This is a genomic window from Oerskovia sp. NPDC057915 (genome assembly GCF_042887685.1).
In the GTDB taxonomy this organism is placed as follows: Bacteria; Actinomycetota; Actinomycetes; order Actinomycetales; family Cellulomonadaceae; genus Oerskovia.
The window spans coordinates 1-56,293 of sequence record NZ_JBHVOS010000024.1; the positions used below are offsets into that span (position 1 = coordinate 1).

Consider the following 56,293-nt stretch of genomic DNA (forward strand, 5'->3'; position numbering starts at 1 on the left):
CGCCCCCCACCCCCACCACCCGTTCTCACAACTTGCCCCCCACACGCTCTCGACCTCGCGACCCGCGCCCCCCCCCCCCCCCCGGGCCCCCCCCCCCCCCCCCCCCACGGCCGCGGGTCGTCGGTGCAGCCCGCACGAGCGGCGCTGCGCCAGCCCCATGACGCGGGCCGGTACCCGTGTCGCACGACTACGGAGGCTCGATGTCCGCCCCACAGATCACGCCCACCGACACCGCCGTCGGCGCTCCGGAGGACTCCGGGCCGCCCGAGGGGCCGCGCAGGGTCCGCCCGCGCCGGGACCGCGACGGGTCGCACGCCCGGAACTACAGCCCCGGGTTCTTCGCCAAGCTCGCCCTCATGGCCGTCATCGACGCGCTGGGCGTGTACGTGGTCTGGTCCGCGTGGACGGCTGAGTCGTACGGCATCCTCGCCGCGTCTGCGGCCATGCTGGTCGCCGCCAACTGGGTCTACTTCTCCAAGCGCGCGCTGCCGCTCAAGTACATCCTGCCGGGCCTGATCTTCCTGCTTGCGTACCAGATCTTCGTGGTGGCCTACACGGGCTACATCGCCTTCACCAACTACGGCACGGGGCACAACTCGACCAAGGAGCAGGCGATCGAGGCCCTGCTCGTGCAGAACGAGCGCCGCGTCGAGGGGTCCGAGTCGGCTCCGCTCACGGTCGTCGAGGACGGCGGCACGCTCGCCTTCGCGATCGTCACGCCCGACGGCGACGTCGAGGTCGGGTCGGCCGAGCAGCCCCTGACCGTGGTCGACGACGCGACGGTCGAGGCCGGCCGCGCGACCGCTGTCCCCGGGTACACGGTCCTCGAGCGAGGCCAGGTGCTCCAGCGCCAGGAGGAGGTCACGAACCTCCGCGTGCCCGTGTCCGACGACCCCGAGGACGGGTCGATCCGTACGCCTGACGCGATGACGGGCTTCGTCTACACCTCGACGCTCGAGTACGACGACGCGGCCGACACCATGACGGACACGACGACCGGGACCGTCTACAGCCCCAACGACGACGGCCAGTTCGAGGCTGCGGACGGCACGACGCTCGCCGTCGGCTGGCGCGTGGCGGTCGGCTTCGACAACTTCGTCACGGCCTTCTCCGACGGGCGCTACGCGCAGCCCTTCGTCAAGATCCTCGCGTGGACGTTCGTGTTCGCGATCGGTTCCGTGGCGACCACGTTCCTGCTGGGCCTGTTCCTCGCGATCACGTTCAACGACGTGCGCATGCGCGGCCGCAAGATCTACCGCGTGCTCATGATCCTGCCGTACGCGATCCCGGGCTTCCTCGCGGCGCTGCTGTGGTCGGGCCTGCTCAACACGAGGTTCGGGTTCATCAACGAGGTCCTGCTGGGGGGAGCGGAGATCCCGTGGCTCACCGACCCGGTGCTCGCGAAGCTCTCGGTGCTCTTCGTGAACCTGTGGCTCGGCTTCCCCTACATGTTCCTGATCTGCACGGGCGCCCTGCAGTCGCTGCCGTCGGACGTCATGGAGGCCGCGAAGATCGACGGCGCCGGCCGCTGGCGCACGTGGCGCTCGGTCACGCTGCCGCTGCTGCTCATCTCGACGGCACCGCTGCTCATCTCGTCGTTCGCGTTCAACTTCAACAACTTCACGCTCATCTACATGCTCACCGGGGGTGGTCCACGGTTCGGGGACGCCTCGGTCCCGCTGGGGCACACCGACATCCTGATCTCGATGGTCTACCAGATCTCCGGGGTCGACGGGTCGGCTCCGAAGAACTTCGGGCTCGCGAGCGCGCTGTCGATCGTCATCTTCGTGATCGTCGGCACCATCTCTGCCCTGGCCTTCCGGAGCACCCGCAAGTTCGAGGAGATCAACTGACATGGCGACCACCTCCGTCTCCGCTCCCGTCGGCTCGGCGGGCTCGTCCTCCGGCGGCGCGTCCGGTCCCGAGGGCCGCACGCGCATGAAGCCCGGCCGCTGGTTCAGCGAGCTCGGCTGGCGTCACCTCGTGGGCGTCGTCGCGGTCGTGTTCTCGGCGTTCCCGCTGGTCTACGTGCTGTCGGCGTCGCTGTCCGAGAACGGGACCCTCACGGGCTCCAACACGCTCTTCGCCGACGTGAGCTCGGTCAACTACGCGGAGCTCGGCGACTCGCTGTTCTGGACGTGGATGCTCAACACGCTCGTGATCGCGGTCGCGACGTCGGTCGGCACCGTGCTCATGGGCGCCGCCGCGGCGTACGCCTTCTCCAGGTTCCGCTTCACGGGTCGCCGCACGGGCCTGACGTCGCTGCTGATCATCCAGATGTTCCCGCAGATGCTCGCGTTCATCGCGATCTTCCTGCTGCTCCTGAGCCTCGGCGACGTGGTCCCGGCCCTCGGCCTGGACAGCAAGCTGGCGTTGATCTGCGTGTACCTGGGTGGCGCGCTGGGCGTGAACACGTTCCTCATGTACGGCTTCTTCAACACGGTCCCGCGCGAGCTCGACGAGGCCGCGAAGCTCGACGGCGCGACGCACGCGCAGATCTACTGGACGATCATCCTGCGCCTCGTGGCGCCGATCCTGGCCGTCGTGGCGCTGCTGTCGTTCATCAGCACGTACGGCGAGTTCATGATCGCCCGCATCGTCCTGACCTCGGAGGCCAACTGGACGCTCGCGGTCGGCCTGTACGGGTGGGTCTCGTCGCTGCGCGAGGCGAACTGGGGCCTGTTCACCGCGGGCGCCGTCATCTCGACGCTCCCGGTGCTGGCGCTGTTCCTCTACCTGCAGAAGTACATCGTGGGCGGTCTGACGGCCGGCTCGGTCAAGGGCTGACCCGTGAGCACCACCGCGCCCGACGACGCCACGTCCGCCGGGAGGACCACCTCGCCTCGCGAGGTGGTCGCCCTGGCCGCGCACCACGACGGCTCCGAGGTCCACGTCCCCGGCGGCACCCCCGCCCTGGGGGACGTGGTCCCGGTCCGGGTGCGCGTGCCACGTGTGCCCGGCGGGCCGGACGCGCAGGTCCGGGCCGTGTGGCTGCGGACCGTGCGCGACGGCGAGCCGCGCCTCTCGCAGGCCCGGCTCGAGAGCGAGGACGAGCACGAGTCCTGGTACGTGGCCGACGTCCTGGTCCACAACCCGGTCACGGGCTACCGGTTCTTCCTGGACGTCCCGGGCGGGTACCGGTGGCTCAACGGGCGCGGGGTCTTCGACCGTGACGTGCCCGACGCCGCGGACTTCCGCCTGACCGTGCACCCGTCCGCCCCGGCCTGGATGGGCGACGGCGTGGTCTACCAGGTCTTCCCGGACCGGTTCGCGCGCTCGGCCGAGGCGGACGACCGACCTGTCCCGGACTGGGCGCAGCCCGCCGACTGGGACGACGAGCCGCTCGCGGCCGGGCCCGGTGTCGGGACGCAGTACTACGGCGGCGACCTGCGGGGGATCGAGGAGCACCTGGACCACCTCCAGGCGCTGGGCGTCGGGACGGTCTACCTGACCCCTGTCTTCCCGGGGCGCTCGAACCACCGCTACGACGCGAGCACGTTCGACCACGTCGACCCGCTGCTGGGCGGCGACGAGGCGTACGCGTCGCTCTCGCGGGCGGTGCACGAGCGCGGCATGCGCCTGCTCGGCGACCTGACGACGAACCACACGGGTGCGGGCCACGAGTGGTTCGAGCGTGCGCACGCGGACGAGTCGAGCACCGAGCGCGACTGGTTCTACTGGACGCCGGGCGAGCCCGGGTACGTGGGCTGGCTCGAGCACGCGTCGCTGCCCAAGCTCAACTACGGCTCGCCCACGCTCGGGGCGAGGATGATCGACGGGCCGGGCTCCGTCGTCGGGCGCTACCTGGGGGAGCCGTTCGCGCTCGACGGGTGGCGCATCGACGTCGCGAACATGACGGGCCGCTACGCCGACGAGGACCGCACGCTCGAGATCGCGCGCCGCATCCGTGCGACCATGCGTGACATCAACCCCGACGCGGTCCTGGTGAGCGAGCACTTCCACGACGCCTCGGGCGACCTTGCGGGCGACGGCTGGCACGCCAACATGAACTACTCGGCGTTCACGCGACCGATCTGGACGTGGCTCGCGCCGCACGACTCGACCGTCCCGTTCCTGGGGCTCCCCGTCACGACGCCCCGCCGTGGCGGTCGCAGCATGGTCGAGACCATGCGCGACTTCGACGCCGTCCTGCCGTGGGCCGTGACGTCGCGCCAGTGGAACATGCTCGGGTCGCACGACACCCCGCGCCTGCGCTCGATCGTGGGCTCGGCCGAGATGGTCGAGGTCGCCGCGACGCTCCTGCTGACCTACCCCGGCACGCCCGTGATGTTCGCGGGCGACGAGGTCGGGCTCACGGGCACCAACGGCGAGCACGCACGCGTGCCCATGCCGTGGGACCGCCCCGACCGCTGGGACGGCGGGACGTTCGAGGTCTACCGGCGGCTCGTCGCGCTGCGCCGGGGGAGCCGGGCGCTGCGCGAGGGCGGGCTGCGCTGGCTCGTGGTCGACGACGACGCCGTGGCGTACCTGCGCGAGACGCTCGACGAGCGCGTGCTCGTCGTCGTCGCACGCGACGCGTGGGCCGGGGCCCGCCTGCCGCGGCACCTGCTCGACGGGGCCGACGCCGAACGGCTGTACGGGGGCTTGTCCCTCGACGTGACGCCGGACGGCCTCGACGTGACGGCCGCTGGCCCGGCCGTCGGCGTCTGGCGGCTGGCCTGAGCCGTCCCCCTGGCCCGAGCTGCGCACGGGCGTCCACCGGGGCTGCAGGCGCGGGTCGAGGGGGCCTGAGGCGCACCCGTCCGCGGCGGAGCCCTGGGAACGAGCACCACGGCTCCGCGCGGCGTCGATAGGGTGGGACCCGTGCCCCACACGATGCCAGGAAGCGCCCTCGGATACTCGGTCGACGACGTCGAGCGCTGGGTCCCCGAGCCGCCCAAGAGCAAGGCCCGCACGCCCTTCGAACGGGACCGCGCGCGCGTGGTCCACTCCTCGGCGCTGCGTCGGCTCGGTGCCAAGACCCAGGTGCTGGGGCCGGGCTCCGACGACTTCGTGCGCACGCGCCTGACGCACAGCCTCGAGGTCGCGCAGGTGGGTCGGGAGATGGGGCGCGCGCTCGGGTGCGACCCGGACGTCGTCGACACCGCGTGCCTGGCCCACGACCTGGGGCACCCACCGTTCGGGCACAACGGTGAGCGTGCCCTCGCGGAGATCATGGCGGACCACGGCGGCTTCGAGGGGAACGCCCAGACGTTGCGGCTCCTGACACGCCTCGAGCCCAAGGTCTTCGCCGCGGACGGCACGCCCGTGGGCCTCAACCTGACCCGTGCGAGCCTCGACGCGAGCGTCAAGTATCCGTGGCGCCGGGGCGAGGGGCCCGTGCGCGCGGACGGATCCACGACGCACAAGTTCGGCGTCTACCCCGACGACGTGCCCGTCTACGCGTGGCTGCGCGAGGGCGCCCCCGAGCACGTCAAGTGCATGGAGGCCCAGGTCATGGACCTGGCCGACGACATCTCCTACTCGGTGCACGACGTCGAGGACGCGATCGTGGGCGGCAAGCTCGACCTCGCGGTCCTCGCGGACCCCGACGAGCGCGCGCGCGTCGTGGCCGCGGTCCGCGCCTGGTACGGCGACGCGTACACCGCGGACGAGCTCGACGCCGCGATCTCCCGGCTCGAGGCGACCGGCCACCTGATGCAGGGGTTCGACGGGTCGCGCCGGGCGCTCGCGGCGCTCAAGGACTCGACGAGCCAGCTCATCGGGCGGTTCAGCGGGTCGGCGCAGGCCGCTACGCGTGAGGAGTACGGCGACGGTCCGCTCACGCGCTACTCGGCCCGCCTGGTGGTCCCGGAGACGACGTCCGCGGAGATCCTCGCGCTCAAGGGCATGGCGGTCGCGTACGTCATGGCCCCGCGCGAGCAGGAGCCGCTGCACCACCAGCAGCGGCAGGTCCTGGCGGACCTCGTCGGGGTCTTCATCGACAAGGCCCCCGGTGCGCTCGAGGCGCCCTTCGCGGCGGACTGGGTCGAGGCGCCCGACGACGCCGCTCGCCTCCGCGTCGTCGTCGACCAGGTCGCGTCGCTCACCGACGTGAGCGCCTACCAGCTCCACGAGCGGTGGGTCTCCGGGCCGCGCTGACCCGTTGGACGCGGCGACGGCCCGGCCCCCGGTGGGGGTCGGGCCGTCGCTGTGCTCGATGTGTTCGCTGTGTTCGCTGTGCTCGATGACCTCGGGGCCTCGCGGGCGGGTGCCCGTGCCTGTCGCGGGGCTTGCTCAGCCGAGGGTGGTCGTGAGCTGGGCGACGAACTCGTCGAGCGCGTAGGGGATGCTCAGGACGGTCGGTGCGGAGGTCGCCATGGCGTAGTCCATGCCGACGACGCGGATCACGCGGTCGTCGACGACCGAGGGCAGCGCCGCGAACAGCGGGTTGCCCACGAGGGTGTCGTAGACGGTCTCGTCGACGTCGATGAGGATGAACGCGTCGGCGTCGAGCGTCGGGACGAGCTCGGAGCTGACCGAGACCGACGACGCGTCCTCGGCGCCGCAGACCGTGAGGGTGCCCGGGGACGGGACGAGCCCGATCTGGGTCAGCAGCTCGATGCGCGGGTCGGAGGGGCAGAAGACGATGAGGCCGCCCTCGCCGTTCATCGCGTACGTGATTGTCTTGCCCTGGAGCTGCGGGTTGGCCGCGGCGGTCTCGGCGACCTTCGTCGCGACGCCCTCGACGAGCTCGTCGGCCTTGGCGGGCTGCCCCAGGGCCGCGCCGATCATCGTGGTCTGGTCCTGCCACGACGTCTCCCACGCGGAGCCCGGGAACGCGAGCGTCGGGGCGATCTCGGAGAGGCGTTCGTAGGCCGTGTCGGTGATGCCCGAGTAGACGGCGACGATCACGTCGGGACGCAGGGCCGCGATCTGCTCGAACGGGACGTCGGGGTTGCTCGTGAGCAGCTCGGGCGTGGCGCCCTCGAAGGTCTCGGTCAGCCAGGGAAGGATGTCGTCCTCGATACCGGGGCCCGTGAACCGCTCGATGCCCACGGGGACCTTGCCGAACGCGACGACCGCGTCCTGGCTGCTCCAGCCGATGGTCACGACCCGCCGAGGCTCGGCCTCGATGGTCGTCGAGCCGTACGTGTGCTCGATCTCGACCGGGAACGCGTCGGCCTCGGCGAGGCTCGTCGCGGCGACGTCAGCGCCGCCCGCGGGGGCCGGCGTCGAGGCGTCGGTCCCTCCCGTCGAGCAGGCCGCGAGGGCGGACACGGTCGTGAGCATGGCGACGGCGCCCAGGAGGCGGCGTCGGGGAGCGGTGCGACGGCGGGTGGTGGTCGGGGTCATGAAGGGTCCTCCGTCGGGCGTATCGCTGTGCGACTCGACGCCCGCTAGTTAGATGAGCCTAGCCTTAGTTGGCGCGACGAAGGCGAGGCTAACCCGGGCGGGATCGAGAAATCCTGCCAGCGATGACCGATTTCCCGCCAGGCTCAGCGGCCGGGCGCTCCGAGCAGGCGCGCGTACGCAGCAGGCGACATGCCCGTGGTGCGGCGGAAGACCGTGACGAACGTGCTCGGGCTCGAGTACCCGACCTCGCGCGCGACCTCGCGGACCGGGCGACCCTCGGCGAGCAGGACGAGGGCCGCACCCGTGCGCGCGAGGATGCGCCACTGCGCGAACGAGAGCCCCGTCTCCTCGACGAACCGGCGCATGAACGTGCGCGGGCTCGTGCCGATCTCCGACGCCCAGGCGTCGAGCGATCGACCGTCCCCCGGGTGCGCGAGCAGACTCTCGGCGACGAGCAGCAGGTCGACCTCGCGCGGCATGCGCAGCTCGATGCTCGCGACCGGCAGCGGCACCATCTGCTCGACCGCGAGCGCCTGGAGGCTGTGCCGGCTGGGGTCCGGCATCACGGCCGACACGTCGTGCAGGAGCAGCTCGCGCAGCAGCGCGCTGACCGGAACTCCGACCACGCTCTCCCACCGCGGCGCGACCTGGTCGGGATTCAGGTAGGTCGCGTAGACGGTCACGTCCGGATCGGCCCGGACCCTGTGCCGCGTCCGTGCGGGAAGCCAGATCCCCAGCGTGGGCGGGACCAGCCACCGTCGACCCAGGGCCTCGACGTCGAGCGGTCCACCCTCACCCCAGACGAGCTCGTGCTCGTAGTGGACCTCGTCGGGCCACTCGCGCGCGTGGCCCGGCTCGAACACGTTGGTCGCGAGGCTCCACGGGTCGGCGACCATCCGCCCCTCCGGAGCCAGGTAGGGCACCGCGGGCTCCTCGGTGAACGACGGAGCACCCCAGAGGCGGATGCTCCCGGGGTGCTCGTCGATCGTCATGGGCAGGACGTTACCGCCCCTGCCCGCCCGGCCGGTCGGTGGACCGGCCCGTCCTGGCGCGCGGGCGGCCGGCCGCTCAGCCCGCCGGCTGCTCGCTCATCCAGGCGTCGCTCGCGCGCTGCACGTCGTCGGGAGTGACGGAGTCCGCGACCGTCGTGAAGTACCAGCGGTGCCCGAACGGGCAGCGCACCGAGGCCTGGCGGAAGCCCTCGAACCAGTCCGCGGGCTCGGACGTGCTCGTCGCGCCCGCGGCGATGGCGCGGGCGTACGCGGCGTCGGTGTCGGGGACGGGCACGGTGAACGACACGGGCGTCGGGCCCGTCGGGTCGGGGGCCACGGAGCCCGCGCCGGGGAACTCCTGGGCGACCGTGAACGTCGAGAACCCGGATGCCGTGGGCAGGCGCAGGTCGGAGTGGATGATCGCGTCGCCGGCCGTGATGACGTCGTCGACCTCGGCGCCGAACGCCGCGGTGTAGAAGTCGATGGCCGCGCGCGCGTCGGAGACGGCGAGGTTCGGGTGCAGGGCTGACATGTCCATGGTTCCTCCAGTGGTCGGTGCTGCCGGTTCATCCATCGTCGTGTCGGTGCGCGGTGGCAGTCTTGGAGGAATGCGACACGTACCTGCGGGCGCCGGCAGCGCCCCGAGCGGCCTCGACGCCCCGAGCGGCGGAGTACCGTCCACCACGTACGGCGTGGTGGACCCCGCCGCCGCGCGCCGGGCGTTCGCGCTCGAGCGCCTGCCCGCCCCGGCCGACCTCGCGGACCGCGTCGACTGGTTCTGGCTCGTGCGCTGGGACCTGCCCGCCGGGGAGTCGTTCACCCAGACCGTGATCCCGCACCCGTGCGTCAACCTCGTCGCCGAACCGAGCGGGTTCGCGGCCCACGGCATCCCCGACGGTCTCTTCGACCGGACGCTGCTCGGGGCCGGCGTCGTCGTCGCCGCGAAGCTGCGGCCGGGCGCGCTGGCCGTGCCGCGCGGGACGTCCGTGCCGGCGTCGGGCGTCCTGGGGCCGGGGGCCGACGAGGTGGGGGAGCGCGCCCTCGCGCTCGCCCGGCGCGGCCAGGACGAGGCCGCGGTCGGCCTCCTCGTGGACCTCCTGCGCGACCGGCTGGCACCGGACCCCGCGCTGCCGACGGTCTCCCGCGTGCTGGACGCCGCGACGTCGGGCGAGCTCGGCCCGCACGCCCGCGTCGCCGACCTCGCGCGCATCGCCGGGACCAGCACGCGCAGCCTCCAGCGGCTCCTCGGGGAGCGCGTCGGCGTCGGGCCCAAGTGGGTCCTGCAGCGCCACCGTGTCCACCTCGCCGCCGAGCGCCTGGCCGCCGACCCCGGGCAGGACCTCGCGGCGCTCGCGGTCGATGTCGGCTACTACGACCAGGCGCACCTCGCTGTGGACTTCGTCTCCGTGACCGGTCACACCCCGGGCGCGTACGCCCGCCGGTGCGCGGAATCACGGGCCCGGCTGCTGCAGCTCACGTCCTCCTGAGCGGGCCGCAGCGCGGCCCGCTCCGTCTCGGGCACGCGCCCGGCGTGACACGTGGGCGGCGGCACCTACACTCGGGTACGTGGCAGGTCTGATCCGACGCGAGGACGTCGACGCGGTGCGCGAACGCGCGAGGATCGACGAGATCGTGTCCTCGCACGTGACCCTCAAGCCCGCCGGCGTCGGCTCGCTCAAGGGGCTGTGCCCCTTCCACGACGAGCGCTCCCCGTCCTTCCACGTCCGCCCCCAGGTGGGGCGATGGCACTGCTTCGGCTGCAACGAGGGCGGCGACGTCATCTCGTTCGTGCAGAAGATCGACGGTATGACGTTCACCGAGGCCGTCGAGTACCTCGCGGACCGTGTGGGCGTCCAGCTGCGCTACGAGGAGGGCGGCGGCCCGCGTCGCACCGAGGAGCCCGGCAAGCGCCAGCGCCTGCTCGAGGCCCACCGCGTGGCCTCGCAGTACTTCTCCGAGCAGCTCTTCGCGCCCGGCGCCACGGTCGCGCGCGCGTTCCTCGCCGAGCGCAGCTTCGACCGCTCGGACGCCGAACGCTTCGGCGTCGGCTTCGCCCCGGCGGGCTGGGACTCGCTCCTGCGGCACCTGCGCGGGCGCGGCTTCACCGAGGCCGAGCTGATCGCGTCGGGCCTCATGAGCCAGGGCCAGCGCGGCATCTACGACCGCTTCCGCGGCCGCCTCGTGTGGCCCATCCGCGACGTCACGGGCGAGACCATCGGTTTCGGTGCGCGCAAGCTCTTCGACGAGGACCAGGGCCCCAAGTACCTCAACACCCCCGAGACCACGCTCTACAAGAAGTCCCAGGTGCTCTACGGGATCGACCTCGCCAAGCGCGAGATCGCCAAGAACAAGCGCGTCGTGGTCGTCGAGGGGTACACCGACGTCATGGCCGCGCACCTGTCGGGCGTCACGACGGCCGTCGCGACGTGCGGCACGGCGTTCGGCACCGACCACGCGCGCATCGTGCGCCGCCTCCTCGGGGACACGACTGCGGGCGGCGGGCTCCAGCTCGCGTCCGGCGCGTCGCTCGGGGGAGAGGTCGTCTTCACGTTCGACGGCGACGCCGCCGGTCAGAAGGCCGCCGTCCGCGCGTTCGGCGAGGACCAGCGCTTCTACGCCCAGACGTTCGTCGCGGTCGAACCCAGCGGCATGGACCCGTGCGAGCTGCGCATGGCGCGTGGCCCCGAGGGCGTGCGGGCGCTCGTCGACGGGCGTCAGCCCCTGTTCGAGTTCGTCATCCGCACCACGCTCGCCACGTTCGACCTCGACACCGCCGAGGGGCGCGTGGCCGCCCTGCGCGCCGCGGCGCCGGTCGTCGCGGGCATCCGCGACACGGCCCTGCGGCCCGAGTACGCGCGCATGCTCGCGGGCTGGATCGGGATGGACTCCGAGTCGGTGCGTCGCGCTGTCGCTGCGGCGGGCAAGGCCGGGGTCCCGCAGACGCTCCCGGCCCCGGTGCGGGTGGCACCACCCGGGCCCGACGACGCAGCCCCCGCGGCGCCGTCGGGTCCCGTCTTCGCGCAGCCCGACCCGCGCGACCCCGTCGCCCGCCTCGAGAGGCAGGCGCTCGTCGTCGCGCTCCAGTACCCGCAGTACGTGCCCGCCGAGGAGTTCGACGCGTTCACCGAGACGGCGTTCGCGACCCCTGCGTGGCGGGCCGTGCACGACGCGATCCGGGCTGCCGGGGGCATGGCGGGTGCCGCCGCGCACCCGGCCGGGCAGTGGGTCGAGCACGTGATCGAGCAGGCCCCCGAGACCGTCCGCGGCATCGTCAACCAGCTCGCGGTCGCGCCGCTGCCCGAGGACCGCGAGAACGTCATCCAGGGGTACGTGCAGGGCGTGATCAAGGCGTTCGTGGACCTGGGCCTCACGCGGCGCGTCGCGGACGCCAAGAGCCGTCTGCAACGCCTCGACCCGGCCGCCGACCCCGACGCCTACCGTGCGGCGTTCGCCGAGCTGCTGTCGGTCGAGAAGGAGCGCCGCGAGCTGCGCGAGCGCGTCTGAGTCCAGGGGGCCGGCCGCGCGCTCGCCGAGGGTGACGTGCCGAGTCGCCGAGGGTGACGTGACCGGCCGCCGACGGCAACGTGCGTGCCGCACGTGGCGACGCCTGTCGCTCGCCCCTCGTGTCCCGTCGTCGCAGTCGTCCACCCGGTCGCACGACCAGGGCTCGAGGCCGGGCTGTGGACAACCGGTGGCAGGTACCGAGACCGGACCAGGATGGTGGCCGCCGGCCGGCACCACGCGGGAGACAGAGCCCGCACCGTCGCTCATCCGAGGAGATCAACCATGTCCCGTGCCGTCGCTGTGCCCGTCATCGACCGAAGTGCCGTCCTCATCGTCGCGGGGCTCGCGGCTCTCGCGGCCGCCCAGGTCCTGTTCGGGGTGTCCCTCGCCGTCGGGCTGGGCGGAACCGACTACGCCACGTTCTACGCCACGAGCCCGGGCGACGCGATCGCCGCCGCAGTGCTCCTCGCCTCCAGCGTGCTCGGAGCCCTGGCGGGTGCGGTGGCCTTCCTGCTGGGCGTCTACCGCGCGGTCACCAACGTGGACCGCTACCTCGCGTTCCGCGTCGCGATCATGCCCCGACGGGTCGAGACGCCCACTCCCGCGGGGACGGGACACGCGCCGAGCGACCCCGGTCTCGAGCAGACGTTCGGCACCGTGAGATGACGGTCACATCACGGCGAGGTGGCCGGTCCGACCACTGACCGCGACCCGCGCCCAGGAGAGACGCAAGAAGGCCCCTGGTCCGCGTCTCCGCAGACCAGGGGCCTCGTGTCATGCTCCCGCGGTAGGACTTGAACCTACGACCGTCCGATTAACAGTCGGATGCTCTGCCAGCTGAGCTACGCGGGACCGCTCACCCACCGATCTTCACCGGTTGGGCGACCGGAGAAAACTCTATCAGCATCAGAGGGGTAGTCCGGACATCGATCGGAGCCGGTCCTCCGCGGCGTCGATCACAGCCCGCGTCCGGGCATCTTCCAGGTCCACACCAGCCTCGGTGACGACCTGGGAGAAGAGCGAGCCGTCGCTGTCACGGCGCACGGCGACCTTGGCCGTCCGCCCGCCGCCCAGCGTCACGACCTCCGCGAGGACCACCGACGACTGCACCCGTTCACGGACCGTCTGGGCGAGCGCGGTGCGCCGGACGTCCGCGAGGTGCAGGACCAGGGGAGCGGCGCCGTCGACCCACTCGACCGTGATCGACGCGGTGGCCGGGTCGTACCCCGCCTTGTCCACGTCGCACCACGGGCGCGAGGTCGCTGCGTCCCCGGTCGTGGCCAGGACCGTGCGGGTCGCGACCGCCCACGAGCCGTCGACGAGCTGCGCGGAGGCGAGCACCGCGTCCTTCGGGGCGAGGCGCAGGGACCTGCGGGCGTCGTCGGGCAGGGAGCTACGGGCGAACAGAGCCATGCCAGACACGGTACTGCCCCCGCGCCCGTGCGGCGCCCGCCTGCCGGTACGCTTGTCCGCCGAGGGGCAGTAGCTCAGTCGGTCAGAGCATCGGACTCATAATCCGCCGGTCGTGGGTTCAAGCCCCACCTGCCCTACGTTGCAAACGCTAGCGAGTCTCGGGGTTGGCTACATGGGTGGTGTAGCCAGAACGGTAGCCAACTCCGAACCCGAGCGATCCGGACCCGCAGGACGCGCCACCCCTGGTTCAGGTTCCAGTCCGCAACGGGTTTGTCTCGAGCAACATCGATCCAGTAGCCGCCGAAGCGGTCTGGGGACCGGACGACTATGCGATGCACGCCTTCTTCGACGAACTCGAGGCTCGAAGAAGACATGCCCGCACGACTGCTTCCCGGGCAGACGTCGCCCCACGCGAGGCGCACTGTCGGCAGCGAGCCTCATTGATCAGGTCAACCATGGCCCGATCTAGGCAGGGTGTGGCAAGGATCGGGCATGGGCGGACACGTCTCACCCAGTCACGAGCCCAAGTCAACGACCCGAGCTCCAACCAAGGACAGGAAGCCCCGCCCTCCCGAAGGAGGGCGGGGCTGTTCGTCGCGTCCGGGTCAGGCGGTGGGCTGTCCCCAGAGCTTGGCGAGGGCCTCGGTCTCGTTGGCGGCTGCGGGTGCGGTCCACCCGAGGATGACGCCGAGCATGCGGCGGGCCTCGGTCGTGTCCTTGCCCTGGCCCCAGAGCTGGGTCAGGCCCGTGAGCTCGGTCTCGTTGGCGGGTGCGTTGTAGCCGAGCAGGACGCCGAGCATTCGGCGGATCTCTCCGGTGTGCTCGACGGTCTGAGCGAGCTGTGCTGCCTGCGTGGGGGTCAATTCGTCCTCCGGGGTGGGGTTGGGGGTGGGGTTGGTGGGGGGAGTGCCGATGCCCAGGGCGACGCCGCGGGCCGACATGAAGGGGGCAGGGTTCTGCGGGGCGCCGTTGACGCGGGTCTCGAAGTGCAGGTGCGGCCCGGTCGAGTTGCCGGTTGATCCGACGGTGCCGATCTGCTGACCGGCCGCGACGGCTGCGCCGACCGCGACGTGGCGTGCGGTCATGTGCAGGTACCACGTCTCGACACCGCCGCCATGTGCGATCTTGACCATGTTTCCTCCGCCGGAGTCGAAGGCGGAGAAGATCACGGTTCCTGCGCTGGCGGCCCAGATCGAGGCGCCGGACGGCGCCCCGATGTCGGTACCAGCGTGGAGCTTCGTGACTCCGGTAACGGGATTCAGACGCATCCCGTATCCGGAAGTGATACGTCCTACTGCGGGGTTCACCCACATAGAAGGACTCCTTTCTGTTGTGCTGACCGGACCGATGTGACGGCCCGGACGGTTGATGCCCGACCCGGTCAGGCGCGCGGGGCCGGCGTGCCGGACGTCGGGTGCGCGTACGCGGTGCCCGCGTCCGCGGTGTGGCGTCCGATGTAGGTGGGGGTCTGCGCGGAGCCGAGGACGACCCGCGTGAGCCAGTCGGGGATGCGGGGCTCGGCCCAGCGCCACAGGGCGTACCAGGCGGCGATCGCCGCGGCCGTGACGAGCGCGAGCGTGGTCTCGGCCCCGAGCCAGTCGGCCAGGGCTGCGCCGAGGCCGCCCGGCAGGTGCGGGGTGATCGCGCGCAGGATCGCGGCGACGGCCGAACCCCACAGGACGGGAACGACCGTGCGCAGCCAGGACACGGCGCGGTCGGAGATCGGGTGGGTCGGGGTGGTGGTCACGCGGGGTCTCCTTGGGGTGTGGTGGTGAGGACGTCGCGCACCGCGAGCGCTGACACGTCGCCTCCGACGGCCGCGAGGAGGTTGTGGGTCGCGGCGGGGTAGTCGTAGGTCTGACCGGCACCTGGACGAGCGCGAGCGTCGAGCTCGCCGCCCGGTCCGCGCTGGCCGCGGACTTCTGGGTCGCGGAGACGTCCTTGCCGACGGCGACGACCAGGTCGTGGGTGGCCTCGCGTCGGGCGCAGGGCTGGCCGGTGACGGCGAGCCAGTTGTGGATCTCGCTCGGCATGCGCGCCTGGTCGGTGTCCGCCGGTCGTGGGGTCAAGCCCCGCCCTCCGAAGAGGGCGGGGCTCGGCCGCAGGGGAACTACGGGTCAGACGTCAAGGTGCGCTGCCAGACCTCCTCTCAGTTCCGCTCACCAAGCCGATCTGACGGCTCGAGCGGATCCCGGCGGGGCTAGGCCTGCTCGCTGGGAGATGCGCCCGACGGCGGCACGTGCGCGAGGGCGCCGGTCTCCGCGCTGTGCGCGCAGACCGGGGTCTGCGGGGAGCTGCGGGCCACCCGTGCGAGCGAGTCGGGGACGCGGGGCACGACCGTGCGCAGGCAGGACACGACGCGGTCGGAGACCCCGGACGTGGGCGCCGCCATCAGGCCGTGAGCGGGAACGACGCCACGATGGCGTTGAACTGCGCGGCCGAGACGCCCACGTTGGGCAGCGTCTGGGTGAGCGTGACGTACTGGTCCCAGCCGACGACAGGGGCCGAACGGCCACCCGAGACGATGATGGCCGCGTTGTTCGACTTGTTGAGAATCACGATCATTTTGTCCTCCAGGACGTTGGGTAGGGGCGGAGCGGGTGGGATCGCGGCGAGGATGCCGGGAATCTGTGCGATGCGAGCGTCGCCGGGGCAGGTCTTGCCGATGGCGGTGGAGTAGTACATGCCGCCGTCGACGCGGTAGCCCGGGCGGAACGGGGGAGAGGACTCCACCCCCAGGCGGTGCCAGGACAGGCCGCGAGAGCTCTCTCCGACGCGGGAGTCGGAAGCAAGCCGGATGGGGATCGTCCGATGGGTGTGGGTGATCCAGGTGGACAGGGCCTTGAGGGCCGCGACCTGTGCCGCGGTCCACGCCGGGGGTTGGCCGCCGGCGGTCCAGAGGCGCCCGTAGCCGTCCCAGGACTCGATCGAGATGGTCGCGTCGTTGCCCTGGTAGTCGGCGGCCGAGAAGAAGTCGGTGTCGATGTACTGCTCGACCGTGCCGTCCTCGGCGACGTAGAAGTGCGAGCAGGGTTGTCCGGGCTGCGAGAAGTAGGGATAGAGCGACGACGCGTCGGTGACCGCGGTGTGGAAGTTGATGCGGTGGCGGACGGTGGCGCGAACGTTCTCCGTGTTCGCGTGCGGGATCAGGCGCTGGACAGCGCCTGGGTAGATCGCCATAGGTTCCTCCTTGCATGACGAGGGCCCCGACGTGGTCACGTGCGGGGCCGGTGGATGAGGGGACGTGGAGCAGGGGGTCAGGGAGCCCCAGGGACCGCGCGAAGGAGCGTGATCAGGACGGCGAGCAGCGAGCCGAGCCCGACGACCGACGAGACGACGACCGAGGCGACGGTCCACCCGGACGTGCCCGCCTTCGTCCCTGCGGCGGCGTTCTTCTCGAGCTCGCCGATGGCCACGGAGTGCACGGCGGCGAGGCGGTCGGACGCGTCGAGGCGGCGCGCGTGCTCCTCGAGGCGCGCGGTCTGCACGGCGAGCGCTGCGTCGACCTTGCCTTCGAGACGGGCGAGGGTCACGGGGACGGACTCGGCCTGCTGCTGCTCGGGGGTGTTCATGCTCGTCCGTCGCCGAAGGTCTCGCGGGGCGTTCTGTCGGGCCGCACGGCGTGCCTCCTCGACGGGTCGGGTTCGGGGTGGGAGCAGGCGCGGCTCGTCGTCGTTCCTGCCGGTGAGCGTCGATGGTGTGCCTCACGACGACCGCCGAACGGTCACGACGGGCCTCCGTCGGCGTCGATCGGGGCGGTGAGGCCCACGACCGCTTCGGCGGTGACGATCCAGGGGGCGCGGAGCCGGGGACCGAGGTCGGCCCAGCGCCCGTGCGTGTCGGTGGTGTGGCGGGCGTACACCAGCGCTGCGATGCCCTCGACGATCGTGGATCCCTCGGACGGGGCGGCGCGGTTGCCGTCGCGGTCGAGCGGTATGCCTAGGTGCTCTGCGATGGCGGGGACGGCGTTGGACAGGAAGAAGAGGCGGGCTGCATCGAGGTAGGGGTCGGGTCCGGTCATGGGAGGCTCCTGGCGTCGTCGGGCATGTGCGGGGCGCGGTAGGTGCCCGGTGCCCGGTGCGAGAGGGCGGACGGGTGCAGGCGGCGCTGATGGTTGCGTCCGGTCATGCGGCAGACCGGGGGGCCGGCTCCCCGTCCTGTGCGACGTGCGTGGGCGGCCTGTCGCGGCCTGTCGGGCCGGCCGCCGCTGCGGCACGCTCTGTCGGGGTCCTGCCGCCGTACATCCCGAACCGCAGGGCCCCGGGGCCGCCGGACTCGGCCGCGTTCGCCTCGGCGAGGCAGGGCACCACGACGGGGCAGGCGTCACAGATGCGACGGGCCTGGTCGTAGGCGGCCGGGAGGTCCGAGACGGGGTGCCACGGGTCTCCCTGCAGCTCGTGGTCCCAGCCTCGGCACGCGGCGTCGAGGCGCCACTGCGCAGGTTCGGGGGTCGAGAGTCGGATCGTCGGTCGGGTGAGCGACGTGGCGCGCAGGTCTGTCATCGGTCCTCCTGGGTCTCGGGGTATCGCTGGTGCGGGGCCGACCGCCTCGTGCCAGCAGGCGGTCAGGGTGCTGGTGGACCCGGACGACGGCGGACCGCGTCAAGCCCTCGTACTGCGCATCACGTGGCTGACGGCGGCCTCGCCGGTGGGGTCGAGGTAGCCGAGGGTCGAGCGGACGAGGTTGTCGGGGTCGACGTGCTGCATCTGCTCGGCGCGCCGGTGGATCGTGAGTGCGAGCCGTTGGGTCTTGCTGCGCCCCAGGTCGATGCCGTTCTCGTCGGCGAACTCCCGGATGCGCCGTTCCCACCCCGTGCGGGTCATGGACATGGCGACGTCTCCTGGTCTCTTCGTCCGTGGCGTACCTCGGAGCGGGGTGCTGTTGGGGGCTCAGGCTGCGGCCGAGACGTCCCGGGTGGTGACGAGCGCGTGCGGTGTGGTGCCGAGCGCGGTCGCGAGCGCGGTGATCTCGCGGACCGTGAAGTCGCCGCGGCCGTTGAGCTTGCGGTCGAGCGACGTCCTCGGGATGCCCGACGACGCGGCGAGCGAGAGCTTCGTCAGTCCGCTCTGCCGTCGTGCCGTCTCGATGTTGGCGGCCACTGCGGATGCGTAGTGGTTGCTGTCCATGTCGGCAACACTAATGCCCACATGGGCAGCGCGCAATCTCATCAGTGCCCCACTTTCGGCAGCAAGGGTGTCCGGATGATCATGTACGCTGCCCGTATGGACATCAATGAGGCAACAGCTCGTGCCATCGCAGCGGAACGGGCGATCAGCGGGATGACTGTTCGCGAGCTCGCCGCGAGGGCCGGGATCCCGGAGCGATCCCTCATGCGCGTCCTGCAGGCGGAGCGCGAGATCAAGGTCGTCCAGGTGGCGCAGCTCGCGGAGGCGTTCGAGATCTACCCCCACGAGATCATCGAGCGTGCCGAGGTGATCCTCGCGCGTGCCGAGAAGGAGAAGCCGTCGCCCGGCGCGTCCGTGCATGCGTTCCCCGCGCGCACCCGGCCCGGCGGTACTACCGTCGCTGAACCGCGAGTCATCGCGGCGATGGAGGACTACGACGGTGAGGACCTGGTGGCCGAGATGGAGAGCCACGAGGAGCAACCGTAGGAGCGTGGAGATGTACGACCTGATCGAGCACGCGGAGTCGTTGGGGCTGGAGGTGCTGTTCGACGACCTGGGTGCCAGGCACGCGCACGTCCGCGAGGACGGTGTCGTGGTCGTCAACGACGCCCGGTCGTACCTCCTGCAGCGGGCGGCGCTCGCGCACGAGTGCGGGCACCACGTCCACTGCCACGTGCACGCCGTCGGCGCCCTCGAGTCGAGGCAGGAGCGGCAGGCCGACGAGTATGCCGCGAACCTGCTCTTCGGGCCCAGGGAGTATGCCCAGGCGGAGCGCATGTACGGGCCCGATGCCACGATGATCGCGCGCGAGCTCGGCGTCCCCGCCCGGATGGTCCATGCCTGGCGGCGTGCCTGGCGCGCGAACGCGCACCGCGTCCCTCGGGGCTTCACCGTGCTCGGCTGACACGTCCGGTCGAGAATCCGGAGGACCGTGCGCGGCGGCCCGTGGCAGCCTGGGCCGCATGATCTCCAACACCGACGCACCGCGCCCCGTGCTCGGTGACGTCCTCCTGGTCGATGACCTCCGGGTGTTCCGGCAGGAGGTCTCGGGCTCGGTCGCGCGGACGTCCGCCCAGGGCCGCGACCTGCTGCGCTACGCAGTGGCGGCCGGTCACCGGTGGGAGCAGGTCTGGCTCGATCACGACCTGGGCGACCTGACGGGGGTCGAGGACATGATCGGTCCGGTCGTGGACTGGCTCTGCGAGCAGGCGTCGGCCGGTCGGCCCGCCCCGGTGGGAGTCGTCGTGGTGCACACGACGAACGCCCCGGCCGGAGCGTCGATGGTCCGGGTGCTGCGCGCCGCCGGGTACCAGGTCGTGCGAGTGGTGGCGCGCGAGCATCTCGACGTGGACCCCGTGCTGTACGAGGCCGCGACGGGTCACCGGCCGCGCGGCTGACGTCGAGTGTGCAGTTCGAGCTGTCGGCGAGGGGCGGAAGACAGCCCGAGCTGCACACTCGACGCAAGGAGTCGCGCTTCCGGCCGTTCTCCCCGTGCGCTGCGCCGCACACCGGCGTTCCATGAGAGTCATGGACCTCCAGATCCGCCGCGTCTACGCGGACCCCACGCCCGACGACGGCTACCGCGTCCTGGTCGACCGGCTCTGGCCGCGGGGGTTGAGCAAGGAACGGGCCCGAGTGGACCGCTGGCTCAAGGAGGTCGCGCCGTCGACCGCGCTGCGCACCTGGTTCCACCACGACCACGCGCTGTTCGACGAGTTCGCCGCGCGCTACCGCGCCGAGCTCGACCAGAACCCCGCCGTCGACGACCTGAGGGCGATCGTCGCCGAGCACCCGGTCGTGACCCTGCTCTACGGGGCCAAGGACGAGCAGGACAACCAGGCGGTGGTGCTGCGCGACTACCTGGCGGCGACGGGCTGACGGGGTGGCACTAGGTCGAAAACGGGGTGGCGCGCCCGGTCGAGAACGGGGTCGAGGGCGCTATCGGTGTCAGAACGACCGCAACCTCGTTCTCGGCACCGGCAACCGGCAACCGGCAACCGGCAACCAGCGGCTCCACCTGACCAGCTCCACGGTCCCACCGGCATCCGATCCGTTGCGAAACGTCCCGTACCTCCCGGAGGCCCGGATCGTCCCGTTCAGCGAGCGAGCGACGCCGGGTCGTGACACGATGCCACGTCCGCTCGACAGAAGGAGATGCATCATGCCCACCGGTACCGACCGCACCACGTCAGGGACTGCCCAGCGGCTCCAGCAGAGCACGGGCCTGCGGGTCCTCGCCCGCACCGGATACGCCGTGAGCGGCCTGCTGCACATCATGATCGGGATCATCGCGGTGAGGATCGCGACCGGGTCGGGCGGAGGGGAGGCCGACCAGACCGGCGCGCTCCAGGAGATCGCCGGGACGACCGGGGGAGCGTTCGTGCTGTGGTTCGCGGTCGTCGCCTTCGTCGCGCTCGGGCTCTGGCAGATCCTCGAGGTGGTCGCGGGGACGAGCGGGGACGCCAAGGACCGGACGGCGTTCCGCGCGAAGTCCGCAGGCAACTCCGTGGTCTACCTGGCGCTGGGGGCACTGACCTTCCAGGTCGTGAGCGGGTCGGGCGGCGGGGGGCAGCAGGACACGCTCACGGCGTCGCTCCTCTCGAACGGCGCTGGCAGGGTGCTCGTCGGGGCCGTCGGGATCGGCATCGTCGTGACCGGTGCCTACCACGTGGTCAAGGGCTGGAAGAAGCGCTTCCTCCAGGACCTCGAGGGCAACGCGGGTGGCCAGGTCGGTCACGCCGTCGTCGTCCTCGGGCGGGTCGGGTACATCGCCAAGGGGGTCGCGCTCGGTGTGCTCGGAGCGCTCGTGGTGGCCGCCGCGGTGACGGCCGACCCGGCGAAGGCGAGCGGGCTCGACGCGGCCCTGCGGACCATCGGCGAGCAGCCCTTCGGCGCAGTCCTCCTGGCGGCCACGGGCATCGGTTTCGCCGCGTACGGCGTGTACTCGTTCGCCCGAGCCCGGTACGCACGGATGTGAGACTGCCGTGGGCGCCATGGAAGAATGGCGCCCATGGCGATGAGAGAGATCCGTGTGATCCCGGACCCCGTGCTCCGCACCCCGTGCGACGAGATCACCACCATCGACGACCGGGTGCGCTCGCTCGTCGCGGACCTGGTCGAGACGGTCGACTACGAGGGCCGGGCCGGCCTGGCCGCCAACCAGATCGGCGTCAACCTGCGCGCCTTCGCGTGGAACATCGAGGACGAGATCGGTTACGTCCTCAACCCGAAGATCGTCGAGCTCTCGGAGGAGATCCAGGACGGTGACGAGGGCTGCCTGTCGGTGCCCGGCCTCTGGTACCCCACGCGACGTGCCTGGTACGCCCGGGTCGTGGGCATGGACCTCGACGGCAACGAGATCACCGTCGAGGGGACCGAGCTCATGGCTCGATGCCTCCAGCACGAGACGGATCACCTGGACGGCATGCTCTACCTCGACCGCCTGGACCGCGCCGTCCGCAAGAAGGCCATGCGGGAGATGCGCGCCCAGCTCTGAGGTGCACGTCGGTTCCCCCTCGTCCCGGCCGCGCCCGTCCCCGCTCGGGGTCGCGGCGCCGCCGCGACGAGGGGGAACCTGCGTCCTCCTGAGCGGGCACGGCTGTCGCACGCTCCGCCCGCATAGGGGGAGAAGCATGTCGGGGAGCCCTACCGCCGCGGGGTGAGAACTGCCATGGGGAGTCCTCCCCTCGCGATTCGGTCGACTCTCAGGCAAGATATGGCTCGTATACCGCTGGTTGATCAGGCATGATGATCCACCCCTGGTGAGGACGTTGGGGAAGACGAAACCTCGACCTAGGGAGGAACGACATGACTGGTGCCATCACACGCGGTGTTCTTTTCGTGCACTCGGCGCCCCGGGCGCTGAGCCCGCACCTGGAGTGGGCTGCCGGGAACGTCCTGGGCGTGCGTGTCACGCTGGACTGGACCGAGCAGCCTGCTGCCCGCGACCTCTACCGGGCGGAGCTCGCCTGGCAGGGAGCGCAGGGGACCGGTGCCCGCCTCGCCTCGGCGCTGCGCGGCTGGTCCCACCTGCGCTACGAGGTCACCGAGGACGCGAGCCACGGCTCCGACGGCGCCCGCTGGTCCCACACCCCTGACCTCGGGATCTTTCACGCGGTGACCGACGTGCACGGCAACGTCATGATCCCCGAGGACCGGGTCCGCGCCGCCCTCGAGGTCGCGCACGACAACCGCGCCATGCGTGACGCCCTGCACCTGGCCCTCGGCAAGGCGTGGGACGACGAGCTCGAGCCCTTCCGCCACGCGGGCGAGGACTCGAACGTGCGCTGGCTCCACCGCGTGGGCTGAACCTGATCACACCCCCCGCGGGGGACCTGGCGACCTCGTCGCCCGATGCCTGCCGGCTACTAGGAACCGGCAGGCATCGCCGTTCGTGGGGGAGAGGTCGGCGGGTGGGCGGTCGACACGTCCTGCGCCTCGGGCGTCCCGGCCGAGCCGGGGCCCGTGGTGGCGCCGACCGGCTGGAGGACGTCGTCACCACCGGGCGGGGCCGAGACCGGCGGTGTGGCGGGTCGCCGCCGCAGCCGGTCCCACCCACGCCGCAGCACGGGGGCCAGACGGCGCTCGACGGCCTGGTAGGTCACGTCCCGGATGAAGATGGCGTCGATGGCGATCATGGTCATCGAGAAGTACATGAGGCCCATGAGGACGCCGATCCCGAGGTGCATGCCCGTGATCGCGACGAGCGCGAGGATGCGGGTCGAGCGACGGAGCAGCAGGAACGGGAAGAACAGCTGCACGAACACCGCGCTGTAGCTGAGGATCGCGACGAGTACCCCCGAGCGCCCCATGACCTCGGTCACGGCCGGCCAGGTCGAGAACTCGTCGAGCTGGAACACGTAGTAGATCGCGGTGCCGTGCTGCCACATCCCGCCCTGGATCTTGTACATGGCCGAGGCCACGTAGACCACGAAGATCTGGAACGCGATGAGCACCACGGCCCCGTTGTGCAGCAGGGTGGCGAGCCACGCCCAGGACGCGGACCGCGAGGGCTTGCCGGCCGCCTCGGCCGCGCGCCGCCGTCGGGCGTCGAGGGACCACCGGCCCGACGTGTCCACGAAGACCATGTACAGCAGCACCATGCGCATGAGCTGGATGCCGCCGTCACCGATGTACGCGTTGGTCCGGAACAGCGCGATGTACAGCACCAGCAGCACCGGGATGACGATGCGAGAGCGCCAGCCCAGCACCAGCAGGACCGAGAGGGCGATGAGTGCGAGGTACTGCAGGTCGAAGGCCCAGGGCGGGGCCGACCCGTTGAAGAACGTGTCGAGCCAGGACGGGAACTCGTCGACCTCGACGCGCCCCTGCGCGAACGTCCGCCCCGCACCCCAGGCCAGGCTGCGGTCGCCCCAGTTGGCCGCGAGCTGCACCGCGATGATCAGGCCGAAGCCGATGCGCAGCACCGCGACCCCGTAGGAGGCCTTGCGGGAGTCGAGCATCCAGGACTCGCCCGCCGCCCAGGTGCTGCGCAGCCAGCCGGTCGCGCTCGCCCACAGGCCGGTCGTGCCCGTGGCGCCGGTGTCGCTGCTCATGAGACCCACTCTCCGAAGACGCCGCTGAAGCCCGCCCGGGCCTCGGGGGTGACCGGCGACGGGTCGCGCCAGCCCAGCCGGGTGAACTGCTCCTCCGGGCGCTGGACGCCCGGAGTGAGGCGCTGCTCGAACGGCACGACGCCCTGCGTCGACGTGCTCATCTGGATCGCGACGAGCTCTGCGTCCGGCCACAGGTCCATGGCGGCGAGGGTGCCGAACTCGTAGAGCGAGCCCTCGGACAGCAGGTACGAGTCCATGCCGCTCACGCTCATGCCCGTGCCGAGGAGCGCCCGCGTGAGGTCCTGGCGCCCGTCCGTCCCGTCGGCCGAGACGTGGTCCGAGTGCACCACGGCCTGCTGCTGGCCCTCGAGGGCGCTGTACGACGTCGTGTAGAAGCGGTTCATGCTGACCGGGATGCGCCAGGTGCGCGTCGGCAGGATCTGGTGCCGGACCTGCTCGTTGAACACGTCCCCCAGGTTGGCCCACTCGGAGACGGTCTCGACACCGGCCGCGTCCTGGGTGGTCGCACGAACCCACACGCGCAGGTCGACCGACTGCGGGTCCGGCGCGAAGATCTGCCAGTTCTGCGCGAACAGCGGGTACATGTGCTTGGACGTGACCGGGGAGGCCTTGTCGTTGACGGCCGACGTGGGTGCGGCCCAGAGGAAGGTCGAGAACATGTGGAACGCGACCAGCGCGGCCACGACGACCAGGGCCGTGCGTTGCACGACCGTGCGAGAACCCGCGGAGCTCACCGTGTACCTCCACATCGAGGACGGCCCGGACGACCGCGTCCCGGGAATGATAACCGGTGCTAACGATCCCACGGAACCGCTGCCCGGCCTCGCGACCGACCGGGGAGGGCCGCCCCGGTCGGGGTCGGTCGCGGGCACGACGACGCCCGGCGGCGGGGCGGACCAGGTCCGTCCCGCCGCCGGGCGTCGTCGGGTCTCCGGGCGCTCGCGCCCCAGGAGAGGGTCAGGCGTTCGTCACCACGAGGGCCACGTTGTGCCCGCCGAACCCGAACGAGTTGTTGATCGCGGCGATGTCGCCCGCGGGGAGCTCGGCCGGGACGTCGCGCACCAGGGGGACCTGGAGCTCGGGGTCCGGCTGTGCGACGTTGATCGTCGGGGGAGCCAGGCGCTCGTGCACGGCCTTGACGGTGAAGATCGTCTCGAGGGCGCCCGCACCACCCAGCAGGTGACCCGTCATGGACTTGGTCGCCGACAGCAGGACGTGGTCCGCGTCGTCGCCCAGCACGGTCCGGATCGAGCGCGTCTCGGTGAGGTCGCCGACCTTGGTCGAGGTCGCGTGCGCGTTGACGTGCACGACGTCGCGCGCCTCGACCTTCGCCTCGGCGAGCGCGCGGGTCATCGCCGCGACCTGGCCGCGACCCTCGGGGTCCGGGGAGGTGATGTGGTACGCGTCGGCCGACAGGCCCACACCGCCGATGCGGGCGTAGACGCGCGCGCCGCGGGCCGCTGCGTGCTCGGCGCTCTCCAGCACGACGACGCCCGCGCCCTCGCCGATGACGAAGCCGTCACGGTCGACGTCGTAGGGGCGCGAGGCGCCCTGCGGGTCGTCGTTGCGCAGCGAGAGCGTGCGCGAGGCCGCGAACGCGGCGATCGGCATGGGGTGGATGGTGGCCTCGGTGCCGCCGGCCACGACGACGTCGGCACGACCCGCGCGGATCATGTCGATGCCGTAGCCGATGGCCTCGGCACCCGACGCGCAGGCCGAGACGAGCGCGTGCGCACCGGCGCGGGCGCCGAACTCGAGCGAGACGTACGCGGCGGGGGAGTTGGGCATGAGCATGGGGACCGTCATGGGCAGCATGCGCCGGGCGCCGCGCTCCTTGAGGGTGTCCCAGCCGTCGAGCGTGGTCCAGATGCCGCCGATGCCCGACGACACGACCGCGCCCAGGCGGTCACCGTCGACCTCGGGGCTGCCCGCGTCGGCCCAGGCCTCGCGCGCCGCGATCATCGCGTACTGCGTCGAGGGGTCCATGCGCTTGATCTCGGGGCGCGGGAGGACGTCCTCCGGCTTGACCTTGATCTGGGCGGCGAACGTCACCGGGATCTCGTAGCGCTCGGCCCAGTCGTTCTCGAGCGGGCGGGCGCCGGACTGCCCAGCGAGGGCGGCGGCCCACGTGGAGGCCACGTCCCCACCGAGCGGCGTGGTGGCGCCGAGGCCGGTGACGACGACTTCGCGGAGGGAGGTCATGGCAGCTCCAGGTGTCTGAGGGGAGGAGAAGGGGAGGCGGGCAGGCCGGCGGTTCGTCGACCGCCGGCCCGCACCGGCCAGGTCACAGGGACCTGGCGCAGATCAGAGGATCAGGCCTGCGCGCCCGTGATGAACGACACGGCGTCGCCGACGGTCGCGAGGTTCTTGACCTCTTCGTCGGGGATGCGGACGCCGAACTTGTCCTCGGCGTGCGTGACGATCGTCATCATCGACAGCGAGTCGATGTCGAGGTCGTCCGTGAAGGACTTCTCGGCGAGGACGGCGTCCGTGGGGAGGCCGGTCTCTTCGCTGACGATCTCCGCGAGACCAGCGAGGACTTCCTGCTCGGTGTAAGCCATGGGGTTTCTCCTTGTGAGGGGTGCCGGGGCCGTCCGGCACCGGGAACTTGCTGTGGAACGGTGGAAAGGTCGTACGTCGCCCGCCCCTGGTCGGACCGCGGGGTGCGCGGACCGGGGGACGGACAGGATGATTCTCCCCTACGGGAGGACGATCACCTGCGCCGCGTAGACGAGCCCGGCGCCGAACCCGATCTGCAGCGCGAGGTCTCCCGACCTCGCGAGCCCCTCGGCGAGCAGACGCTCGGTCGCGAGCGGGATCGAGGCGGCCGAGGTGTTGCCGGTCTCGGCGATGTCGCGGGCGACCGCGACCGACCCGGGCAGGCCGAGCTGCTTGATCATCTGGTCGATGATCCGCATGTTGGCCTGGTGCGGGATGAACGCCTGGACGTCCTGCGCGGTCACGCCGGCGGCGGCGAGCGCCTTCTCGGCGATCGGGGCCATCTGGAACGCCGCCCACTTGAAGACGGTCTGCCCGTCCTGGCGCAGGGTGGGCCAGCCCAGCTCGGGGTTCTCGCGCAGGTCCGACCACGCGTGGGTCTGGCGGATCGCGGGAGCCTTGCCGCCGTCCGAGCCCCAGATCGTCGGGCCGATGCCGGGGGTGTCCGACGGGCCGACGACCGCGGCTCCCGCGCCGTCGCCCAGCAGGAACGAGATGGTGCGGTCCGTCGGGTCGACGAAGTCGCTCATCTTCTCGGCGCCCACCACGAGGACGTGCTGCGCGGCGCCCGATCGCACCAGGGCGTCGGCCTGCGCGATCCCGTAGGCGTAGCCCGCGCACGCGGCCGAGACGTCGAACGCGGCCGCGGGGGTCGCGCCGATCCGGTCCGCGAGCACCGCAGCGGCGGCGGGCGTCTGGTGGAAGTAGGTCGTGGTCGCGAACAGGACCGCGTCGATGTCGGCACCCGTCAGCCCCGCGGACGCGATCGCCTTGAGCGCCGCGGCCTCCGCCAGGTCGACCACGTCGACCCCGGCGCCCGCACGACGGCGCGTGACGATGCCGGTCCGCTGGCGGATCCACTCGTCGGACGAGTCGATCGGCCCGGCGAGGTCGTCGTTCGTCACGACGTTCTCGCCGCGGACCCCGCCGATGCCGAGGACGCGCGAGTACTCGGCCCCCGCGGCCTGCCGGATGGTCAGCGCGCTCACGCGGTGGTCTCCCCGGCGGGAGCGACCGCGCCGTCGGAGGCACCGGCGGCCGACGAGGTGCCCGCGGCGTCGCTGTGACGTGCGACGAGGTCACGAGCCTTGTCGATGTCCGCGGTCGACTTGACCGCGACCGTCTCGACACCGGGAAGGGTGCGGCGCGCGAGGCCCGTGAGGACCCCGCCTGGGGCGAGCTCGAGGATCGCGGTCACGCCGAGCGCCGCGAGCGTCTCCTGGCACAGGTCCCAGCGGACCGGGGCCGCGATCTGGGCCGTGAGGCGCGAGAGCACGTCCTCCTTGACCCCGAAGAGACCACCGGACTCCGCACCCGAGATGGTCGCGTACGCGGCGCCGTCGGCGTTCGAGAGGAGCGGCAGGCGCGGGTCCGTGGCGTCCCACCCGGCGGCGACCGGGGCGAACGCGTCGAGCGCGGGCTGCATGAACGGGGTGTGGAACGCTCCCGCGACCTGGAGGGGGATCACGCGCGCCTTGGCGGGCGGGTTCGCGCCCAGCGCCGTGATGCCCTCGAGCGAGCCCGCGGCGACGACCTGGCCGCCCCCGTTGACGTTCGCGGGCCACAGGCCCGCGGCCTCGATCGCGGCGAGGACCTCCTCGGCGTCGCCGCCCACGACGGCAGCCATGCCGGTCGGGGTCGCGGCGGCGGCCTCGGCCATGAACCGTGCACGGGCCGTCACGAGGCCCACCGCGGCGGCGTCCTCGAACACGCCCGCGACCGCGGCGGCGGCGAACTCGCCGACCGAGTGGCCCGCGGTCACGTCGGCGACCTCGCACGTGTCGCGGCCGTCGAGGATCGCGCGCAGCGCGATCAGCGAGGCCGACACGATGAGCGGCTGGGCCACCGCGGTGTCACGGATGGTCTCGGCGTCCGACTCGGTGCCGTGGGCACGCAGGTCGAGGCCGGACGCGGCGGAGAACGCGTCGAGCTGCGCGGGGACCCCGGGCAGCTCGAGCCAGGGGGCGAGCATTCCGGGGGACTGGGAGCCCTGTCCAGGGCACAAGACGGCTAGCACCCGTCAACTGTGTCAACCAGGTCGCGTGTCGTGACGTCACGACGCGCACCAACCTTGTCCGGGCCGTTTGTGCCGAACCTACAAGACGTGCACGACGGCGCCGCTCACCACGGCTGGTCGTCGCCCCGCGGCGCCGGCAACGTCGTCAACGGCCCGACGGCCCCGCGGAGAGCTGCCCGAGGGCGAGCGCGACCTGCAGGACGAACGACTCGCGCGCGTCGAGCGGGTCCCAGCCCGTGATCTCGGCGACCTTGCGCAGGCGGTAGCGGACCGTGTTGGGGTGCACGTACAGGCTGCGCGAGGCGGCCTCGAGCGAGCGGCCCGTGCCGAGGTACGCGGACAGGGTCTCGAGGATCGCGCCCGTGCTCTCGAGCAGCGGGCGGTACGCCTGGACGACCAGGGTGCGCCGGGCCGTGGTGTCGCCCGTCAGGACGCGCTCGGGCAGCAGGTCGTCCGCGAGGACCGGGCGCGGGGCCTGGGGCCACGCGGGGGCCGCGGCCAGGCCCGCGAGCGCGGCCTGCGCGGAGCGGGCGGCGTCGGCGAGCGAGGGGACCGTGGGGCCGATCACGACGGGTCCGGGACCGAACCGGGGGAGCAGCGACGCGGCCGCGGCCTGCAGGTCGCCCGCACCGCCGAGCACCAGGACCAGCCGGTCGCCGTGGATCCCGACGAGCGCGTCCCCGGCCGCGCGACGGGTCGCGCGGCGCAGCTCGGCCGTGCGCAGGTCGTCGAGCGCCGACGTCGCGGTCCCCACCATGACCAGCGTCGATCCCTGCCCGCCCCAGCCGAGGGCCGAGACGCGCGAGCGCAGCGAGTCGTCGCCGTCGCCGCGGATGAGCGCGTCCACGATCAGGGCCTCGAGACGGGCGTCCCACGCGCCGCGGACCTCGGCCGCCCGGGCGTAGACCTCGGCGGCCGAGAACGCGACCTCGCGCGAGTAGCGGAGCACGGCCTCGCGCAGGTCGCGCTCGCCGCCGGGGATCGCGAGGCGGTCGGAGTACGCCTCGACGACCTCGACGACGATCCGCACGAGCTGGAGGGTGTGCTGCAGCGAGATCGACCGGGTCAGCTCGGAAGGGGCCGCGGCGAAGATCTCGCTCACGCCGTGCGGCGGGGAGGCCGGGTTGGCGTACCAGGTCACGAACGCGGTGATGCCCGACTGCGCGACGAGCCCCACGTACGAACGGTCCTCGGCAGGCAGCGCCCGGTACCACGGAAGGTCCTCGTCGAGACGGCGCAGGGCGGCGGCGGCGAGCATCCCGCTGCCGTCCCGAAGTCGCTGCAGGTTGTCGGTGTTCCCCGTGATCGGCACGCCCCGAGCATACGGCGTCGTTGTGGGGAGTCCACAAAACCTGGACCCGCGCTGTGTGCCCCTCCGGGGGCGAGCCGCACCGGAGCCGCTAGTGTCGATCCATGGCCTTGATGCCCCGACTCCGACAGCTCATGCGACGCCCGTCCTCGGCGTCGACCGTGGGCGCGCGCCGTCCCACCAGCGCCGATCGCCGCGGTGACACCGTGCACGAGGACGCCCTGCGCGCGATGCTCGTCGACGACCCCAACGACGAGCGGGCCTTCCAGGCCCTCGCGGAGATCGTCCGACGGCGCGCGGCCGAGTCGCACGTGTCGGCCGACCCGCTCGCGGCCCCGGCCGACGAGAGCGAGAAGCAGCGCGCGGCCGACCTCGCCGTCTGGGCGCTCGCGGAGGAGCTCGCGGGACACCCCCGCGGGTGGTACCCGCTCGTCGAGCTGGGCAGGCTCTCGCTCGAGGACGACCAGGAGGCGGCGCTGCGGCGGTTCGCGACGGCTGCCGAGCGCGACCCGTCCGGCCTGGCGCTCGCCGAGAGCATGGAGATCCTGCGCGAGGCGGGGCTGCCGGTCGAGGCGCTCGGGCTCGGAGTGGGACACTGGCGGGCCAAGGAGCACACACCGGCAGCGGGCCGCCAGCTCGTGCTGGCCGCGATCGAGGCCGACCGCATCTTCGAGGCCAAGCACCACCTGGCCTCTCTCGCGATGTACCCGGACGCTGCTCTCGTCGCCCCGCTCCAGGCCGAGCTCACGCTCGCCATCGCGCACGCCGAGCAGCACCGCTCGGGCACCTAGGCCACCTGCGCCGGCCACGCCGGAGCGCCCGACGTCGGGCCCGCCGCGAGCGGGCCGGTGCGAGCGGGCCGGTGCGACCCACGTGGCGCGCCCGCGGGAGGACGGTCATCGTGCTCGCCGGCGCCGGGTCCGCACGGCGCCCCACCGACGCCGACGGCGCCGCTCACCTCGTGAGGTGAGCGGCGCCGTCGGGCACTACGGGCGGGGGACGATCAGGAGTCGCCGCCCGCGTTGCCGGACGTGCCGGCCGTGACGTCCATCAGACGGTACTTCTCGATCGCCTGGGCCGAGGCCTCCGCGGGGACCTTGCCCTGCTTCGCGAGCTGCTGGAGCACGCGGACCACGACCGAGGGACCGTCGATCTTGAAGTGACGACGGGCCGCGGCACGCGTGTCGGAGAAGCCGAAGCCGTCCGCACCGAGCACCGCGTAGTCGCCCGGGATCCACTGGCGGACCTGGTCGGGGACGAGGTGGTCGTAGTCGCTCGTCGCGACGAACGGACCCTCGACGCCCTGGAGCTTGGCCGTCAGGTACGGCACGCGCGGCGTCGCGGCCGGGTCGAGGAACGCGTCCTGCTCGGCGGCCAGGCCGTCGCGGCGCAGCTCGTTCCAGCTCGTGACGCTCCAGACGTCCGCCGAGACACCCCAGTCCTTCTCGAGGAGCTCCTGCGCCTCCAGCGCCCACGGCACGCCCACGCCCGAGGCGAGGATCTGCGCCTTGGGACCCGAGGCCTCGGACACCTTGATGCGGTGGATGCCGCGCAGGATGCCCTCGACGTCCACGTCCTCCGGCTCGACCGGCTGCTGCATGGGCTCGTTGTAGACCGTCAGGTAGTACATGACGTTCTGGTCGCGCCCGTCCTCGCCGTGGCCGTCCTTGCCCGGCCCGTACATGCGCTCGATGCCGTCGCGCACGATGTGGCGGATCTCGTAGCCGTAGACCGGGTCGTACTGGACGATCGCCGAGTTGGTGCCCGCGAGCAGCGGCGAGTGGCCGTCCGCGTGCTGGAGGCCCTCACCGGTGAGCGTCGTGCGCCCGGCCGTCGCGCCGATGATGAAACCGCGCGTGAGCTGGTCGCCCGCGGCCCAGAACTGGTCGCCGGTGCGCTGGAACCCGAACATCGAGTAGAAGATGTAGAACGGGATCATCACCTCGCCCTGCGTGGCGTACGAGGTGCCGACCGACTGGAACGCGGCCGCCGAACCGGCCTCGTTGATGCCGGTGTGCATGATCTGCCCGGCCTCGGACTCCTTGTAGCTCAGCATGAGCTCGCGGTCCACGGCGAGGTAGTTCTGGCCCTGCGTGTTGAAGATCTTCGCGGACGGGAAGATCGAGTCCAGACCGAAGGTCCGGGCCTCGTCCGGGATGATCGGCACGATGCGCTTGCCGATCTCCTTGTCCTTGATGAGGTCCTTGAGCAGACGGACGAACGCCATCGTGGAGGCGATCTCCTGGTTGCCCGAGCCCTTCTTGAGGATCTCGTACGTCTTGTCGCCCGGCAGCGTGACAGGGGCCGGCGCCGCGCGACGCTCGGGCACGTACCCGCCGAGCTGGCGACGACGCTCCTGCATGTACTGGATCTCCGGCGCGTCGGCACCCGGGTGGTAGTACGGGGGCTCGTACGGGTTGGCGTCGAGCTCCTCGTCCGTGATCGGGATGCGCAGCGAGTCGCGCAGCGTCTTGAGGTCGGCCAGGCCGACCTTCTTCATCTGGTGCGTCGAGTTGCGCCCGGCGAAGCCCGAGCCCAGGCCGTAGCCCTTGACGGTGTGCGCCAGGATGACGGTCGGCTGGCCCGTGTGGGCCGTCGCCGCCGCGTACGCCGCGTAGAGCTTGCGGTAGTCGTGGCCGCCACGCTTGAGGGCCCAGATGTCGTCGTCCGACATGTTCTCGACGAGCTGCTTGGTGCGCGGGTCGCGACCGAAGAAGTGCTCGCGGATGAACGCGCCGCTCTCGGCACGGTAGGTCTGGTAGTCGCCGTCGGGCGTGACGTTCATCAGGTTGACGAGCGCACGGTCCTTGTCGGCGTTGAGCAGGGTGTCCCACTCGCGGCCCCAGATGACCTTGATGACGTTCCAGCCCGCACCGCGGAACTGCGCCTCGAGCTCCTGGATGATCTTGCCGTTGCCGCGGACCGGGCCGTCGAGGCGCTGCAGGTTGCAGTTGACCACGAAGTTCAGGTTGTCCAGGCCCTGCTGCGCGGCGAGCTGCAGCATGCCGCGGCTCTCCGGCTCGTCCATCTCGCCGTCGCCGAGGAACGCCCAGACGTTCTGCTGGCTCGTGTCCTTGATGCCGCGGTTGTGCAGGTAGCGGTTGGTCCACGCCTGGTAGATCGCCGAGGCCGGGCCGAGACCCATGGAGACCGTGGGGAACTCCCAGAAGTCCGGCATGAGGCGCGGGTGCGGGTAGGACGGCAGTCCGCCGCCCGCGTGCGACTTCTCCTGGCGGAACCCGTCGAGCTGGTCCGCCGAGAGGCGGCCCTCGAGGAACGCGCGGGCGTAGACGCCGGGGCTCGCGTGACCCTGGAAGTAGACCTGGTCACCGCCGCCCGGGTGGTCCTTGCCGCGGAAGAAGTGGTTCAGGCCCACCTCGTACAGCGTCGCGACGGACGCGTAGGACGAGATGTGCCCGCCGACCCCGATCCCGGGACGCTGCGCGCGCGTGACCATGACGGCCGCGTTCCAGCGGTTCCAGCTCCGGTAACGACGCTCCATGGCCTCGTCACCGGGGAAGTACGGCTCTTCGTGCACACCGATGGTGTTGACGTAGGGGGTGTTCACCGACGTCGGGATCGCCACGTTGCGCTCACGTGCTCGCTTGAGCATGTTGAGCAGGACGTAGCGGGCGCGGGGGCCGCCACGGTCGTCGATCAGTCCGTCCAGGGACTCGACCCACTCGCTCGTCTCAGCGGGGTCGATGTCCGGTACTTGGCTGAGCAGACCGTTGATCAGCGGTCCGGTCTCGTCAAACGAAGCCACCAGCAACCTCATATCTTGTTCGGAGCGGTATTCGGATTGAATCACGGCGCGGTACACCGTGCCCGCTCACCTCCAGCCACTCCTGCGCGGTGGTAGCAGCCGCTGGTGGCGACTGTGCCTCCACACTCTCGGGTGGTCGAACCATTCTGTTACCCCGCGGCCTGGAAGTCACACCACAAGGGGGTCAAGAGAGCGTGATCTCCATGACACAGGAGTGTGTGCGTCCGGTGCGCAGAGCGTGGAGGAGACGCTTCGGCGGGGATTCGACGGTGCCCGTCGAGGAGGTGCGGCCGGGCGGCGAGGTGCCCGACGGCGGAGCACCCGCCGCGCGCTCGGGGCGCCTCCCGTGGCGCGCCGACGTTGTGCCGAGTGCCGAACACCGCAACACTGGTGCAACTGCACCGGTGAAGACGCCCGCGCGACGCACCCGCCCCTGCTGAGGCACGCGGGAGTGGTGTGGGCTACCTTTGCCAGCAGGTCACCGATCATCGAGCAGTACGAAGAAGGGAAAGAGACACAAGTGGGAGCGACGCCGGACCCCCAGGGTGCAGGACGCCTGGGGTTCCTCTCTGGCCATGTGGTGCAGGAGTTCGGTTGGGGTGAGGACGTCGACGACGACCTTCGCGCCGAGATCGAGGAGCTCGTCGGCTCCGAGCTGGTGGACGAGGACTACGGAGACGTCACCGACGGTGTCGTGGTCTGGTGGCGCGAGGACGACGGCGACCTGACCGACATGCTCGTCGACGTCCAGACGGTCCTCGACGACGGCGGTCTCATCTGGATCTTCACGCCCAAGGCGGGCCGCGACGGCCACGTGGGGCACAACGACCTCCAGGAGGCCGCGACCACGGCCGGCCTGCACGCCACGAGCACCTTCGCGATCGCGCCGGACTGGTCCGCGACCAAGCTCGGCACGCGTGGCCGTGGCCGCTGAGGCCCCCGAGCTGACGGTCCGGCCGGGCGACCTCGCCCCCGACTTCACGCTCACCGACACGCACGGCACCCCGGTCCGCCTCGCGGACCTGCGCGGTCGACCCGTCCTGCTCGTGTTCGTGCCGTTCGCCTTCTCGGGCACGTGCACGAGCGAGCTGTGCGAGCTCCGCGACAACATCGCGGACTTCGAGACCGCGGGCGTCTCGCTCTACGCGATCTCGTGCGACCCCGTCTTCTCGCTCAAGGCCTGGGCCGCGCAGGAGGGGTACACGTTCGACCTCCTCTCGGACTTCTGGCCGCACGGCGAGGTCGCCCGCCGCTACGGGGTGTTCGACGACGAGCGCGGCCTCGCGATCCGCGGCAGCTTCCTGATCGACGCAGAGGGCGTCGTCCGGTGGTCCGTCGTGAACCCGCGCGGGCAGCGCCGGGACCTCGCGGGGTACCGGACGGCGCTCGCGGAGCTCTGACACGCACCTCCTCGACGGGCGTGCTGCGGCCTTCGGGCTGCGGTGCGCCCGTCGGTGCGTGGGGCGGTGCGTCCGGCGTGCCGGTGCGTCGGAGGTGCCGGCGTGACCGGGCGCGCTGGTGCGTCGGAGGTGCCGGCGTGACCGGGCTGCCGGCGCGACCGGGGGGCTGGTGCGTCGGGTGGCCGGCGCGAGGCGCCCGGCCCGCCGGGACCCGGGTGCTGGTCCGCGGGGTGCCGGACGCAGGTTCGTCGGACGCCCTGGCCGGGACCACCGTGGTGGCCGTGCGCCGTCGGGCGGGGTGCCCGATGTGCGGCTGATGTGCAACGCAGGGGCGGTGACCCGGTAGGCTGTGCACCGCTGTTCTGGGGCCTGTAGCTCAGTTGGTTAGAGCGCCACGCTTACACCGTGGATGTCGGGGGTTCGAGTCCCTCCGGGCCCACCCACCCGTCGGTGCGCGCGACGAGTGTGCAGTTCGGGTCGTCCAGGCGTGCTCGCGGACCGCCCGAAGTGCACACTCGGCGAAGAGTCTCCTCGCGAGGCGACCAGCACCACGCCGGACCCGGCCGCCAGGCCCGCGCGGCGCCGTCGGACGTGGGCCGGCCGCGGCGGTCGTCCCGCCGAATCACCCGGTCCCTCTCCACTGACAGCATCGACGCGTGTCGGTGGCTTCTCCTACTGTGACCGACGACGCCGCGCCGACGGAGCGCGGCGGCCTCCGGACGCGGTCCGGCGGCCCGGAGGAGACGGTGGGACGCGTGTTCGACAAGATCAAGGGTTGGCTCCAGGGAGACCACGACGGTGCGGTCGAGGGCGGCGGGACGGCGCTCGCGGTCGGTGGCGCTCAGGGCGGGCGGCGCACCGAGCCGTCCGCGCGGCTGGTCGACGGACTGAAGATCCTGGACGCGGACACCGAAGGTCTCGCGGCCCGCGCGATCGCCTACGTCCACACGGGCGACGGACCCGAGCTCGTGACCGAGCTGTCGCAGCGCACCGACGACGCACCGGACCGGCTGCTCAACCGGCCCGCGACGCTGGGCGCCTGGACCTACACGACCCAGGCCGAGGACAAGACCATCAAGGACCGCGTCCCCGGCTGGAACGTCAGCAAGGGCGCCACCGCCCGCAGCAACCTCTACACGCTGACCGAGCCCGTGGGCATCGACGCGCTCGTCCGGATGGGCCGTCTGCTCGCGGCCGTCTCGCCAGACGTCTCGCGCGCCTCCGACCGGCTCCCAACCTGGTTCGCGGCCCTCCTGACCGACGTCGCCAAGACGTGCGGCGACCGTCGCACCACGGGCAAGAACGGCAAGCCGGGCGTCCGCAGCCAGTGGACCCCCGAGCTCCTGACCGCGATCCTGCGCGACGGCGGCGTGGCCGAGGAGAGCATCCCGACCGCCGTCGTCGCCGGGATCTTCGAGCGCCCTGCCACCGCGGACTACTACGGGGACCCGCTCGCGGTGCTCGCCGCACAGCCCGGCGTCGAGGAGTACCTGGCCGCCCACCCCGCGGACGTCGTCGCGGTCGCACCCGTGCTGCGCGCGACCGGCAAGGTCGAGCTCCTGCAGTTCCTGCGGACGCGGCCCGCAGCGCTGGACGCGTTCGTCGGGCTCGTCGCCCGGCTCGCGACCGACACGGCGAAGTCCGTGCGCGAGGAGGCCGCCGGGAACCTCGCGTCCCTGCCCGCCGCGCGCCAGGTCGACCTCCTCGAACCCCTGCTCACCTCGATGCCCGCGAGCCGTCTCGCCGGTCTGGTGACGCACCTCGTCGGGGTCGAGGGCGGCATCGAGGCGCTGAGGCGTGCGCACGCCGCGGACGGGAAGGGGGCCCGCGGCACGCTGCTGTCGAACGCGATCGAGCGGGCCACGGCTCTCGACGTCGCGACGGTCGTGGTCGACGAACCCCTCGACGTCCCGCCGTTCGCGCCCCTGCCCGAGGTCGCTCTCGGTGAGGCGTTCGTGCGCTCGGCCCGCGACGCGGTCGACCGCAGGCTCGCTGCGGCCCGCGACGAGCTCGCCGCGCTCGAGGCGCTGCCCAAGGCAGAGGCGCAGAGCTGGCGCCTGTCCCACGCACGGGGAGCCGTCAAGGACCTCGCAGCCATCACCGACGACCACCTCACGCAGGTCGCGCAGTACCTCTCGGGCGCCCTGACCAAGGTGCCGCCGCGCACGGTGCTCGTCGAGCTCCAGGCGCCCGCGATCCGGGGCCGGCTCGACGGCCTGACGATGCTGCACGACATCCGCTTCGCGCGCTCGCACGGCGGTGGCAGGCAGCGCTACCCCTGGTACCAGCTCAACGCGACGAGCGACATCGCCGTCGACGTCCGGGTCCTCGCCGACGGCGTCGAGCGGGCAGGCGTGCAGGACTCCGAGTCGGCCGTCGCCGAGCTCGTGTTCGACTCCTGGTTCGCCCGCGGGACGTTCGCTCCCGAGCACCTGTGGCCCTACTTCGCCGAGCACCCGGGCGCGCTCGACACGATCCTGGGGCTGCGGCCGTCGAGCACGGTCGAGACGTACAGCCGCTCGGAGCGGCTCGAGGTCGCCCTCACGATCCTCGGCGCCTTCCCGAGCATCCCGAACCGCTACCTCCCGCGCCTCGCCGAGCTCGCGCTCGGAGAGGGCAGGACCCACCGCGTCGCGGCGCAGAAGGTCCTCGAGTCGCACGCCGGCGCCCGCGAGCTGGCAGAGCAGGGCCTGCGCGACGGGAAGGCCGAGATCCGTGTCACGGCCGCCGTCTGGCTCCAGCGTCTCGGCGACCCCGCCGCGATCCCGGCGCTGCGGGCCGTGCTCGCGAAGGAACGTCGCGAGGTGGCTCGTGCCGCGTTCCTCGGGGCCCTCGAGTCGCTCGGCGACGACATCTCGGCCGACCTCGCACCCGCGACGCTGCTCGCCGAGGCGACCAAGGGTCTCCAGGGCAAGGCGCCCACGAGCATGGCGTGGTTCCCGCTCGACGGCCTGCCCGCGCTCCGCTGGGCCGCCGACGGCGAGCCCGTGCCGGGCGAGGTCGCCCGGTGGTGGGTCGTGCTCGCCGACAAGCTCAAGGACCCGAGCGGTCTCGGGCTGATCTCCCGCTACGAGTCGTTGCTCGACGACGAGAGCCGCGCGGCGCTCGGCCGGTTCGTGCTCGACGCCTGGATCGGCAAGGACACCCTCGGCCCCACGGCCGAGGAGAGCCGGGCCTACGCGGACAGCGAGGCCCAGCAGCGCTACGACCGCTACCAGCACTGGTACAAGCAGCACCCCCAGTACTACGAGGCCGAGGCCTCGCGCACCGTCGACCAGCACCACCAGGACGCGTTCCGCGAGCACCAGGCGAACTACCTCGGGTCGGCCATCGCCGACAAGGGCCTGCTCGCGCTGACCGTGGGCATGCCGGGCACCGACCTGACACGCGCCGTGCAGCAGTACCTCAAGACCCACACCACGCGCCGTGCCCAGATCGAGGCGCTCGTCCGGGCGCTCGCGGCCAACGGCGACCCCGCGTCGATCCAGCTCCTGCTGTCCGTGGCCAGGCGTCACCGGCAGGCCACGGTCCAGGCCACCGCTCAGCAGCTGGTCGAGGACCTGGCCGAACGACGCGGCTGGTCCGCCGAGGAGCTCGCCGACCGCACCGTGCAGACCGCGGGCTTCGAGGACGACGGGATCCTGCACCTCGGCCTCGGGGCCCGCGAGTTCACGGGGCGCCTGACCCCCACGTTCACGCTCGAGCTCACGAACGAGGCGGGCAAGGTCGTCAAGGCGCTGCCCGCCCCCCGGGCTGACGACGACCCCGACCACGTCAAGGCCGCCAAGGCGCAGCTCTCGACGAGCCGCAAGGAGCTCAAGGCCGTCGTCGCGCTCCAGACCCAGCGCCTGTACGAGGCCATGTGCACGGGGCGCGAGTGGCCTGTCGCGGACTGGCTGGAGTTCGTGGCCGGGCACCCGATCATGTCCCGCCTCGCAGCCGGTCTCGTCTGGCTCGAGAACCCCGGCCCGGACCAGCGCGCGTTCCGCCCGGGGGACGCCGGTGCGCTCATCGACGCCGACGACGAGGACGTGACCCTCGCCGAGGGCGCGACGGTCGCGGTCGCGCACGGCGTGCTGCTCGGCGAGCAGGAGACGGGCCGCTGGCGCGAGCACCTGGCCGACTACGAGATCAGGCCGCTGTTCGACCAGCTGACGGTGGACCTCCCCGCACTGGACGGTCGGGCGACCGCCATCAGCGACCGCAAGGGATGGCTCACGGACAGCTTCACGGTGCGCGGTCGGGCGACCAAGCTCGGCTACGCGCGCAGCCAGGCCGAGGACGGCGGCTGGTTCTCGGGCTACGAGAAGGCGTACCCGAGCGTCGGGATCACGGCGGTCATCGAGTTCACGGGCGCGTTCCTGCCCGAGGAGAACATCGCCGCCGCGGTCACCGAGCTCGTGTTCCGCCGCTCGACCCGCGCGTACGGGCAGAGTGCCGAGGCCCGCCTCGCGGACCTGCCGCCCGTCCTCGTCGCGGAGTCCTACCGCGACTACCTGACCGTCGCTGCCGGTGGCAGCTTCGACGCCGAGTGGGAGAAGAAGAGCGCATGGTGACCGCCACGACCGCGACGACGGACGACGACGGGCCGCAGGTCCTCGACCGCGACACCGCCCAGGAGATCCGCCCGCCCGCCGAGGTGCGCTTCGCCGACGAGCTCGCAGCCCTCGAGGAAGCCGACCGGGCCAAGGGCTCCGAGCTACCACCGGGGTGGCGGCTCAGCCCCCGTGCCGTGCGCGCCTTCGTCGTGGGCGACGCCGAGCTCGGGGTGCGACGGAAGTTCTACGGCGACGACCCGCTCGTGGACCGCGCCGTCGTGTCTCTGCTCGGTCGTCAGGGACTCATGCTCGTGGGGGAGCCCGGCACCGCGAAGTCGATGCTGTCCGAGCTGCTCGCGGCCGCGGTGAGCGGGACGTCGAACCTCACGGTCCAGGGCACCGCGGGCACGACCGAGGACCACATCCGCTACTCGTGGAACTACGCGCTGCTCATCGCCGAGGGGCCCAGCGAACGCTCGCTGGTCCCGTCGGCCGTCCAGCAGGCCATGAGTGCGGGCAAGGTAGTCCGGTTCGAGGAGATCACGCGCTGCGCCCCCGAGATCCAGGACACCCTGGTCTCGATCCTCTCCGAGAAGCAGCTCATGATCCCCGAGCTCGGCAGCGAGGCGAGGGTCTCGGCCCGTCCCGGGTTCAACGTGCTCGCGACGGCGAACCTCAAGGACCGGGGGGTCCACGAGATGTCGGCTGCTCTCAAGAGACGGTTCAACTTCGAGACGATCAAGCCGCTCACGGACCGCCAGTTCGAGATCGACCTCATCGAGGCCCAGCTCACGGCCGAGCTGGGCCCGGCGAGCGAGCGCCCGCCGCTCGCGCGCGACGTCCTGGACGTGCTCGTCACCGCGTTCCAGGACCTGCGCACCGGGTCCACGAGCAACGGGGCGCCCGTCAAGCGTCCGGAGACCGTCATGTCGACGGCCGAGGCCGTGAACGTCGCGGTCGCCGCGTCGCTCGAGGCCCGCTACCTGGGCGACGGCACCGTGACCCCCGCCGAGGTCGCGCGCCAGCTCGCGGGCGTGGCCTCCAAGGGGGACGAGGAGGACGCCCGGCGCCTGCGGCACTACGTCGACAACGTCGTGCGCGAACGGGCACGACGTGACCCGCGCTGGAAGTCCTTCCTCTCCGCGGCGGAGTCCCTGTGGCGGTAGCGCAGCACACCGCGCGAGCCGCGTGGGGGCGCACACCCGTGCGCATGCAGGCTGCCGCCGCCGCGGTCGAGCGCCTGCGCGCCGAGGGGATCTACCTCGCGCCGGTCCGGCACCACAGCCCGGCGTGCGCGCTCGCCGTCGGGGCGCTCATCGAGGAGGTGCGGCCCGCCGTCGTGCTCGTCGAGGGGCCCGAGGAGTACGGGCGGCTCCTGCCCGCGCTGCTCGACCCGCGCACGCGCCCGCCCGTCGCGGTCCTGAGCCTGGGCACCGAGGGCGGCGGAGCGGGCTTCTACCCGCTCGCCGAGTTCTCGCCCGAGTGGGTGGCCCTGCGCACCGGGGCCCGGCTGGGCGCGGAGGTCGCGTTCGTCGACCGGTCGTGGGTTGCGCGTGCGGCCGGCAGCGCCGGCGACGACCCGGAGGGAGCCGACGACGACGCGTTCGCCCGCACCCTCCAGTCCGAGCGCAACCTCGCGCACTCGCGGACGATCGCCGCGATCGCCGAGCGCCTGGGGTGCCGCGACCACGACGAGGTGTGGGACCACCTCTTCGAGGCGCGCGCGAGCGAACGGCTCGCGGACTGGCGCGAGGTCTTCGACGACGTGTTCGCGTGGGCAGGTCTTGCGCGCCTCGACTACGAGGAGGAGGTGCTCGACGCCGACGGGTCGCTCGCGCGCGAGGCCCTCATGTCGGCCCGGGTCGCCGAGCACCGGGCCCGCGTCGAGGGGCCCGTGGTCGTGGTGACCGGCGCGTTCCACACCCTCGCGCTCGTCGAGGCCCTCACGGGGGCGCCCGAGGGCGAGGCGGTGGTGAGCCGTCGCCCGGCCGGGGGGTACGGCGCCCCGGCGTCGGCCGACGCCTGGCTCATCCGCTACGACCACGAGCGGCTCGACGGGCTGCGGGGCTACGGGGCGGGCATGCCGTCGCCCGGCTTCTACGAGCGGCTCTGGACCGCGCACCGGGAGCAGGGCGGGCCGGGCGCGCTGGGCGCGTCCCTGCTGGTCGACGTCGCCGCGGCAGCCACCGCGCGCGGGGCGCAGGTGAGCCTGGCCGAGATCGCGTCGGCGGCCGAGCAGGCGGCCCGGCTCGCGGACCTGCGCGAGCGCCCGTGGCCGGGACGGACGGACCTCCTCGACGCGCTCACGTCGTGCTTCGTCAAGGACGACGGCGGGCTCGACGTGGGCATCGGTCGCCCGCTCGGGCAGGCGGTCGCCGAGGTGTTCGGCGGGCGCGCGCTCGGCGACGTGCCGCCCGGCACCGCGTCGCCGCCGCTCGTGCAGCGTGCGAGGGAGCGGGCCGAGGAGCTGCGTCTCGTGGTGACGGACTCGACGCCGCGGCGCACACGTCTCGACGCCCGCCGCACGCCCCGCCACCGGGAGCGCCGGGCGTTCCTGGCGCTCATGGACTTCGTCGGGAGCGGGTTCGCGCACCAGGTCTCGGGGCCCGACCACGTCGCGGGTCGCGGGCTCGGGCTCCTGATCGAGGAGTGGGAGTACGCCTGGACGCCTCTCGTCGAGGCCTCCCTGGTCGAGCTGTCGCACCAGGGCGCGACCCTCGAGGCCGTCGCGGTGCACCGCCTCCACCTCCTCGAGCACGAGCTCGCGACGACGGGGCGCTCGGCGCTCGGCGTGGCTCGCCTCGTGGCCCAGGCCGTCGTGGCGGGGCTGTCGGAGCACCTCGACCGCCTGGTCGCGCTCCTGCGCTCGACGCTCGACGTCGACCCGTCGCTCGAGTCCGTCGTCGGCGGGCTGCACCGTCTCGTGGACCTGTGGGACGCGCGCGTCGAGCTGGGCCTGGAGGACCACGCCGACGACCTCCTGCACCTGCTCGACCACGGCCTCGCGACCGTCGCCTACCTCGTCCCGGGCCTCGGGGCGGTCGACGCGGACGCGGAGCCTGCCGCCGTCGGGACGCTCGTCGCCCTGCGCGACCTCCTGCGGGAGGCGGGCCGCGCCTCGCAGGCACCAGCGCCCGACGGCGTAGCGCACCCCCGCACGGACGCGACCCCGCGGAGCGGTGCCCCCGCGAGCACGCCGGACCGCCGGGATCCCGTGCGCCGCGAGCTCGCCCGGCTCCGCGAGGACCGTGGCGCGGCCCCCGGGGTCCGGGGTGCCCTCGTGGCGCTCGCCGCGACCGACGACGCCCTCGCCGACGACGTCCTGCTCGCGGAGGTGCGCGCCCAGCTCAGCCCGGGCGCGGACCCGGTCTCCGCCGTCCGGTTCCTGGGTGGGCTGCTGCGCGTCGCCCCCGACCTCCTGCTCCACACCCCTGAGCTCTTCGACGCCGTCCACACCGGCCTCCGTGACCTCGACGGGGACGCGTTCCTCGCCGTCCTGCCTGACCTGCGCCGCGCGTTCACGTGGCTCAAGCCGGCCGAGACGCACCGGCTCGCGCAGCAGGTCGCGACGCGCACCGGCTCCCGGGCAGAGCGGATCGATGTGCACCTGGCCGCGACCGAGCAGGACCTTCACGCCGGGCTCGCGCTCGAGCGCGAGCTCACCGCGATGCTCGCGTGCGACGGGCTCGCTGCGTGGGCCGTCGGCGCGCCGCAGCACGCCGCAGCAGCACCTGCCGCCCCTGCCGTCCCCGCCCTGCCTCTGCCCGACCAGGAGGACCTGCCATGACCGTCCCGACTGCGCACCCGGCGGAGACCGCCGAAGAGCTCGAGGCGGCGCGCCGCTGGCGGCTCGTCCTCGGCCGCTACGCCGCGCAGGAGCTCCCGCAGGACCCGTCCGACGCCGGGGTCGAGCGGGCGCTGCAGTACCTCTACGACCGCGAGTACGTCGAGCGCGGGCACCGCCTGGGCAAAGGGCCGGGCGGGCGTGGCGGTGGCGGGAGCCTCGACCCGTCGTCGCTCAAGGCGCTCGACTGGCTCGGCCAGGCTCGCACGCTGTTCCCGCGCGAGACGTTCGAGCGCATGCAGGTCGACGCCGTGAGCCGGTACCAGCTCACGGACCTGCTCGCCGACCCGGAGGCCGCCGAGGCCCTCGAACCCAGCCGCGAGCTCGCGACCGCGCTGCTGCAGGTGCGGGGGCGTCTCGACGAGCGTGCTGCCGCCGGGCTCCGCACGGTCATCGCGCGCGTCGTGGAGGACATCGTCCGACGGCTCCGCCCGCAGTTCGCGACCGCGCTCACCGGCCGCAAGGACAGGTCGCGACGCTCGATGCACAAAGTCAGCCAGAACTTCGACGGCAAGCGAACCCTCCAGGCCAACCTCTCGCGCTACGACCCGGGGTCCGGGCGTCTGATCGTGCAGGACGTGCGGTTCGTGTCGCGGGCGCGGCGCACGCTCACCTGGGAGGTCGTCCTGCTCGTCGACCAGTCGGGCTCGATGGCGGCCTCGCTGCTCTACAGCGCGGTGTGCGCGGGGATCATGTCCGCGCTGCCGGGGATCACGGTCCGGCTCGCGGTCTTCGACACGAACGTGGTCGACCTCTCGCACCTCGCGCACGACCCCGTCGCGGTCCTGCTGACGGCACAGCTGGGCGGTGGCACCGACATCGCCAAGGCGGTGCGCTACGCCGAGCAGCAGATCACCCACCCGAGCCGCACGGTCGTGGTCCTCGTGAGCGACTTCGAGGAGGGCGGCTCGGTCACCCAGCTCCTCGCGGGCGTGCGACGGCTGGCGGAGTCCGGTGTGCGGATGCTGGGGCTCGCGGCGCTCGACGAGGCCGCCGAGCCCGTCTACGACCAGGGGACGGCCCGCCGCCTCGCCGAGTGCGGCATGCATGTCGCGGCCCTCACGCCGGACCGGTTCGCGGAGTGGCTCGGAGAGGTGCTCGTATGACGCCGGACTGGCTCGCGGTCTTCGCGGGGTACGACGACGCCGCGCTCGTCGCGCTCGCCAACGCCGGTCTGCTGCGGCGTGCCCGCAAGGACCTCGCGGCAGGCGGCGTGTCGCTCACGTCGGGGTCCGCGACCGAGGTCGTGGTCGGGTGCGGGAGCGCGGTGGTGCGGCTCGGGCCCAAGGGCCCGGTGGCGGCGTCGTGCTCGTGCCCGACGGCGGGCGTCTGCCAGCACGTGGTCGCGGCGTGCCTGTGGGCCCGCGAGCAGGTGACGGACGGGACGTCGGGGGAGTCGGGGTCGACCGCTGCGGTCGTTGCCCGGCCGCACTCCACGACCGCGGGCCGCGGTGCCGAGGACGCAGGCCCGCGCGACCCCGCCGGCCCGCACGACCCCGCTGGCCCGCACGGGCCCGCCGAGCCGGCGCCGACCGGCGTCGACGCCGGTGGCGCCGTGGGCCCGGGCGCCACCGAACGCGCGACCGGCCCGACCGCCCCCGACGCCCTGGCCGATCTCCTCGCGCTCGACCCCGCCGGCGTGTGCCGGGCCGCGGGCAGGCCCGCGCTGCGCCGGGTCGTCGAACGGCTCCCGGCGACGTTGCTCGCCGGGCTCGCGCACGACGGTCCGCGGGTGCCCGCCGCGTGCGAGGTCGCAGCGAACGGTGCGCGGCTCACGATCTCGTGGACGGACGGTACCGGGACGCCGACCGAGGTCGTCTTCGTGGCTCCCGCGGGGTTCGCGGGCATGGTCGTCGCCGGTGCGCGCTCGGCCGGTGACCAGGCCGCGGCACGGCTCGAGGCCGTCGTCCGGGTCTTCGCCCGCGAGGGAAAGCCGTGGCCGTGGCCACGTGAGATCGAGGCCGAACGCTCGGGCGAGCTGACCACGGCCCAGCGTGCGGGGCTCGAGGAGGCGAGCGCCGTCGTCGGGCACGTGGTCGACGCCGGGCTGTCCCACCTCGGTGCCGACGCCGCCGACACGCTGCGCGGGGCCGCGGCCCGCGCACGGCTCGTCGGCCTGCTGCTGCTCCACCGCCTCCTCCTCGTCGCGGCGGGGCTCGTCGACGGCGTCGCCTCGCGCGACGACGACGTGAGCGAGGCGGACGCGCTCGGCGCCCTCGCCGAGGCGTGGGCGCTCGCGGCGGCGCTGAGGGACGCGCCCGTCGGGGCACTTCCCGACCTCCTGGGGTCGCCCGCGCGCCGTACCGCCGACGCGGAACCCGGCGACGACCTCCCCGGCCGCCTCGTCCCGCTCGGCGTGCGGTGGTGGCGGGCACCCAGCGGCGCTCGCGGCCTGACGGTCACGGCCTGGGACACGCGGCACCTGACGTTGCGGACCGCGACGGTCGCGCGCCCCTCGGGCGCTGACCCGACCTTTCGCCGGGACGTCGACCTGCCGCTGCTCTGGAAGGCGTCGGTCGCCGCAGCGTGCGCGGGTCCGTTCGAGCTCGCCGAGGCCGAGACGCGACCCGACGGGTCGATCAGCACGACCTCGCGCACGAGCCTCGTGCCAGGCGGTGGCTTCGACGTCGGCGAGCTGCGGGAGATCGCGCAGCACCTGGACGGCGCGACGACCGGGGTCGTCGGGTTCGGCCGGGCCCGGCGCCGCGTCCGGCTCGTCATGGTGCGAGAGACCGAGGCGGTCGGGGTCGACGAGGTCCGTCGCGACGTCACCTGGCCCGTCACGGCCGCCGACGGCGTCACGCACGTCCTGCGGGTCGGCGTCGAGCAGGAGCGCAGCGTCGAGGCGCTCCTTTCGGTCGTGGCGTCGCGCAAGCAGGTGGTCGCGGTCCTCGTCGAGCGCGACGCCTCGACGGGGGCCGACGAGCCCGTCGGCGTGTTCCTGCGGACCGGCCAGGGGAGCGTCGAGCTCTTCTCCCCGTCGATGTCCCCGGCGTTCCGGGCGGTGAGCTGGTCGGCGTTGCGCCGGCTGAGGGCGCGGATCGCGGCCCTGCACCGGGGCTCGACCGTCCACGTGGCCGAACCGGTCGCCCGTGGCCCGGTGGCCCGTGTGTGCGAACCGGCGCTCGAGGTCGTGGACTCGCTCGGGGCGACCGGACGCCGACGACTCACGGCGCACCAGCGGAGCGTGCTCGAGGACCGTGCGCGGCTCGCCCACGACCTCGGGATGGTGACCGTCGGCCGCACGATCGAGGCCCTCGCCGCCGACCTGGCGACCTCGACGCTCCTGCGGGCGCGCTTCGTGCTCGGACGGGCCGAGGCGATCGCGGACGGGTGACGGGGGCCGGGCGTCGCAGAGGTGAGCGCGGTGAATCCGCACCTCGCAGAGTTCTGGTCATTTTCGTCACGGAGTTTTCGGTGATGTGAAGTGCATTCTTCGTTGCCCGAGGCGATGTGAAGATGGTGTGGCCGAAGTGTCGATGTTCTGTTTGTGCCACATTTGCTGAGGAATGGTGCGCATAGTGTCCTGCGGGCCGGACGGGGGAAGACGTATCCGGCCCGGGGATTCGACACCGTCGATTCTTCGGCCATGAGTGACCGATACCTGTGATCGGAGTTCCGTATGACGAAGCACGCAGCTTTCTACGTTCCCTTGACCGCCGCAGCGCTCGCCCTGACCGGCGGCGTCTCCGCGTGGGCGGCGCCCGCGAGCGCACCCACGAGCGCCGTCGCCCCGGCGAACGTCTCGGCGGGCGTCCCGGTGGGCGCACTCCGGCTCTCGATGCCCGGCGGAGGGTGGTCCTACGACGGGGCGACCGGCCCCGAGCACTGGGGCGAGGTCGCCCCGACCTGTGCGTCGACCCCGACGAGCAAGCAGTCGCCCGTCGACCTCCCGCTGCACTCCCTCACGGAGAGCCGCAAGGTCAAGGCGCCCGTGCTCGACTACGAGCGTGCGGAGTTCTCGGTCCGCGACACCGGGGAGACGATCCAGGGCGACCTGACCACGGTCGGCCCGAACGCCGTCACGCTCGACGGCACCCGCTACGAGCTCCAGCAGTTCCACCTGCACACCCCGAGCGAGCACACGATCGACGGGGAGCCGGCCGCGATGGAGCTTCACCTGGTGCACCGCAGCGCCGGGGGCAGGCTCGCGGTGCTCGGGGTGCTGCTCGAGCTCGGCCGGGAGAACGCGGCGCTCGACGGCTTCTTCGACGCCATCCCGGCGGCTGCCGCGGCCACGTCGTCGGTCGCGCCTCGGCCGGTCCAGGTCAACCCGGCTCACCTGGTGCCCGCGTGGTCCGACCTGGTCCGCTACGACGGGTCGCTGACGACACCGCCGTGCAGCGAGGGCGTGCTCTGGAGCGTCTACGAGCGACCTCGGATGATCTCGAAGGCGCAGCTCGGCGCCTTCACCGCGGTGCACCCGGAGAACAGCCGGCCGGTGCAGCCGCTCAACGGCAGGAGCCTGTTCGAGGTCGACGTGCACTGACGTCGTCCTGCCGGAAAGGCGTCCGGCCTTCGACCTGTGGTCGGCGGCCGGGCGCTTTTCTTTTGCACCTGGCGGGGACGTGAAATGAGAATAGTCTCATTATTCGGCTCGAATACCGGTTCCATCGTTCAGGAAGTGTTGACAATGCCGGTGGTGACGGCGGCACGCATCGGTGGACCTGGCGGTCGTGGTGGGCGGGACGGTCGAAACCCGCGATGTCAGACCCTCACGGCAGACTCCTGGGCGTGTACTCGGTCCCGCTCCGCACGTCGCCCGCCGACCCGGGCGTCGTCGACGTCGAGGACCTCGACCCGCAGGGTGGACGTCTGGCCCCCGCCCCGCGCCGCACGACGTGGCCGGGCGCGGCCCTCGACCAGGCCGTCCCGCCGGCCGCGGGCTCCACCCCTGGAGCGCCCCGGGCCGCGACGCCCACGACCCGCTGGGTGTGGGACGACACCAACCTCTGGTACCCGGCCGCCCTCGCGGCGGGCCTGCGCGTCGAGCGTGCGCACGACCTGCGCCTGACCCGGGCGATCCTGCGGCGGTCGGTCCTCACGACGGGCACGCCCCTGGCGCAGGCACCGCGCGACGTCTGGGACGACATGCACCCGGTCCCCACGGCCCCCGTCCCGGGGACGGAACGCCCGGACGCGCTCTTCGACCTCGGCGACCGGCGGGCCGTCACCCCACCCGACCCCGTCGGCGAGCTGCGCCGACAGCTCGAGGCGGTCGCGACGTCGTCGGGCCCGGGGCGGCTGCGCCTGCTGATCGCCGCCGAGTCCGCCGGGGCGCTCGTCGCCGCCGAGATGAGCCACGCCGGACTGCCCTGGCGCGAGGACCTGCACGACACGATGCTCACCGGCATCCTGGGGCCGCGGCCGCCGCTCGGGGTGCGGCCCGCGCGGCTCGAGGCCCTCGCCGAGCGCGTGCGCACGGCGCTCGACGCTCCCGCCCTGAACCCCGACTCGGCCCCCGAGCTCCTCAAGGCCCTCGAGTACGCAGGCGTCGGCGTGAAGTCCACCCGCAAGTGGGACCTCGAACGCGTCGACCACCCGGTCGTCGCTCCCCTGCTCGAGTACAAGAAGCTCAGCCGCCTCCTGACCGCCAACGGGTGGAACTGGCTCGACACCTGGGTGCGGGACGGACGCTTCCGGCCCGAGTACGTCGTCGGGGGTGTCGTCACCGGGCGCTGGGCCGCGAACGGCGGCGGAGCGCTCCAGCTCCCGCACCAGGTCCGCTCGGCCGTGGTCGCGGACCCCGGGTGGAAGCTCGTCGTCGCCGATGCCGCGCAGCTCGAACCTCGGGTGCTCGCGGGGCTCTCGGGCGACCTCGTCATGGCCGAGGCGGGGCGCGGCGGCGACATGTACCAGGGCATCGTCGACACCGGCGCCGTCGAGACGCGGGCCCAGGCCAAGATCGGCATGCTCGGCGCCATGTACGGCGGGACGACGGGCGAGAGCGGGCGCATGCTCCCGCGGCTCGCGAAGGCGTTCCCGCGCGCGCTCGACCTCGTCGAGCAGGCCGCGCGGGCGGGGGAGCGCGGCGAGATCGTCACCACGCGGCTGGGTCGCAGCTCGCCCCCGCCCGGGTCGGGCTGGGACGAGACCCAGGGCAGCGCGTACGACGAGTCGGCGTCGAGCGACGCCCAGTCCCGCGCCCGCAGCCAGACCCGCGCCTGGGGCCGGTTCACCCGGAACTTCGTGGTGCAGGGGACCGCCGCCGAGTGGGCGCTGTGCTGGATGGCGTCGCTGCGCGCACGCCTCGCCGCGATGCCCCGGGCGGCGACACCCGGTCGGGCCCCCGCTCCCTTCACCGACCAGCCGCACATGGTCTTCTTCCTGCACGACGAGATCATCGTGCACGCCCCCGAAGAGCTCGCCGAGCAGGTAGCGGACGAGATCCGGGCCGCGGGCACCGAGGCCGGGAAGCTGCTCTTCGGCGACTTCCCGGTCGACTTCCCGCTCACGGTCGCGATCGTCGACGACTACTCGCAGGCGAAGTAGGGCGGTCCGGTCCCGCCTCGCGACGGATAGCCTGGTCCCGTGACCGCACACCCCACGCTCGCCGACGTCGTCCGGACCCTCGAGGCGCTCTACCCGCCGTCGACCGCGGAGGGGTGGGACGCCGTCGGGCTCGTCACCGGGGACCCGGCGCAGCCCGTGCGCAAGATCCTCTTCGCGGTCGACCCCGTCGCGACCGTCGCCGACGAGGCGATCGAGTGGGGCGCCGACCTGATCGTGACCCACCACCCGCTCTTCCTGCGGCCCGTGCACTCGATCGCCGCCACGACCTTCAAGGGCTCGCTCGTGCACCGCCTCGTGCGGGCCGGGATCGGGCTGTACGTCGCGCACACCAACGCCGACGCCGCCCCGCGCGGGGTCGCCGACGCGCTCGCGGACGCGATCGGCCTCGTCGACCGGTCGCCGCTCGTCCCGTCCGGGACTTCCGGGGTCGCCGGCGACTCTCGGCCCGACGGCGGCGCGCACCTTGCAGAGACCGGCATCGGCCGAGTCGGCCGCCTCGACGAGCCGACGACGTTGCGCGCCTTCGCCGAGCGCGTCGCCGCCGCGCTGCCCGCGACCGAGCAGGGAGTGCGCGTCGCGGGCGACCTGGACGCGACCGTGAGCACCGTGGCCGTCGTCGGCGGCTCGGGCGACTCGCTGTTCGACGCGGTCCGCAGCGCAGGAGCCGACGTGTACGTCACCGCCGACCTGCGCCACCACCCCGCGTCCGAGCTGCGCGAGCGCGCCGAGTTCGAGGGCGGGGCGGCGGGCGGCCCGTTCCTCGTGGACGTCGCACACTTCGCGAGCGAGTGGCCCTGGCTGCACTACGCGGCCGCCGACCTGACCGGACGGCTCGCAGATACGGGTACGGTGGATACCCGCGTGAGCGTCCGCCGGACCGACCCCTGGACCGCCCGGATCGGCTCCGCGCCCCGCGCCTGACACGGCGCCCCACAACTGCATCGAAAGGAACGCACCCTGTGAGCACTGCACCCCCCGAGGACCAGCGACGACTGCTGGAGGTCCAGGCACTCGACACCCGCCTGCAGCAGCTCACGCACAAGCGCGCCTCCCTGCCCTCGATCGCCCGCATCGCGGAGCTCGACGCGCAGATCTCCGACCTCAGCACCTCGCTCGTCGCCTCGCGCACCGCCGTGAGCGACCTCAAGCGAGAGCTCACCAAGGCCGAGGGCGACGTCGAGCAGGTCCGCAACCGCGCCGCCCGCGACCAGAGCCGTCTCGACGCCGGCCAGGTCGGCGCCAAGGATGCCCAGGCGCTCGTCGGCGAGCTCGAGTCGCTGGCCCGCCGCCAGGAGGTCCTCGAGGAGATCGAGCTCGGCGTCATGGAGCGCCTCGAAGCCCACGAGGAGGCCCTCGCCAAGCTCGACGCCGCCAATGACGAGCTCGTCGCCGCCAGGCGCGACGTCGAGGCCGAGCGCGACGCCCAGCTCGCCGAGGTCGACGCCGAGGTCGCGACCGTGACCGCCGCACGCGCCAAGGCCGTCGACGGGATCGACTCCGGCCTCGTGACGCTCTACGACCGGCTGCGCAACCAGCTCGGAGGCCTCGGCGCGGCTGTGCTCAACGGCCGCCGCTGCGAAGGCTGCCGCCTCGAGCTCAACCCCTCCGACGTCGCCGCGATCAAGGCCAAGGGCCCCGAGCAGGTCGCGCGCTGCGAGGAGTGCTCGCGCATCCTGGTGCGCCTCGACGCCTGACGTCGAGCTCCCGTGGCCCGAGGCCCCGCCCCTGAGTTCTCGGGGGCGGGGCCTCGGTGCTCTTCCTGGAGCGTTTTCGGCGCCGAGAACGGGGTTGAGGTCGTTGCGGGGCGGTTGACGGCCTGGAGGTCGTGCTCGAAGCGGCGGAAGGTCGTGGTCGGGGGGCTGGCGTCGGCGGCGTCGGCGTGCCCGGTGCTCCCGGGGCCATTGGCCCTCCGGCTCCGGGGGTCGAGCGGACGGTGGCGTCGGGCGTTGAGCGGGCTGTGGCGGGTGGTGCCGGCTGCTGGTCGGGCGGTGCCCGCTGCTGGTTGAGGCGCCGGGTGCTGGCGTGGGGGCGTTGCGAGATGCCGGTTGGCGTCGAGTGTGCAGTTTGGGCGGTCGGGGTGGGGGTGTGGACGACCCGAACTGCACACTCGGTGAACGGATCGTTCTGATGGTTGTGTCCGGTCGCGGGTTCGCGGGGGACTTGGCGCCGAGGTCGGCGTTCCTCGGGCTCCGGCTGCTGGGTGGCAGCGGGTCGAGGCGTCGAGCGTGCAGTTCGGGTGGTCGGGGTGGGGGTATGGGCGACCCGAACTGCACACTCGGTGGTCGTAGTCGGGGTCTCGGTGCCGAGCATGCGGCTGGCGTCGGATTTCGGGCTGATCGGGGGCGCTGGCCGCATGGTCGGGGGCGCTGGCCGCATGGTCGGGGACGGCAGTCGCATGTTCGGTTCGGCTCGGTCGGGTCCGACCTGGCCCGACCTGCCCGGCCTGGCCCGGCTGCTGGCTGATGCGGTCGTGGTTGTCGGGTGGGTGGGGTGGTTGTCCACAGCCTGGGACGTGGGGTTCCGGTGGGGTGGTTTGACCCGTTAGGTTCCTTGGAGGTGGGGGGCGGTGTGGCCTTTTGCCGGGTACCTACCGAGGGGGCAGGGATGGGTTGGCAGGGGTTGGTCGTGCGCGGTGGGCGGCGGGCTGTGGGGGGCGTGGGCTGGGAGGGGCCGGGGGGCGGTCTCGTTCCTGGTTCAGGTGCCCGACGGCGGAGGGGTGCGCTGGCGCTGATGGCGGGTGCGGTGCTCGCGGGTGTGGTGGTGGGGTGTTCGCCGGCCGGGCCGGTGGTGGAGTCCCCGGCGCCGGTGGTGAGCGAGGAGGTGGGCCCGAGTCCGTCTCCGACGCCGACTCCGACGGGGCCGGTCAAGCCTGAGCGGCCGGCGGACATGGACCGTACCGACGAGGTGGGGGCTGCTGCGGCGGCGACGTACTTCCTGGAACTGTATCCGTACGTCATGGCGACCGGCGATCTGACGGAATGGGACGCGATCTCCTATGTAGACCTGTGCGAGTTCTGTGTGAAGGTCGCTTCTGACGTTGAGGCGTATCGGTCGGCGGGGAGTTCCTACACCGGCGGAGAAGTGTCGGTCGAGGTCACAAAGACCTACCCGATCGACACTCTTCTCGGGGCGTATCCGGTTGATGTCCGGCTTGCTCAGGCATCTTCAGTGGTCACCGACTCAGGGGGGAGAACGGTCGACAGGACCGAGCCAACCGCCGGGCCGCTTCGTGTCGAGCTCATTCACAACGGTGCCACGTGGCTCTTGCTCGAAGTCTCGACGAACATGCCGACCTCATGAAGGGAATGGCGTTCGTAGCAGTACTCGGTGTGATCGGGCTGCCGTTCGCCCTCCCAACGGGTAAGGACATCTTTGGAAACGCCGAGGGTAACGGCGTGGACGTCAGGGCTGTCGATGTCTCTGCGGATGGGTCGGTGCATCGGCCGCGGAATGGGGATGGTTCGCTGGCGTCGGTGGAGTATCGGCGGATGCCTGCGTCGATCTGTTTCACGAACGACTTTCCCACGAGCAAGGGCCGGGTGGGGGCGTGTGCGTCGGGGGAGCGTGAGGGGGCGTTGGTCGCGGCGTGCGAGGCGGATCAGGTCGCGTTGGACCCGATCTTCCGGCAGACCTGGGTCAACAACCCGGACGGCACGATCGGTGACCTGTCCCGGTGGGAGCTGCAGGACCCGGCCAGTCCCGGGGACTGCCTGGCCGGGGTGGATCTGGTGCCGTTGGCTGAGGCGGAGTTCCAGCGGTTGACGATCGTCCCCTCGCCGGTCACGATCCAGCCGCCGGACGGGTGGACGCTGGTCAACGTCGAGACGATCACCTACACCAGCCCGGCACCGCAGAGGTTCGCGACCACGCTGCTGGGCATCCCCGTCACGATCGAGGCCACCCCGGACACCTTCACCTGGGACTACGGCGACGGCACCAGCCCGCGTGCCACGACCGATCCTGGCGCGCCCTATCCCCGTCACAGCGTCGCGCACGTCTACGAGCACGAGGCGGTCGCAACGATCACCTTGACCACGACCTGGCACGGACGCTTCCAGATCACCGGCACCACCACGTGGACCCCGATCACCGCCACGACCACCACCACCGCCCCACCCCTGACCATCCACGAAGCCCGCACCCGCCTCGTCACCGAACCCCTCGACTGACCCGCAGACGCCGCCCGTTGTCGGCCAGACGCACCCACGAGCGACAACGACCAGCACCTCGATGCCAGCCAGCCGGCCAGTGGGCTAGCCAGCCAGCCATCCAGCCACCCGGCCAGTGGTCTAGCCGGTCGGCCACCGGCGGACCCGGCCACCCGGCCGGCCGGCCGCAGGGAGTGCCATGAACACCGTCGGTTCGACGCCAGCAGCCCGCGCGAGGAACACTGAGGCGACCGCTCGGTGCGGGCCCCGGCCATGATCTGCGACGCAGCGGGGATCCGGACAGCGACGCTCGCTCGGGATACTCGCTCGGGATGCACGACCGGGCAGACGGAACGACCGAGCACACCGATCGAGCGGATCGACAGGACGACGGCACACGTGGAGGACGAAGCATGGGTAGGACGTTGATCGTCGAGGCCGACGGCGGATCGCGCGGCAACCCCGGACCTGCGGGCTATGGCGCACTCGTGCGCGACGCCGCGACAGGAGCGGTGCTGGCCGAACGTGCCCGCTACCTCGGGGTCGTGTCGAACAACGTCGCCGAGTACTCGGGGCTCGTCGCCGGGCTCGACGCCGCGCGGGAGATCGACCCTGAGGCGCGCGTGCTCGTCCGCATGGACTCCAAGCTCGTCGTCGAGCAGATGTCGGGCCGCTGGAAGATCAAGCACGAGGACATGCGCCGCCTCGCGGCCGAGGCGGCCCGTGTGCTGCCACCGTCCCAGGTCGCCTACGAATGGGTTCCTCGCGCCGACAACTCCGCGGCGGACGCCCTGGCCAACGAGGCCATGGACACCGGTGGGGAGATCGCCCGAGACTTCCCGACTGCGCAGGACAGCGAGCGACCAACCGAAGACGGTGCTCGGGGTGCCGCCGTCAGAGCGAATCTCGGCACCGCCAGCACCGACCTCACCTACGGCGACGACCTCGACGCCCAGGGCTCCGACCACGCCGCCAGCACCGACTCCGACACCCTCGACGCCCAGGGCTCCGACCACACCGACAACGCCCCCGACGACCGCCCCGCCCCAGGAGCCAGCGCCGGACCCGTCGCGTTCGACACCCCGACCCGCCCTTCGGGGGCTCGTGCTCGGTTCGACGGTGCTGAGCCACTGACCGTCGTCCTGGTCCGGCACGGCCAGACGCCGCTCACGGTCGCGGGCGCGTACTCGGGCTCCTCGGTTCCCGGCCCGTCGCTCACCGCGCGGGGTCGGGTCCAGGCTGCCCAGGCGGCGGACCTGATCTACCGCATCGGCCGGGATCGATGGACGGATCTGCCGAAGCCGACCGAGATCGTGGCGTCCCCCATGGTCCGCGCGCAGGAGACCGCGCGGGCCGTGAGCCGCCGACTGGGCCTGCACGTCCGCACCGACGAGCGCTTCGCCGAGGTCCACTTCGGCGAGTGGGAGGGGCTGACGGCCGGGCAGATCGCCGAGCGCTGGGACGGGCATCCCGAGAGGTGGCTCGTCTCGGGCACCGAGGTCGCTCCGGGCGGGGAGTCGATGGCCGATGTGGGGGACCGGGTCTGGGCTGGGCTGCAGGACCTTCTCGCGCGGGGCACCGGCCGGACGGTCGTCGTGGTGGGTCACGCGGTGCAGGTGCGTGCCGCCGTCGGGCGGGCGATCGAGGCGCCGCCCTCTCGCTGGGCGGGCTTCCGTGTGCCGCCGGGATCGGTGAGCATCGTGCGGCTGTGGGCCGACGGCGCGACGGAGCTGACCGTCGTCGGGTGCCCGAGCGAGCCCTGAGCCCGCGTCTCGCCACCAGTCCCCGGCGCCGAGAACGATGTCGAGGTCGCCAGAAGGCCGCAGACGACTCCAACCCCGTCCTCGACCGCGCAGGACCTCGTCCTCGCCGACCTGAGGCCACCGGCTCGAGGCACCTCGAGCATGCGGTGCTCGGCACCGAGACGTTGCCCGGCACCGAGACGTCACCCTGCACCGTGACGGCGCTCGGCAACCGCGACCGGTTCAGGCGACGACGAGCTCCAGCGTCGACGCGCCACGCGTCCCGGGCAGCAGCGTCGCGTCGAGCAGCGCGGTCCCGACCAGCTCGTACGCGGCCTTGAGCAGCTCCTCGGCTGTTCGGACCGGCTCGGCACGGTTCAGCAGGTGCCCG

Annotated in this window: 51 protein-coding genes and 3 tRNA genes (1 of these 54 cut by a window edge); 31 read left to right on the forward strand and 23 right to left on the reverse strand. The window is 72.5% G+C overall.

Features of this window, described 5'->3' with window-relative positions; all coding sequences use genetic code 11:
- Positions 1 to 200: 200 nt before the first annotated feature.
- The 4 genes from ACFVQ3_RS15370 (at position 201) to ACFVQ3_RS15385 (ending at position 6,102) form a co-directional block, all read left to right on the forward strand.
- A complete protein-coding gene (locus ACFVQ3_RS15370; protein WP_387640732.1) occupies positions 201 to 1,853 on the forward strand; it encodes an ABC transporter permease subunit in 1,653 nt (550 codons plus the stop codon).
- A gap of 1 nt (position 1,854) precedes the next feature.
- The gene (locus ACFVQ3_RS15375; protein WP_138824125.1) at positions 1,855 to 2,787 is read left to right on the forward strand and encodes a sugar ABC transporter permease; all 933 of its coding nucleotides are present in this window, start codon (positions 1,855 to 1,857) and stop codon (positions 2,785 to 2,787) included.
- A 63-nt stretch (positions 2,788 to 2,850) separates the two neighbouring features.
- Positions 2,851 to 4,683, forward strand: coding sequence for a glycoside hydrolase family 13 protein (locus ACFVQ3_RS15380; protein WP_387640888.1), 1,833 nt, complete (start codon positions 2,851 to 2,853; stop codon positions 4,681 to 4,683).
- Between the two features lie 153 nt (positions 4,684 to 4,836).
- Complete coding sequence (locus tag ACFVQ3_RS15385) at positions 4,837 to 6,102, forward strand: deoxyguanosinetriphosphate triphosphohydrolase (protein WP_387640891.1); 1,266 nt, start codon at positions 4,837 to 4,839, stop codon at positions 6,100 to 6,102.
- A gap of 135 nt (positions 6,103 to 6,237) precedes the next feature.
- On the opposite strand, the gene ACFVQ3_RS15390 is transcribed toward ACFVQ3_RS15385, so the two are convergent.
- The 3 genes from ACFVQ3_RS15390 to ACFVQ3_RS15400 all read right to left on the reverse strand — a co-directional run bounded on the left by ACFVQ3_RS15390 (position 6,238) and on the right by ACFVQ3_RS15400 (position 8,820).
- The gene (locus ACFVQ3_RS15390) at positions 6,238 to 7,296 is read right to left on the reverse strand and encodes an ABC transporter substrate-binding protein (RefSeq protein ID WP_387640735.1); all 1,059 of its coding nucleotides are present in this window, start codon (positions 7,294 to 7,296) and stop codon (positions 6,238 to 6,240) included.
- A 143-nt stretch (positions 7,297 to 7,439) separates the two neighbouring features.
- Complete coding sequence (locus tag ACFVQ3_RS15395) at positions 7,440 to 8,288, reverse strand: helix-turn-helix domain-containing protein (RefSeq protein ID WP_387640737.1); 849 nt, start codon at positions 8,286 to 8,288, stop codon at positions 7,440 to 7,442.
- A 76-nt stretch (positions 8,289 to 8,364) separates the two neighbouring features.
- Positions 8,365 to 8,820, reverse strand: a complete 456-nt coding sequence (locus ACFVQ3_RS15400) for a VOC family protein (protein ID WP_387640740.1) — start codon at positions 8,818 to 8,820, stop codon at positions 8,365 to 8,367.
- 76 nt (positions 8,821 to 8,896) lie between these two features.
- On the opposite strand from ACFVQ3_RS15400, the gene ACFVQ3_RS15405 reads away from it, so the two are divergent.
- The 3 genes from ACFVQ3_RS15405 (at position 8,897) to ACFVQ3_RS15415 (ending at position 12,458) form a co-directional block, all read left to right on the forward strand.
- Positions 8,897 to 9,775 (forward strand): helix-turn-helix domain-containing protein, encoded by an 879-nt coding sequence (locus tag ACFVQ3_RS15405; protein WP_387640741.1) that lies wholly within the window; start codon positions 8,897 to 8,899, stop codon positions 9,773 to 9,775.
- Positions 9,776 to 9,854: 79 nt separating this feature from the next.
- Positions 9,855 to 11,792, forward strand: coding sequence for a DNA primase (gene dnaG / locus ACFVQ3_RS15410; protein WP_387640743.1), 1,938 nt, complete (start codon positions 9,855 to 9,857; stop codon positions 11,790 to 11,792).
- Between the two features lie 282 nt (positions 11,793 to 12,074).
- Positions 12,075 to 12,458, forward strand: a complete 384-nt coding sequence (locus ACFVQ3_RS15415) for a hypothetical protein (RefSeq protein ID WP_387640745.1) — start codon at positions 12,075 to 12,077, stop codon at positions 12,456 to 12,458.
- 113 nt (positions 12,459 to 12,571) lie between these two features.
- Here the strand turns inward: ACFVQ3_RS15415 and ACFVQ3_RS15420 are convergent.
- Positions 12,572 to 12,644: transfer RNA gene (locus ACFVQ3_RS15420), tRNA-Asn, on the reverse strand.
- A 54-nt stretch (positions 12,645 to 12,698) separates the two neighbouring features.
- On the reverse strand, positions 12,699 to 13,205 hold the full coding sequence (locus ACFVQ3_RS15425) for a hypothetical protein (RefSeq protein ID WP_387640748.1): 507 nt from the start codon (positions 13,203 to 13,205) through the stop codon (positions 12,699 to 12,701).
- Between the two features lie 63 nt (positions 13,206 to 13,268).
- Between ACFVQ3_RS15425 and ACFVQ3_RS15430 the strand changes: the two genes are divergently transcribed.
- Positions 13,269 to 13,342, forward strand: a tRNA-Ile gene (locus ACFVQ3_RS15430).
- 468 nt (positions 13,343 to 13,810) lie between these two features.
- Here the strand turns inward: ACFVQ3_RS15430 and ACFVQ3_RS15435 are convergent.
- The 9 genes from ACFVQ3_RS15435 to ACFVQ3_RS15475 form a co-directional block, all read right to left on the reverse strand.
- Entirely contained in the window at positions 13,811 to 14,473 is a 663-nt protein-coding gene (locus ACFVQ3_RS15435) for a M23 family metallopeptidase (protein ID WP_387640750.1), read from the reverse strand.
- Positions 14,474 to 14,586: 113 nt separating this feature from the next.
- Complete coding sequence (locus tag ACFVQ3_RS15440; protein WP_387640753.1) at positions 14,587 to 14,952, reverse strand: hypothetical protein; 366 nt, start codon at positions 14,950 to 14,952, stop codon at positions 14,587 to 14,589.
- Positions 14,953 to 15,405: 453 nt separating this feature from the next.
- A complete protein-coding gene (locus tag ACFVQ3_RS15445) occupies positions 15,406 to 15,597 on the reverse strand; it encodes a hypothetical protein (RefSeq protein WP_387640756.1) in 192 nt (63 codons plus the stop codon).
- Positions 15,597 to 16,385, reverse strand: coding sequence for an N-acetylmuramoyl-L-alanine amidase (locus ACFVQ3_RS15450; RefSeq protein WP_387640758.1), 789 nt, complete (start codon positions 16,383 to 16,385; stop codon positions 15,597 to 15,599). The genes ACFVQ3_RS15445 and ACFVQ3_RS15450 overlap by 1 nt, the downstream gene beginning before the upstream one ends.
- Before the next feature lie 77 nt (positions 16,386 to 16,462).
- A complete protein-coding gene (locus tag ACFVQ3_RS15455; protein ID WP_387640761.1) occupies positions 16,463 to 16,777 on the reverse strand; it encodes a hypothetical protein in 315 nt (104 codons plus the stop codon).
- Positions 16,778 to 16,929: 152 nt separating this feature from the next.
- Positions 16,930 to 17,226: a hypothetical protein gene (locus ACFVQ3_RS15460; RefSeq protein ID WP_387640764.1), complete on the reverse strand. Its 297-nt coding sequence runs from the start codon at positions 17,224 to 17,226 to the stop codon at positions 16,930 to 16,932.
- Between the two features lie 103 nt (positions 17,227 to 17,329).
- On the reverse strand, positions 17,330 to 17,707 hold the full coding sequence (locus ACFVQ3_RS15465) for a WhiB family transcriptional regulator (RefSeq protein ID WP_387640766.1): 378 nt from the start codon (positions 17,705 to 17,707) through the stop codon (positions 17,330 to 17,332).
- 99 nt (positions 17,708 to 17,806) lie between these two features.
- Complete coding sequence (locus ACFVQ3_RS15470) at positions 17,807 to 18,034, reverse strand: hypothetical protein (RefSeq protein WP_387640769.1); 228 nt, start codon at positions 18,032 to 18,034, stop codon at positions 17,807 to 17,809.
- A gap of 60 nt (positions 18,035 to 18,094) precedes the next feature.
- Positions 18,095 to 18,331, reverse strand: a complete 237-nt coding sequence (locus tag ACFVQ3_RS15475) for a helix-turn-helix domain-containing protein (protein WP_387640772.1) — start codon at positions 18,329 to 18,331, stop codon at positions 18,095 to 18,097.
- A gap of 96 nt (positions 18,332 to 18,427) precedes the next feature.
- Here ACFVQ3_RS15475 and ACFVQ3_RS15480 point away from each other — a divergent pair, with 96 nt between their 5' ends.
- From ACFVQ3_RS15480 to ACFVQ3_RS15510, 7 genes are all read left to right on the forward strand, one after another.
- The gene (locus tag ACFVQ3_RS15480) at positions 18,428 to 18,817 is read left to right on the forward strand and encodes a hypothetical protein (RefSeq protein WP_387640774.1); all 390 of its coding nucleotides are present in this window, start codon (positions 18,428 to 18,430) and stop codon (positions 18,815 to 18,817) included.
- Positions 18,818 to 18,827: 10 nt separating this feature from the next.
- Positions 18,828 to 19,235 carry an ImmA/IrrE family metallo-endopeptidase gene (locus ACFVQ3_RS15485; RefSeq protein WP_387640893.1) on the forward strand — a complete coding sequence of 136 codons (408 nt, stop codon included), beginning with the start codon at positions 18,828 to 18,830 and terminating at the stop codon, positions 19,233 to 19,235.
- A gap of 58 nt (positions 19,236 to 19,293) precedes the next feature.
- A complete protein-coding gene (locus ACFVQ3_RS15490) occupies positions 19,294 to 19,728 on the forward strand; it encodes a cyclic-phosphate processing receiver domain-containing protein (RefSeq protein ID WP_387640777.1) in 435 nt (144 codons plus the stop codon).
- 130 nt (positions 19,729 to 19,858) lie between these two features.
- Positions 19,859 to 20,209 (forward strand): DUF488 domain-containing protein, encoded by a 351-nt coding sequence (locus ACFVQ3_RS15495; RefSeq protein WP_387640779.1) that lies wholly within the window; start codon positions 19,859 to 19,861, stop codon positions 20,207 to 20,209.
- A gap of 283 nt (positions 20,210 to 20,492) precedes the next feature.
- Positions 20,493 to 21,308, forward strand: coding sequence for a DUF1206 domain-containing protein (locus tag ACFVQ3_RS15500; protein ID WP_387640781.1), 816 nt, complete (start codon positions 20,493 to 20,495; stop codon positions 21,306 to 21,308).
- Between the two features lie 33 nt (positions 21,309 to 21,341).
- Positions 21,342 to 21,827, forward strand: coding sequence for a peptide deformylase (gene def / locus ACFVQ3_RS15505; RefSeq protein WP_387640783.1), 486 nt, complete (start codon positions 21,342 to 21,344; stop codon positions 21,825 to 21,827).
- Between the two features lie 311 nt (positions 21,828 to 22,138).
- Complete coding sequence (locus ACFVQ3_RS15510; RefSeq protein ID WP_387640786.1) at positions 22,139 to 22,639, forward strand: DUF3145 domain-containing protein; 501 nt, start codon at positions 22,139 to 22,141, stop codon at positions 22,637 to 22,639.
- A gap of 59 nt (positions 22,640 to 22,698) precedes the next feature.
- Here the strand turns inward: ACFVQ3_RS15510 and ACFVQ3_RS15515 are convergent, their stop codons facing one another.
- From ACFVQ3_RS15515 to ACFVQ3_RS15545, 7 genes are all read right to left on the reverse strand, one after another.
- Positions 22,699 to 23,886, reverse strand: a complete 1,188-nt coding sequence (locus tag ACFVQ3_RS15515) for an HTTM domain-containing protein (RefSeq protein WP_387640788.1) — start codon at positions 23,884 to 23,886, stop codon at positions 22,699 to 22,701.
- On the reverse strand, positions 23,883 to 24,641 hold the full coding sequence (locus ACFVQ3_RS15520; RefSeq protein WP_387640790.1) for a DUF5819 family protein: 759 nt from the start codon (positions 24,639 to 24,641) through the stop codon (positions 23,883 to 23,885). The genes ACFVQ3_RS15515 and ACFVQ3_RS15520 overlap by 4 nt, the downstream gene beginning before the upstream one ends.
- Before the next feature lie 223 nt (positions 24,642 to 24,864).
- Positions 24,865 to 26,109, reverse strand: coding sequence for a beta-ketoacyl-ACP synthase II (gene fabF / locus ACFVQ3_RS15525; RefSeq protein ID WP_387640792.1), 1,245 nt, complete (start codon positions 26,107 to 26,109; stop codon positions 24,865 to 24,867).
- A gap of 110 nt (positions 26,110 to 26,219) precedes the next feature.
- Positions 26,220 to 26,468, reverse strand: a complete 249-nt coding sequence (locus ACFVQ3_RS15530) for an acyl carrier protein (RefSeq protein ID WP_030151686.1) — start codon at positions 26,466 to 26,468, stop codon at positions 26,220 to 26,222.
- Positions 26,469 to 26,606: 138 nt separating this feature from the next.
- The gene (locus tag ACFVQ3_RS15535) at positions 26,607 to 27,614 is read right to left on the reverse strand and encodes a beta-ketoacyl-ACP synthase III (protein WP_387640795.1); all 1,008 of its coding nucleotides are present in this window, start codon (positions 27,612 to 27,614) and stop codon (positions 26,607 to 26,609) included.
- Positions 27,611 to 28,642, reverse strand: a complete 1,032-nt coding sequence (locus ACFVQ3_RS15540) for an ACP S-malonyltransferase (protein ID WP_387640798.1) — start codon at positions 28,640 to 28,642, stop codon at positions 27,611 to 27,613. The genes ACFVQ3_RS15535 and ACFVQ3_RS15540 overlap by 4 nt, the downstream gene beginning before the upstream one ends.
- A gap of 145 nt (positions 28,643 to 28,787) precedes the next feature.
- A complete protein-coding gene (locus tag ACFVQ3_RS15545; RefSeq protein ID WP_387640896.1) occupies positions 28,788 to 29,900 on the reverse strand; it encodes a PucR family transcriptional regulator in 1,113 nt (370 codons plus the stop codon).
- Between the two features lie 155 nt (positions 29,901 to 30,055).
- Between ACFVQ3_RS15545 and ACFVQ3_RS15550 the strand changes: the two genes are divergently transcribed.
- A complete protein-coding gene (locus ACFVQ3_RS15550) occupies positions 30,056 to 30,742 on the forward strand; it encodes a hypothetical protein (RefSeq protein ID WP_387640800.1) in 687 nt (228 codons plus the stop codon).
- A gap of 212 nt (positions 30,743 to 30,954) precedes the next feature.
- On the opposite strand, the gene aceE is transcribed toward ACFVQ3_RS15550, so the two are convergent.
- The gene (aceE, locus tag ACFVQ3_RS15555) at positions 30,955 to 33,717 is read right to left on the reverse strand and encodes a pyruvate dehydrogenase (acetyl-transferring), homodimeric type (protein WP_387640802.1); all 2,763 of its coding nucleotides are present in this window, start codon (positions 33,715 to 33,717) and stop codon (positions 30,955 to 30,957) included.
- Positions 33,718 to 34,237: 520 nt separating this feature from the next.
- Between aceE and ACFVQ3_RS15560 the strand changes: the two genes are divergently transcribed.
- From ACFVQ3_RS15560 to ACFVQ3_RS15630, 15 genes are all read left to right on the forward strand, one after another.
- Complete coding sequence (locus ACFVQ3_RS15560; RefSeq protein WP_030151692.1) at positions 34,238 to 34,651, forward strand: DUF3052 domain-containing protein; 414 nt, start codon at positions 34,238 to 34,240, stop codon at positions 34,649 to 34,651.
- On the forward strand, positions 34,641 to 35,117 hold the full coding sequence (locus ACFVQ3_RS15565) for a peroxiredoxin (RefSeq protein WP_387640805.1): 477 nt from the start codon (positions 34,641 to 34,643) through the stop codon (positions 35,115 to 35,117). The genes ACFVQ3_RS15560 and ACFVQ3_RS15565 overlap by 11 nt, the downstream gene beginning before the upstream one ends.
- 365 nt (positions 35,118 to 35,482) lie before the next feature.
- A tRNA-Val gene (locus ACFVQ3_RS15570) sits at positions 35,483 to 35,556 on the forward strand.
- 316 nt (positions 35,557 to 35,872) lie between these two features.
- A complete protein-coding gene (locus ACFVQ3_RS15575; protein WP_387640808.1) occupies positions 35,873 to 39,673 on the forward strand; it encodes a DUF4132 domain-containing protein in 3,801 nt (1,266 codons plus the stop codon).
- On the forward strand, positions 39,667 to 40,821 hold the full coding sequence (locus ACFVQ3_RS15580; RefSeq protein WP_387640811.1) for an AAA family ATPase: 1,155 nt from the start codon (positions 39,667 to 39,669) through the stop codon (positions 40,819 to 40,821). Before ACFVQ3_RS15575 ends, ACFVQ3_RS15580 begins: the two co-directional genes overlap by 7 nt.
- Positions 40,812 to 43,442 (forward strand): DUF5682 family protein, encoded by a 2,631-nt coding sequence (locus ACFVQ3_RS15585; RefSeq protein ID WP_387640814.1) that lies wholly within the window; start codon positions 40,812 to 40,814, stop codon positions 43,440 to 43,442. The genes ACFVQ3_RS15580 and ACFVQ3_RS15585 overlap by 10 nt, the downstream gene beginning before the upstream one ends.
- Positions 43,439 to 44,605: a VWA domain-containing protein gene (locus ACFVQ3_RS15590; protein WP_387640816.1), complete on the forward strand. Its 1,167-nt coding sequence runs from the start codon at positions 43,439 to 43,441 to the stop codon at positions 44,603 to 44,605. The genes ACFVQ3_RS15585 and ACFVQ3_RS15590 overlap by 4 nt, the downstream gene beginning before the upstream one ends.
- Positions 44,602 to 46,836 carry a hypothetical protein gene (locus tag ACFVQ3_RS15595; RefSeq protein WP_387640818.1) on the forward strand — a complete coding sequence of 745 codons (2,235 nt, stop codon included), beginning with the start codon at positions 44,602 to 44,604 and terminating at the stop codon, positions 46,834 to 46,836. Before ACFVQ3_RS15590 ends, ACFVQ3_RS15595 begins: the two co-directional genes overlap by 4 nt.
- A gap of 285 nt (positions 46,837 to 47,121) precedes the next feature.
- A complete protein-coding gene (locus ACFVQ3_RS15600; RefSeq protein ID WP_387640820.1) occupies positions 47,122 to 47,988 on the forward strand; it encodes a carbonic anhydrase in 867 nt (288 codons plus the stop codon).
- A 215-nt stretch (positions 47,989 to 48,203) separates the two neighbouring features.
- Entirely contained in the window at positions 48,204 to 49,991 is a 1,788-nt protein-coding gene (locus ACFVQ3_RS15605) for a bifunctional 3'-5' exonuclease/DNA polymerase (RefSeq protein ID WP_387640823.1), read from the forward strand.
- Between the two features lie 39 nt (positions 49,992 to 50,030).
- Entirely contained in the window at positions 50,031 to 50,933 is a 903-nt protein-coding gene (locus ACFVQ3_RS15610) for a Nif3-like dinuclear metal center hexameric protein (RefSeq protein WP_387640825.1), read from the forward strand.
- 38 nt (positions 50,934 to 50,971) lie between these two features.
- Positions 50,972 to 51,706 (forward strand): zinc ribbon domain-containing protein, encoded by a 735-nt coding sequence (locus ACFVQ3_RS15615; protein WP_387640828.1) that lies wholly within the window; start codon positions 50,972 to 50,974, stop codon positions 51,704 to 51,706.
- 1,036 nt (positions 51,707 to 52,742) lie between these two features.
- Positions 52,743 to 53,312 carry a DUF6318 family protein gene (locus tag ACFVQ3_RS15620; protein ID WP_387640831.1) on the forward strand — a complete coding sequence of 190 codons (570 nt, stop codon included), beginning with the start codon at positions 52,743 to 52,745 and terminating at the stop codon, positions 53,310 to 53,312.
- A gap of 5 nt (positions 53,313 to 53,317) precedes the next feature.
- Positions 53,318 to 54,181, forward strand: coding sequence for a hypothetical protein (locus ACFVQ3_RS15625; RefSeq protein ID WP_387640833.1), 864 nt, complete (start codon positions 53,318 to 53,320; stop codon positions 54,179 to 54,181).
- Positions 54,182 to 54,573: 392 nt separating this feature from the next.
- Positions 54,574 to 55,923, forward strand: a complete 1,350-nt coding sequence (locus ACFVQ3_RS15630; RefSeq protein ID WP_387640835.1) for a bifunctional RNase H/acid phosphatase — start codon at positions 54,574 to 54,576, stop codon at positions 55,921 to 55,923.
- Positions 55,924 to 56,145: 222 nt separating this feature from the next.
- Here ACFVQ3_RS15630 and ACFVQ3_RS15635 read toward each other — a convergent pair whose 3' ends face one another.
- Positions 56,146 to 56,293: the final stretch of a YaaA family protein gene (locus tag ACFVQ3_RS15635; protein WP_387640838.1), read on the reverse strand. It continues 626 nt past the right edge of the window; only the last 148 of its 774 coding nucleotides appear in the window; the start codon falls outside the window, past its right edge; the stop codon is at positions 56,146 to 56,148.

Excerpts from the sequence above, each read along its gene's own strand:
- ACFVQ3_RS15370 (WP_387640732.1), top strand. The coding sequence starts at position 201 with ATGTCCGCCCCACAGATCACGCCCACCGACACCGCCGTCGGCGCTCCG.
- ACFVQ3_RS15375 (WP_138824125.1), top strand. The coding sequence starts at position 1,855 with ATGGCGACCACCTCCGTCTCCGCTCCCGTCGGCTCGGCGGGCTCGTCC.
- ACFVQ3_RS15385 (WP_387640891.1), top strand. The coding sequence starts at position 4,837 with ATGCCAGGAAGCGCCCTCGGATACTCGGTCGACGACGTCGAGCGCTGG.
- ACFVQ3_RS15390 (WP_387640735.1), bottom strand. The coding sequence starts at position 7,296 with ATGACCCCGACCACCACCCGCCGTCGCACCGCTCCCCGACGCCGCCTC.
- ACFVQ3_RS15395 (WP_387640737.1), bottom strand. The coding sequence starts at position 8,288 with ATGACGATCGACGAGCACCCCGGGAGCATCCGCCTCTGGGGTGCTCCG.
- ACFVQ3_RS15400 (WP_387640740.1), bottom strand. The coding sequence starts at position 8,820 with ATGTCAGCCCTGCACCCGAACCTCGCCGTCTCCGACGCGCGCGCGGCC.
- ACFVQ3_RS15405 (WP_387640741.1), top strand. The coding sequence starts at position 8,897 with ATGCGACACGTACCTGCGGGCGCCGGCAGCGCCCCGAGCGGCCTCGAC.
- ACFVQ3_RS15415 (WP_387640745.1), top strand. The coding sequence starts at position 12,075 with ATGTCCCGTGCCGTCGCTGTGCCCGTCATCGACCGAAGTGCCGTCCTC.
- ACFVQ3_RS15425 (WP_387640748.1), bottom strand. The coding sequence starts at position 13,205 with ATGGCTCTGTTCGCCCGTAGCTCCCTGCCCGACGACGCCCGCAGGTCC.
- ACFVQ3_RS15435 (WP_387640750.1), bottom strand. The coding sequence starts at position 14,473 with ATGCGTCTGAATCCCGTTACCGGAGTCACGAAGCTCCACGCTGGTACC.
- ACFVQ3_RS15445 (WP_387640756.1), bottom strand. The coding sequence starts at position 15,597 with ATGGCGGCGCCCACGTCCGGGGTCTCCGACCGCGTCGTGTCCTGCCTG.
- ACFVQ3_RS15450 (WP_387640758.1), bottom strand. The coding sequence starts at position 16,385 with ATGGCGATCTACCCAGGCGCTGTCCAGCGCCTGATCCCGCACGCGAAC.
- ACFVQ3_RS15455 (WP_387640761.1), bottom strand. The coding sequence starts at position 16,777 with ATGAACACCCCCGAGCAGCAGCAGGCCGAGTCCGTCCCCGTGACCCTC.
- ACFVQ3_RS15460 (WP_387640764.1), bottom strand. The coding sequence starts at position 17,226 with ATGACCGGACCCGACCCCTACCTCGATGCAGCCCGCCTCTTCTTCCTG.
- ACFVQ3_RS15465 (WP_387640766.1), bottom strand. The coding sequence starts at position 17,707 with ATGACAGACCTGCGCGCCACGTCGCTCACCCGACCGACGATCCGACTC.
- ACFVQ3_RS15470 (WP_387640769.1), bottom strand. The coding sequence starts at position 18,034 with ATGTCCATGACCCGCACGGGGTGGGAACGGCGCATCCGGGAGTTCGCC.
- ACFVQ3_RS15475 (WP_387640772.1), bottom strand. The coding sequence starts at position 18,331 with ATGGACAGCAACCACTACGCATCCGCAGTGGCCGCCAACATCGAGACG.
- ACFVQ3_RS15480 (WP_387640774.1), top strand. The coding sequence starts at position 18,428 with ATGGACATCAATGAGGCAACAGCTCGTGCCATCGCAGCGGAACGGGCG.
- ACFVQ3_RS15485 (WP_387640893.1), top strand. The coding sequence starts at position 18,828 with ATGTACGACCTGATCGAGCACGCGGAGTCGTTGGGGCTGGAGGTGCTG.
- ACFVQ3_RS15490 (WP_387640777.1), top strand. The coding sequence starts at position 19,294 with ATGATCTCCAACACCGACGCACCGCGCCCCGTGCTCGGTGACGTCCTC.
- ACFVQ3_RS15495 (WP_387640779.1), top strand. The coding sequence starts at position 19,859 with ATGGACCTCCAGATCCGCCGCGTCTACGCGGACCCCACGCCCGACGAC.
- ACFVQ3_RS15500 (WP_387640781.1), top strand. The coding sequence starts at position 20,493 with ATGCCCACCGGTACCGACCGCACCACGTCAGGGACTGCCCAGCGGCTC.
- def (WP_387640783.1), top strand. The coding sequence starts at position 21,342 with ATGGCGATGAGAGAGATCCGTGTGATCCCGGACCCCGTGCTCCGCACC.
- ACFVQ3_RS15510 (WP_387640786.1), top strand. The coding sequence starts at position 22,139 with ATGACTGGTGCCATCACACGCGGTGTTCTTTTCGTGCACTCGGCGCCC.
- ACFVQ3_RS15515 (WP_387640788.1), bottom strand. The coding sequence starts at position 23,886 with ATGAGCAGCGACACCGGCGCCACGGGCACGACCGGCCTGTGGGCGAGC.
- fabF (WP_387640792.1), bottom strand. The coding sequence starts at position 26,109 with ATGACCTCCCTCCGCGAAGTCGTCGTCACCGGCCTCGGCGCCACCACG.
- ACFVQ3_RS15530 (WP_030151686.1), bottom strand. The coding sequence starts at position 26,468 with ATGGCTTACACCGAGCAGGAAGTCCTCGCTGGTCTCGCGGAGATCGTC.
- ACFVQ3_RS15545 (WP_387640896.1), bottom strand. The coding sequence starts at position 29,900 with ATGCTCGCCGCCGCCGCCCTGCGCCGTCTCGACGAGGACCTTCCGTGG.
- ACFVQ3_RS15550 (WP_387640800.1), top strand. The coding sequence starts at position 30,056 with ATGGCCTTGATGCCCCGACTCCGACAGCTCATGCGACGCCCGTCCTCG.
- ACFVQ3_RS15580 (WP_387640811.1), top strand. The coding sequence starts at position 39,667 with ATGGTGACCGCCACGACCGCGACGACGGACGACGACGGGCCGCAGGTC.
- ACFVQ3_RS15590 (WP_387640816.1), top strand. The coding sequence starts at position 43,439 with ATGACCGTCCCGACTGCGCACCCGGCGGAGACCGCCGAAGAGCTCGAG.
- ACFVQ3_RS15595 (WP_387640818.1), top strand. The coding sequence starts at position 44,602 with ATGACGCCGGACTGGCTCGCGGTCTTCGCGGGGTACGACGACGCCGCG.
- ACFVQ3_RS15600 (WP_387640820.1), top strand. The coding sequence starts at position 47,122 with ATGACGAAGCACGCAGCTTTCTACGTTCCCTTGACCGCCGCAGCGCTC.
- ACFVQ3_RS15605 (WP_387640823.1), top strand. The coding sequence starts at position 48,204 with ATGTCAGACCCTCACGGCAGACTCCTGGGCGTGTACTCGGTCCCGCTC.
- ACFVQ3_RS15620 (WP_387640831.1), top strand. The coding sequence starts at position 52,743 with ATGGCGGGTGCGGTGCTCGCGGGTGTGGTGGTGGGGTGTTCGCCGGCC.
- ACFVQ3_RS15625 (WP_387640833.1), top strand. The coding sequence starts at position 53,318 with ATGGCGTTCGTAGCAGTACTCGGTGTGATCGGGCTGCCGTTCGCCCTC.
- ACFVQ3_RS15630 (WP_387640835.1), top strand. The coding sequence starts at position 54,574 with ATGGGTAGGACGTTGATCGTCGAGGCCGACGGCGGATCGCGCGGCAAC.